Source organism: Chromobacterium sp. Panama (assembly GCF_003052555.1).
Classification (GTDB): Bacteria; Pseudomonadota; Gammaproteobacteria; order Burkholderiales; family Chromobacteriaceae; genus Chromobacterium.
In genome coordinates this window covers 1,589,376-1,646,224 of the sequence record NZ_QARX01000001.1, presented here as the reverse complement: position 1 = coordinate 1,646,224, position 56,849 = coordinate 1,589,376, and the positions used below count along the sequence as shown (strand labels likewise).

Annotated in this window: 54 protein-coding genes and 1 pseudogene (2 of these 55 cut by a window edge); 29 read left to right on the top strand and 26 right to left on the bottom strand. The window is 64.0% G+C overall.

All coding sequences use genetic code 11. The features are described from left to right. On the top strand, positions 1–440 hold the 3' end of the coding sequence (locus DB032_RS07500; RefSeq protein ID WP_107798925.1) for an MFS transporter. It extends 904 nt beyond the left edge of the window; the window shows 440 of its 1,344 coding nt (coding positions 905–1,344); its start codon lies off the left edge, out of view; it ends in the stop codon at positions 438–440. Positions 441–447: 7 nt separating this feature from the next. Here the strand turns inward: DB032_RS07500 and DB032_RS07495 are convergent, their stop codons facing one another. Next, positions 448–1,020 carry a hypothetical protein gene (locus DB032_RS07495; RefSeq protein ID WP_107798924.1) on the bottom strand — a complete coding sequence of 191 codons (573 nt, stop codon included), beginning with the start codon at positions 1,018–1,020 and terminating at the stop codon, positions 448–450. Between the two features lie 405 nt (positions 1,021–1,425). Here DB032_RS07495 and wecB point away from each other — a divergent pair, with 405 nt between their 5' ends. The 8 genes from wecB (at position 1,426) to DB032_RS07455 (ending at position 10,199) form a co-directional block, all read left to right on the top strand. Then, on the top strand, positions 1,426–2,595 hold the full coding sequence (gene wecB, locus DB032_RS07490; protein WP_107798923.1) for a non-hydrolyzing UDP-N-acetylglucosamine 2-epimerase: 1,170 nt from the start codon (positions 1,426–1,428) through the stop codon (positions 2,593–2,595). A 2-nt stretch (positions 2,596–2,597) separates the two neighbouring features. Next, the gene (locus DB032_RS07485) at positions 2,598–4,199 is read left to right on the top strand and encodes a glycosyltransferase family 2 protein (RefSeq protein WP_199225840.1); all 1,602 of its coding nucleotides are present in this window, start codon (positions 2,598–2,600) and stop codon (positions 4,197–4,199) included. Then, positions 4,196–5,206 carry a hypothetical protein gene (locus DB032_RS07480; protein WP_107798922.1) on the top strand — a complete coding sequence of 337 codons (1,011 nt, stop codon included), beginning with the start codon at positions 4,196–4,198 and terminating at the stop codon, positions 5,204–5,206. The genes DB032_RS07485 and DB032_RS07480 overlap by 4 nt, the downstream gene beginning before the upstream one ends. Beyond that, positions 5,203–6,171 (top strand): hypothetical protein, encoded by a 969-nt coding sequence (locus DB032_RS07475; RefSeq protein WP_107798921.1) that lies wholly within the window; start codon positions 5,203–5,205, stop codon positions 6,169–6,171. Before DB032_RS07480 ends, DB032_RS07475 begins: the two co-directional genes overlap by 4 nt. Then, positions 6,168–8,045 (top strand): polysaccharide deacetylase family protein, encoded by a 1,878-nt coding sequence (locus tag DB032_RS07470; RefSeq protein WP_146176603.1) that lies wholly within the window; start codon positions 6,168–6,170, stop codon positions 8,043–8,045. Before DB032_RS07475 ends, DB032_RS07470 begins: the two co-directional genes overlap by 4 nt. Further along, positions 8,035–8,898 (top strand): YaiO family outer membrane beta-barrel protein, encoded by an 864-nt coding sequence (locus tag DB032_RS07465; protein ID WP_107798919.1) that lies wholly within the window; start codon positions 8,035–8,037, stop codon positions 8,896–8,898. The genes DB032_RS07470 and DB032_RS07465 overlap by 11 nt, the downstream gene beginning before the upstream one ends. Next, positions 8,895–9,680 carry a hypothetical protein gene (locus DB032_RS07460; protein ID WP_107798918.1) on the top strand — a complete coding sequence of 262 codons (786 nt, stop codon included), beginning with the start codon at positions 8,895–8,897 and terminating at the stop codon, positions 9,678–9,680. The genes DB032_RS07465 and DB032_RS07460 overlap by 4 nt, the downstream gene beginning before the upstream one ends. Before the next feature lie 243 nt (positions 9,681–9,923). Further along, positions 9,924–10,199: a hypothetical protein gene (locus DB032_RS07455; RefSeq protein WP_107801728.1), complete on the top strand. Its 276-nt coding sequence runs from the start codon at positions 9,924–9,926 to the stop codon at positions 10,197–10,199. A gap of 20 nt (positions 10,200–10,219) precedes the next feature. Here DB032_RS07455 and DB032_RS07450 read toward each other — a convergent pair. After that, positions 10,220–11,170 (bottom strand): annotated as a pseudogene (locus tag DB032_RS07450) (integrase core domain-containing protein); the annotation flags it as partial. Positions 11,171–11,281: 111 nt separating this feature from the next. Here DB032_RS07450 and DB032_RS07445 point away from each other — a divergent pair. Further along, positions 11,282–11,638 (top strand): helix-turn-helix transcriptional regulator, encoded by a 357-nt coding sequence (locus DB032_RS07445; RefSeq protein WP_107798917.1) that lies wholly within the window; start codon positions 11,282–11,284, stop codon positions 11,636–11,638. 3 nt (positions 11,639–11,641) lie between these two features. Here the strand turns inward: DB032_RS07445 and DB032_RS23605 are convergent, their stop codons facing one another. After that, positions 11,642–12,208 (bottom strand): hypothetical protein, encoded by a 567-nt coding sequence (locus DB032_RS23605; protein ID WP_146176602.1) that lies wholly within the window; start codon positions 12,206–12,208, stop codon positions 11,642–11,644. 1,449 nt (positions 12,209–13,657) lie between these two features. Further along, positions 13,658–13,990, bottom strand: coding sequence for a hypothetical protein (locus DB032_RS23600; protein ID WP_146176601.1), 333 nt, complete (start codon positions 13,988–13,990; stop codon positions 13,658–13,660). A 242-nt stretch (positions 13,991–14,232) separates the two neighbouring features. Between DB032_RS23600 and DB032_RS23595 the strand changes: the two genes are divergently transcribed. The 7 genes from DB032_RS23595 to prmB all read left to right on the top strand — a co-directional run bounded on the left by DB032_RS23595 (position 14,233) and on the right by prmB (position 19,412). Then, entirely contained in the window at positions 14,233–14,544 is a 312-nt protein-coding gene (locus DB032_RS23595; protein WP_146176600.1) for a hypothetical protein, read from the top strand. A gap of 81 nt (positions 14,545–14,625) precedes the next feature. Beyond that, a complete protein-coding gene (locus tag DB032_RS07435; RefSeq protein ID WP_107798915.1) occupies positions 14,626–14,835 on the top strand; it encodes an AlpA family transcriptional regulator in 210 nt (69 codons plus the stop codon). A 65-nt stretch (positions 14,836–14,900) separates the two neighbouring features. Next, on the top strand, positions 14,901–15,470 hold the full coding sequence (locus tag DB032_RS07430) for an aminodeoxychorismate/anthranilate synthase component II (protein ID WP_107798914.1): 570 nt from the start codon (positions 14,901–14,903) through the stop codon (positions 15,468–15,470). Next, positions 15,470–15,862 carry a lysozyme inhibitor LprI family protein gene (locus tag DB032_RS07425; protein ID WP_107798913.1) on the top strand — a complete coding sequence of 131 codons (393 nt, stop codon included), beginning with the start codon at positions 15,470–15,472 and terminating at the stop codon, positions 15,860–15,862. Before DB032_RS07430 ends, DB032_RS07425 begins: the two co-directional genes overlap by 1 nt. Before the next feature lie 58 nt (positions 15,863–15,920). Further along, positions 15,921–16,949 (top strand): anthranilate phosphoribosyltransferase, encoded by a 1,029-nt coding sequence (gene trpD, locus DB032_RS07420; RefSeq protein ID WP_107798912.1) that lies wholly within the window; start codon positions 15,921–15,923, stop codon positions 16,947–16,949. A gap of 69 nt (positions 16,950–17,018) precedes the next feature. After that, positions 17,019–18,395, top strand: coding sequence for a phosphomannomutase/phosphoglucomutase (locus DB032_RS07415; protein WP_107798911.1), 1,377 nt, complete (start codon positions 17,019–17,021; stop codon positions 18,393–18,395). A gap of 102 nt (positions 18,396–18,497) precedes the next feature. Continuing rightward, on the top strand, positions 18,498–19,412 hold the full coding sequence (prmB, locus tag DB032_RS07410; protein WP_107798910.1) for a 50S ribosomal protein L3 N(5)-glutamine methyltransferase: 915 nt from the start codon (positions 18,498–18,500) through the stop codon (positions 19,410–19,412). A gap of 265 nt (positions 19,413–19,677) precedes the next feature. On the opposite strand, the gene DB032_RS07405 is transcribed toward prmB, so the two are convergent. The 4 genes from DB032_RS07405 to DB032_RS07390 form a co-directional block, all read right to left on the bottom strand. Continuing rightward, positions 19,678–20,418, bottom strand: a complete 741-nt coding sequence (locus DB032_RS07405; RefSeq protein WP_107798909.1) for a hypothetical protein — start codon at positions 20,416–20,418, stop codon at positions 19,678–19,680. 6 nt (positions 20,419–20,424) lie between these two features. Further along, the gene (locus DB032_RS07400) at positions 20,425–20,976 is read right to left on the bottom strand and encodes a hypothetical protein (protein WP_107798908.1); all 552 of its coding nucleotides are present in this window, start codon (positions 20,974–20,976) and stop codon (positions 20,425–20,427) included. Between the two features lie 206 nt (positions 20,977–21,182). Then, entirely contained in the window at positions 21,183–21,812 is a 630-nt protein-coding gene (locus tag DB032_RS07395; protein WP_107798907.1) for a LysE/ArgO family amino acid transporter, read from the bottom strand. Between the two features lie 69 nt (positions 21,813–21,881). Further along, the gene (locus DB032_RS07390; protein ID WP_158274256.1) at positions 21,882–24,254 is read right to left on the bottom strand and encodes an EAL domain-containing protein; all 2,373 of its coding nucleotides are present in this window, start codon (positions 24,252–24,254) and stop codon (positions 21,882–21,884) included. Positions 24,255–24,461: 207 nt separating this feature from the next. On the opposite strand from DB032_RS07390, the gene DB032_RS07385 reads away from it, so the two are divergent. Beyond that, on the top strand, positions 24,462–25,352 hold the full coding sequence (locus DB032_RS07385) for a LysR family transcriptional regulator ArgP (RefSeq protein ID WP_107798905.1): 891 nt from the start codon (positions 24,462–24,464) through the stop codon (positions 25,350–25,352). 130 nt (positions 25,353–25,482) lie between these two features. Continuing rightward, the gene (locus DB032_RS07380; protein ID WP_107798904.1) at positions 25,483–25,911 is read left to right on the top strand and encodes a cytidine deaminase; all 429 of its coding nucleotides are present in this window, start codon (positions 25,483–25,485) and stop codon (positions 25,909–25,911) included. Between the two features lie 7 nt (positions 25,912–25,918). Here the strand turns inward: DB032_RS07380 and DB032_RS07375 are convergent, their stop codons facing one another. After that, positions 25,919–26,812, bottom strand: a complete 894-nt coding sequence (locus DB032_RS07375; RefSeq protein WP_107798903.1) for a TraB/GumN family protein — start codon at positions 26,810–26,812, stop codon at positions 25,919–25,921. A 275-nt stretch (positions 26,813–27,087) separates the two neighbouring features. Between DB032_RS07375 and DB032_RS07370 the strand changes: the two genes are divergently transcribed. Beyond that, complete coding sequence (locus DB032_RS07370) at positions 27,088–28,632, top strand: tyrosinase family protein (RefSeq protein WP_107798902.1); 1,545 nt, start codon at positions 27,088–27,090, stop codon at positions 28,630–28,632. 6 nt (positions 28,633–28,638) lie between these two features. Beyond that, a complete protein-coding gene (locus DB032_RS07365; RefSeq protein WP_107798901.1) occupies positions 28,639–29,421 on the top strand; it encodes a DUF2182 domain-containing protein in 783 nt (260 codons plus the stop codon). 98 nt (positions 29,422–29,519) lie between these two features. Here DB032_RS07365 and DB032_RS07360 read toward each other — a convergent pair whose 3' ends face one another. Both DB032_RS07360 and DB032_RS07355 read right to left on the bottom strand, forming a co-directional pair. Next, positions 29,520–31,139: an NAD(P)/FAD-dependent oxidoreductase gene (locus DB032_RS07360; protein WP_107798900.1), complete on the bottom strand. Its 1,620-nt coding sequence runs from the start codon at positions 31,137–31,139 to the stop codon at positions 29,520–29,522. A 134-nt stretch (positions 31,140–31,273) separates the two neighbouring features. After that, entirely contained in the window at positions 31,274–32,908 is a 1,635-nt protein-coding gene (locus DB032_RS07355) for a methyl-accepting chemotaxis protein (protein WP_107798899.1), read from the bottom strand. A 275-nt stretch (positions 32,909–33,183) separates the two neighbouring features. Between DB032_RS07355 and DB032_RS07350 the strand changes: the two genes are divergently transcribed. From DB032_RS07350 to DB032_RS07330, 5 genes are read left to right on the top strand one after another with little or no spacing between them, the layout of a single operon-like run. Beyond that, positions 33,184–34,605: an efflux transporter outer membrane subunit gene (locus DB032_RS07350; protein ID WP_158274255.1), complete on the top strand. Its 1,422-nt coding sequence runs from the start codon at positions 33,184–33,186 to the stop codon at positions 34,603–34,605. Then, positions 34,602–35,117: a MarR family winged helix-turn-helix transcriptional regulator gene (locus tag DB032_RS07345; protein ID WP_107798897.1), complete on the top strand. Its 516-nt coding sequence runs from the start codon at positions 34,602–34,604 to the stop codon at positions 35,115–35,117. Before DB032_RS07350 ends, DB032_RS07345 begins: the two co-directional genes overlap by 4 nt. Further along, on the top strand, positions 35,104–37,263 hold the full coding sequence (locus tag DB032_RS07340) for an FUSC family protein (protein ID WP_107798896.1): 2,160 nt from the start codon (positions 35,104–35,106) through the stop codon (positions 37,261–37,263). The genes DB032_RS07345 and DB032_RS07340 overlap by 14 nt, the downstream gene beginning before the upstream one ends. Continuing rightward, positions 37,253–37,450: a DUF1656 domain-containing protein gene (locus DB032_RS07335; RefSeq protein WP_107798895.1), complete on the top strand. Its 198-nt coding sequence runs from the start codon at positions 37,253–37,255 to the stop codon at positions 37,448–37,450. Before DB032_RS07340 ends, DB032_RS07335 begins: the two co-directional genes overlap by 11 nt. A gap of 43 nt (positions 37,451–37,493) precedes the next feature. Then, positions 37,494–38,351, top strand: coding sequence for an efflux RND transporter periplasmic adaptor subunit (locus tag DB032_RS07330; RefSeq protein WP_107798894.1), 858 nt, complete (start codon positions 37,494–37,496; stop codon positions 38,349–38,351). A 64-nt stretch (positions 38,352–38,415) separates the two neighbouring features. On the opposite strand, the gene DB032_RS07325 is transcribed toward DB032_RS07330, so the two are convergent. The 9 genes from DB032_RS07325 to DB032_RS07285 all read right to left on the bottom strand — a co-directional run bounded on the left by DB032_RS07325 (position 38,416) and on the right by DB032_RS07285 (position 46,846). Then, positions 38,416–39,273 carry a neutral zinc metallopeptidase gene (locus DB032_RS07325; RefSeq protein WP_107798893.1) on the bottom strand — a complete coding sequence of 286 codons (858 nt, stop codon included), beginning with the start codon at positions 39,271–39,273 and terminating at the stop codon, positions 38,416–38,418. A 149-nt stretch (positions 39,274–39,422) separates the two neighbouring features. Further along, positions 39,423–39,935 carry a phosphatidylglycerophosphatase A gene (locus DB032_RS07320; protein ID WP_107798892.1) on the bottom strand — a complete coding sequence of 171 codons (513 nt, stop codon included), beginning with the start codon at positions 39,933–39,935 and terminating at the stop codon, positions 39,423–39,425. Continuing rightward, a complete protein-coding gene (thiL, locus tag DB032_RS07315; RefSeq protein WP_107798891.1) occupies positions 39,919–40,869 on the bottom strand; it encodes a thiamine-phosphate kinase in 951 nt (316 codons plus the stop codon). Before thiL ends, DB032_RS07320 begins: the two co-directional genes overlap by 17 nt. An 80-nt stretch (positions 40,870–40,949) precedes the next feature. After that, positions 40,950–41,396: a transcription antitermination factor NusB gene (nusB, locus tag DB032_RS07310; protein ID WP_081547192.1), complete on the bottom strand. Its 447-nt coding sequence runs from the start codon at positions 41,394–41,396 to the stop codon at positions 40,950–40,952. A gap of 64 nt (positions 41,397–41,460) precedes the next feature. Continuing rightward, complete coding sequence (gene ribH / locus DB032_RS07305; RefSeq protein WP_081547190.1) at positions 41,461–41,931, bottom strand: 6,7-dimethyl-8-ribityllumazine synthase; 471 nt, start codon at positions 41,929–41,931, stop codon at positions 41,461–41,463. Positions 41,932–42,010: 79 nt separating this feature from the next. Continuing rightward, positions 42,011–43,117 carry a bifunctional 3,4-dihydroxy-2-butanone-4-phosphate synthase/GTP cyclohydrolase II gene (gene ribBA, locus DB032_RS07300; RefSeq protein WP_107798890.1) on the bottom strand — a complete coding sequence of 369 codons (1,107 nt, stop codon included), beginning with the start codon at positions 43,115–43,117 and terminating at the stop codon, positions 42,011–42,013. A gap of 189 nt (positions 43,118–43,306) precedes the next feature. Next, complete coding sequence (locus DB032_RS07295) at positions 43,307–43,969, bottom strand: diphthine--ammonia ligase (protein ID WP_107798889.1); 663 nt, start codon at positions 43,967–43,969, stop codon at positions 43,307–43,309. Continuing rightward, positions 43,966–44,583: a riboflavin synthase subunit alpha gene (locus DB032_RS07290; RefSeq protein WP_107798888.1), complete on the bottom strand. Its 618-nt coding sequence runs from the start codon at positions 44,581–44,583 to the stop codon at positions 43,966–43,968. Before DB032_RS07290 ends, DB032_RS07295 begins: the two co-directional genes overlap by 4 nt. A 100-nt stretch (positions 44,584–44,683) precedes the next feature. After that, positions 44,684–46,846, bottom strand: coding sequence for a TonB-dependent receptor domain-containing protein (locus DB032_RS07285; RefSeq protein WP_158274254.1), 2,163 nt, complete (start codon positions 46,844–46,846; stop codon positions 44,684–44,686). Between the two features lie 196 nt (positions 46,847–47,042). Between DB032_RS07285 and DB032_RS07280 the strand changes: the two genes are divergently transcribed. From DB032_RS07280 to DB032_RS07270, 3 genes are all read left to right on the top strand, one after another. Continuing rightward, on the top strand, positions 47,043–48,653 hold the full coding sequence (locus tag DB032_RS07280) for a peptide chain release factor 3 (protein ID WP_107798886.1): 1,611 nt from the start codon (positions 47,043–47,045) through the stop codon (positions 48,651–48,653). 20 nt (positions 48,654–48,673) lie between these two features. After that, positions 48,674–49,540 (top strand): mechanosensitive ion channel domain-containing protein, encoded by an 867-nt coding sequence (locus tag DB032_RS07275; protein ID WP_107798885.1) that lies wholly within the window; start codon positions 48,674–48,676, stop codon positions 49,538–49,540. 96 nt (positions 49,541–49,636) lie between these two features. Beyond that, positions 49,637–50,281, top strand: coding sequence for a TetR/AcrR family transcriptional regulator (locus DB032_RS07270; RefSeq protein ID WP_107798884.1), 645 nt, complete (start codon positions 49,637–49,639; stop codon positions 50,279–50,281). A gap of 73 nt (positions 50,282–50,354) precedes the next feature. Here the strand turns inward: DB032_RS07270 and aroF are convergent, their stop codons facing one another. From aroF to DB032_RS07240, 6 genes are all read right to left on the bottom strand, one after another. Beyond that, complete coding sequence (gene aroF, locus DB032_RS07265) at positions 50,355–51,371, bottom strand: 3-deoxy-7-phosphoheptulonate synthase (RefSeq protein WP_107798883.1); 1,017 nt, start codon at positions 51,369–51,371, stop codon at positions 50,355–50,357. A gap of 22 nt (positions 51,372–51,393) precedes the next feature. Continuing rightward, positions 51,394–51,957, bottom strand: a complete 564-nt coding sequence (locus DB032_RS07260) for a hypothetical protein (protein WP_199225839.1) — start codon at positions 51,955–51,957, stop codon at positions 51,394–51,396. 18 nt (positions 51,958–51,975) lie between these two features. Continuing rightward, positions 51,976–52,557, bottom strand: a complete 582-nt coding sequence (locus DB032_RS07255; protein ID WP_199225838.1) for a TIGR00730 family Rossman fold protein — start codon at positions 52,555–52,557, stop codon at positions 51,976–51,978. A gap of 81 nt (positions 52,558–52,638) precedes the next feature. Further along, on the bottom strand, positions 52,639–53,712 hold the full coding sequence (gene pheA, locus DB032_RS07250; protein WP_107798881.1) for a prephenate dehydratase: 1,074 nt from the start codon (positions 53,710–53,712) through the stop codon (positions 52,639–52,641). Between the two features lie 395 nt (positions 53,713–54,107). Next, positions 54,108–55,316: an MFS transporter gene (locus DB032_RS07245; RefSeq protein WP_107798880.1), complete on the bottom strand. Its 1,209-nt coding sequence runs from the start codon at positions 55,314–55,316 to the stop codon at positions 54,108–54,110. Positions 55,317–55,582: 266 nt separating this feature from the next. Then, positions 55,583–56,849: the 3' portion of an aminoacyl-histidine dipeptidase gene (locus tag DB032_RS07240; RefSeq protein ID WP_107798879.1), read on the bottom strand. The gene runs 188 nt beyond the window's last position; the window shows 1,267 of its 1,455 coding nt (coding positions 189–1,455); its start codon lies off the right edge, out of view; the stop codon is at positions 55,583–55,585.

Below are 56,849 nucleotides of genomic sequence, written 5' to 3'. Positions count from 1 at the left end.
TGGGCGGCGGCGTCGGCTCCATTCTGCTGGGCTGGTGGATGGGCCGCGCCGAGCCGCACCGCCTGCTGGCGGCCAACTTCGCCGTCGCCGGCCTGCTGGCCTGGGCGATAGGCGCCGCCGTCGCCCAGGGCGAGCAAGGCGGACAGCTGGGCTTGCTGGTGTTCTGCATGGGCTTCGCTTCCGGCGGCGGGCAATCGGCGCTGGCCTCGCTGTCCGCCGCCTTTTATCCAACCCGCTGCCGCGCCAGCGGAGTGGGCGGCATGTACGGCGTCGGCCGCGGCGGCGCCATCTTCGGGGTGCTGGCCGGCGCCGAGCTGATGCGTCAGCAGGTGCGCCCGGACTGGATTTTCAGCATGCTGCTGTTGCCGGCCGCGCTCATCGCCGTCGCCCTCTTGTTCAAACGGCGAAGCTACGCCCCAGGCCCGGCCCGCGAGACTTGAACTGGCCCTACTCGGCCGGCGCCGCGCCGCCGGCCTTCAAGTCCTCCTCGTTGAAACTCATTTCCATCATCTCCCCGGCGGCGTCCCGGCACCCCACCGCGAAATCGGGCCGTTCCGGGCTCTTGCTCCCCGGATGAATCCGGACGGAGACCACCTCCATGCAGTTCCGCGCCAGCGTCGCCCGGCGCCCCACCGCCGCCAGCTCCGGCGCCCAGCGGCAAAAAGCGCCGGCGGCGAAGGCCTCGCCGCCGCACAGCTCCTCCTTCGCCTGCTCCGCGCCCGGCAACACCACGCCGGCGATTTCCCTCAGTTCCGCCTCGTTCCTGGCCTCGGCCTGCTGCTGGCTGGGCCAGACCATGTACGTCAAGCCCGCCGCGCCGGCCAGCAGGACGACGATCACCGCGCCCACATGCGCCCATTTGAGCCGGGACGCCGCTTCCGGCTCGCGCCGCGGCAACGGCTGCGGATACATTTCCTGATAAGGCGCCTGACACAGCGGGCAGGCGTAAGCCGGCGCCCGCCTATCGCGCGGCGCGTCGCCGCGCCAGTACCCGCAATGAAGACATTGTTTCTTTTCCATGGGCACAACTCCCCAGATTGAAGCCGACCGCGCTCACCGGCGCTTCAGGTCCGCTTCCCAAACGATTTAACGCTCCCCATGCGTACGTCCTCGCATGCTAACAAAAAAATGCCATTGCAGTTTCACACCGTAATCCCGGCCCGGGCACTAGCGCTTCGGTCAGGTGCATTCCGGCGGAATCCTGCGATCGACGCCTGCGGATCCGCCCAATCCGCTACGGCCTCGGCCCGCTGGCGAACAGGCGACTGACTCGCCAATATTAAACCAATTGATTTAAACAAATATTTAACTTTGTTTCTAGCCAAACCTGTGCTAGCTTAATTTAAACAAACAAAAACAGTAGTTTTAACAAAACAAACAAAGTCAGCCGTATCAAGGCCCTGGAATCGCTGCAATGGAGACAATATGTTTACTGTACTGACAATCTTTGGCACCCGTCCGGAGGCCATCAAGATGGTGCCCGTGATCCACGCGCTGCAAGACTGCCCGGGCGTGGCGTCAAAAGTGTGCGTGACCGGCCAGCACCGCGAGATGCTGGATCAGGTCTTGGATTTTTTCGAGATCAAGCCGGACTTCGACCTGAAGCTGATGCAACAGGCTCAGGGCTTGGCCTCTTTGACCGCCAGACTGGTGGAAACCGTCGACAAGGTGCTGGAGGAAGTCCAGCCCGACGTCGTGCTGGTGCACGGCGACACCGCCACCACGCTGGGCGCCAGCCTGGCGGCGTTTTACCGCAGGATTCCGATTGGACACGTGGAAGCGGGCTTGCGGACCGGAGACTTGTACTCCCCCTGGCCGGAGGAGATGAACCGCCGCGTCACCGATATTCTGGCGTCCTGGCATTTCGCCCCGACAGAGGAGTCTTGTCTCAATCTGCGCAATGAAAAGGTCGACCCCGAGCGGATCTTCATCACCGGCAACAGCGTCGTCGACACCCTGCTGCTGACGGTGAAGAAGCTGGAGCAGCAGCCAGAACTCAAGGCCGGCGTCGCCGCCGCCTTCTCCTATCTGCGGCCGGAGGCGAGAGTGGTGCTGGTCACCGGCCACCGCCGGGAGAAGTTCGGCGAGAAGTTCGAAAGCTTCTGCCGCGCGCTGGTCCAATTGGCGGAACGCTACCCGGACGTGGACATCGTCTACCCGGTGCATTTGAATCCCAATGTTCGCCAACCGGTGTACGCGCTGCTGTCCCGGGTGCGCAACATTCACCTGATCGAGCCGCTGCAATACCTGCCCTTCGTCTACCTAATGGCCCGTTGCCACCTGATCATCACCGACTCCGGCGGCATACAGGAAGAGGCGCCGGCGCTGGGCAAACCGGTTCTGGTCACCCGGGACACCACGGAAAGGCCTGAAGCGCTCGCGGCCGGCACCGCCAAGCTGGTGGGCACCGAAACGGATCTTATCGTCCGCCACGCCAGCGCCTTGCTGGACGACCAGGCGGCTTACCAGCGCATGTCTCAAGCCCACAACCCCTATGGCGACGGCAGCGCCGGCAGACGCATCGCCGCCATTCTCTCCGCCTTGCCGCGCCCGCGGCAGGCCGCCAGCGCTCTCGCCTCCGTGCCGGGGAGATAGGAATGGCACCGCGAGCCCTGCTCTGGCTGATCCTGCTGATTTTCTGTTCGCCGGCCTGGTCCGCCAAGGAGCCGGCCGCCGCCGCCGGCCATCACGCTTCCCGGCGCGGCGCGGCCGCGTCGTCGGAAAGCCGGGCCGCCATGGAGGCGCTGCCCATGGACCCGGACGCGCTCCCCGCCGCCGTCCGTCCCTCCGTCAGCATCAAGGGGGCGTCGGACAACGTCGACCTGCGCCATACCCAGCAGCTGATCCTGGATCAGATCGAAGAAGCGCGCCGCCGCACGGTCAGCCAGGAGGACGATCCCCTGCTGCTGCGCGCCAGCGCCCAACCCTTCATCTGGCCCTTGCGCGCGCTGAACCTGGTGCTGTACGGCGTGGTGCTCCTGATCATGGTGTACGCGGCACGGCATATGGCCTTCACCTTGAACCGGCTGTTCGGCCATCAGCGTCATCCTTATCTGGACATTGAGACGGCGCATTGGCCCAAAGTCACGGTCTTCATCGCGGCGCACAACGAGGAGGCCGTGATCGCCGATGCGATGGAGGCCTTGCTCGAGTCCGACTACCCGCCGGGGCAAATGATCATCATGCCGGTCAACGACCGCTCGACGGACGGCACCCGCGCCATCATAGACCGCATCGCGGCGCGCAGGCCGGACGTGATCAGGCCCTTCCACCGCAGCCAGGGCAAGCCCGGCAAGGCCGCGGCGCTGAAGGACGCGACGGCCTTGATCGACACCGAGCTGTTCATCGTCTTCGACGCCGATTACCTGCCAAGCCGCGGCTTGCTCAAGCAATTGATCGCGCCGTTTTTCGATCCCGAGGTCGGCGCGGTGATGGGCCGCGTGGTGCCCTTGAATCCGGGCGCCAATCTGCTGACCCGCATGCTGGACATGGAGCGCGCCGGCGGCTATCAGGTGGACCAGCAGGCCAGGATGAATATGAAGCTGGTGCCGCAGTACGGCGGCACGGTCGGCGGCATCCGCGTTGCCGCGCTCAACAGCGTGGGCGGCTGGCACGACGACGTGCTGGCCGAAGACACCGATCTGACCTACCGGCTGCTGATCGGCGGCTGGCTCACGGTCTACACCAATCGCTCCGAGTGTTACGAGGAGGTGCCGGAAAGCTGGCCGGTGCGCATCCGGCAATTGATGCGCTGGACGCGCGGCCACAATCAGGCGCTGGCGCGGCACGTCGGCCGCCTGCTGAGCACCCGCGGGGTGCAAAAGCGGGAGAAACTGGACGGGCTCCTGCTGCTGGGCACTTACGCCATGTCCCCGCTCTTGCTGCTGGGCTGGGCCATTACCCTGCTGCTGTTCTTTTTCGACAGCATGTTGCCGTCTCCCGGCGTGTTGCTGATCCTGGCCCTGGTCTGCTACAGCGCGATGGGCAATTTCGCCGCCTTCTTCGAGATCGGCGTCGCCTGTTATCTGGACGGCAACGGCAAAAGGCTGCGCATTTTGCCTTTCGCCATTCTGGGTTTTCTCGTCAGCCTGGTCACCATTTCCCGCGCCACGCTGCAGCAGTCGCTGATCGAACCCTTCAAGAAGAACAGAACGCTGCATTGGGACAAAACCAAGCGTTATCGGAGGCAGCCGGGATGATGGCCTTGATCTATATCTTGGGCGTCGCGCCGCTGGTCGCCCTGCCGCTCTTGCCCGGCCTGCTGGAATTGCTGCGCAAGACCGACACCTCCGCGCTGGGCATCAACCGGCTGCATATCGGCACAGCCAACGTCTTCGCCCGCAACTATCGGCAGCGGCTGGACGCGCTGGACTCGGGCGAATGGCGGCAAGACTGGAACGCCCGCCTGGAAGCCCTCGGACAAACATCCCGCCCCGTCGTGGACGAAGAAGTCTTGGCCGCGGGCGCGTTGCGCATCCCCGCCCACTTCAGCTTTCTGAAGGAAATCCATTGCGATGACGACATCGCCACCGGCCCGGGCGCGATCCTGCGCAGCGTCCTGGCCGACGGCGAGCTGAGCCTGGGGCGAGGCAGCTCCATCCTGCGCTGGGCCGGCGCCCGGAACGTCCGCATCGAACCGGACAGCCAGCTGTTCGGACGGGCCGTGGCGGAGGAGACGCTGGACATTGCCGGCCCCATCCTGTTCCAGCGCATCCAAGCCGCAAGCATACGCCTGGGAGACGCGCCGCCGCAGCAGGCCGCGGCCGGGCCGCTCAGAGAGGTGGACATCGGCGGCTTGCCCGCGGCCCATCCCTTTAACGCGGAAATGCGCCGCGCGGTGGTGGACGGCGATTTCCAGTTGCCGGCAAACAGCTTGTTGCGCGGCCATCTGGTGGTGCGCGGCGGCTTGCGCATCGGCGCCGGCTGCCGGATAGAAGGCAGCGTCAAGGCCAGCGGGCCGGTGCGCCTGGCCCGCGGGGTGGTCGTGACCGGCGCCGTCGTGTCCGACCACTCCATCCTCTGCCGGGAACACTGCCAGCTGCTGGGCCCGGTCGTGGCGGACCGGCTCGTCGCCATCGGCGCCCATTCCGCGCTGGGCGCGCCGGACGCGCCCAACACCGTTTCTTCGCGCCGGGTCTTGCTGACGCCGCCTCTGCGCGCGCACGGCACCATCTGGGCCCGCATCCGCGGCAAGGTGCGCGGATGATGAAGCGTCTCTATCTGCTGCTGGCCTTGTGCTGCGGGGCGGGACAGGCCGCAGCCGGCCTGCTCAGCTGGCCCGGCTATCAAGACGAGGACGGCGCCATCCTGCTGCAAGCGCATGGTCGCCATGTCGACCCTTATTTCGCGATGAAAGCCTTGCTGACGGCCGACGAACTGGGCCTGTCCATCGCCTCCGCCGCGGACGCCTGGACGGCGTGGCTGGCCCCCAGACAGGAAAGCAACGGCAGTTTTCCCCGTTTCGAACGCCAGGCCGACGGCGTTTGGCGTCGGGCGGCCGACGCCGATGCCGACGACTCCACGCTGGCCATGTGGATTTCCTTGCTGAACCGACGCTACCGGCGACAAGAAATGCCGCCGACCCTGCAGGCCTCGCTGGCGCGCGCCCGGCGCGCGCTGTGGCGGCTGAGGCAAGCGCGCAGCGGCGTTTACGACTACACAGCCGGCGCCAAGCTGGCTTACCTGATGGACAACGTCGAGGTCTACGCGGCGCTGCGCGACGACTGCGTCAACGCCGGCGCCAGCTGCCGGAGGATGCGCCAGCTGGCCGCGGCGCTGCCCAAGACCTTTTGGGAGGCGAAAACCCGGCGTTGGCGCGTCGCCAGCCGCGACATCCCTCCCATCGCCTTCTACCCGGAAGCCGCCGCGCAACTCTTCCCCGACATGGCGGATTTGCCGGCGATGCCCGGTCAAGCCTCCTTCGACGCCTGGCTGCGCGGCGAAGGCCGACCCTGGCTTGTCCAGGACAAGGCTCATCTGGACTTTCCCTGGGGCGTGCTGGCCCTGGCCGCGCTGAGAGGCGGCCGCGAGGACGCGGCGCGCGCCTGGCTGCGACAGGCGGCGCCGGCGCGCGGAACGCCGCGCTGGAACGTGCTGGAGGAAGCGGTTTTTCAAGGATTGACGCACCGCCTGGCGACAGCGGCGGAGCAAGAGCAAAGGCAGGAAGAATGAACAAGATTCGATCATGTCCTCTTTGGGTGTTCATCATCCTATTGCTTGGACTATTGCTGGCGGCAAGCGCGATCTGGCACAAGCTGAGCGCAAGCCGGACGCCGCCGCCCAGGGCCTTCATCGCCCTGTTGCTGCCCGACAAGCCGGCCAGCAACAAATACGCGCTGGCCTGGCAGGACGCGGCCAACGAAGGCGGCGTGGCGATGATGCAGATCACCGCCAGCCAATTGGTGGACATGGAGCCGGAACAACGCGCCCGCATCCGCGGCATCATCTTGCCGGACACCATTCATCGCCATGTCGACGCGGCGCTGGCCGGGGTGCTGGAGGAATACGTGCAGGCGGGCGGCGCCTTATGGATCAATTACGACGCCGCCAGCGAAAACGCCGGCGGCCGCTTTCTGGACAAGCCGACGCTCGCTCGCATGGTGGGCGTGGATTATCTGCTGTACCGGGAACTGGGCAAGCAGATGGTGCGCAGGGATCTGATGCTGATGTCGCCGTCCGCGGTGGCCGAACTCGGCATCACCCCCGGCCGCTTCCAGCCCTATGCCGGCGGCAAGCCCTCCTTGCTGCAGGCCTCGACCTACGGCTACGACCAGGCGGCCTTCAGTTATCTGGCGACCCGCGGTTCTTTCCAGGGACGGGTGCTGGCCGAAGGCCCGGACGGCACCTTGATTGCCAGCCTGCGGGATTACGGCCGCGGCAAAGTCTTGTTCGTCAATCTGCCGGTCACTTTTCTCAAAATACGCACCGACGGCCTGTGGCTGCAGTCCTATCTGAACTTTTTCAATACGCGGGTGCTGCATCTGCCTCAGCTCGCCTCGGTGCCGGACGGCGTCGGCGGCCTGGTGATGAACTGGCACGTGGACGACGCCAACGCCATCCCCTATCTGGACCTGCTGAAAAAACTGGGCTTTCTCGAGCAAGGCCCCTATTCCGTCCATTTCACCACCGGTCCGGACACCAATCAGCCCGGCGACCGCCGGGGCATGGACCTTGCCCATAACGCGCAAGCCCAGGACTGGGTTCGCCGCTTGCGGGCGCTGGGTTACGACATCGGCGCGCACGGCGGCTGGATGCACAACTACTTCGCCTTCAACATCAACGAGCACAACGGCAAGCAGTGGGCGTCCTATCTCGCCAACAACAAGCAAGACCTGGAAAACCTCACCCAGCAAGCGCTCACCGAGTATTCGGCGCCCAACGGCCACCATCCGGACTGGGTGACCGCCTGGCTGCGCCAACACGGGGTGCTGGCTTATTACTATGTGGGCGATCTCTCCATGGGCCCCACCCGGACCTATATCGACCCCGCCGACATGCATGACCGGCCCTGGGCCTTTCCGGTATCGGCCAACGGCGGCATCGCCTCCTTCGAAGAAGCGGTGCGCAATAAGCTGCCCAGCGAGCAAATGACGCTTTGGCTGCAGGACATGACCCGCTTCGCCGTGCAACAGCGGGTGGCGCGCCTGGTCTATTTCCACCCGCCGGGCGTCTACTTCTATCAGCAGACGGTCAAGCAATGGCTGGCTCAAACCCGGGCGCTGCGCGACCAGGGCGTCTTTCACTGGTACACGATGACCCAGCTGTCCCGCTTCCTGTCCCAGCGCGAACTGACTCAATGGCAAGTCGCGCCGGCGGAAGGCCGGGACGCGTCCTGGGTCAGCGTGAGCGCGCACAACCCAGGCAGCCTGGCGCGGCAAAGCTGGCTGCTGCCCAAAAGCTCGGCAAGACCGGTGCTGCGCTCCGGCAAAGCGGAGATAGAAGCGCTGCCGGACGCCTGGCGCGTCAGCGCCCAATCCGGGCAGGACCTGCGCTTTGACTATCTGCAAACAACGAGCGACACGACGGAGACCCGCCATGCTCAGTAAACCACTCGCCCACCTCTGCCTATTGGCCTGCTGCCTTGCCGGCCAAGCCCGCGCCGACGAGGCCGCCGCCCCGGAGGCGGCCGAAGCCTCGCCGGCCGCCGCCGATGTCGAGACGGAAGCCTCGACGCCGGAGCCGTACTCCTGGGCGCGCAGCATCGAAGTCGGCGGACAGCATTCCAGCCTCACCGCAAACAATCCCGCCTGGAACGGCGTCTATCTGTCCGGGGTATGGCAAACCGACGCCGGCAACGTCTTCGACTGGATCGCGGAGCAGGACAGCCGTTTCGGCGAACACGGCATCGCCTTGAACGCGGGCTGGAACCACGACATCAACCCGGACTGGTACAGCCGGCTGGAATTGGGGCGCAGCAGCAGCGGCACCTTCTGGCCCGGCACCCATTACGGCGCCGCCCTCAACCGCAAATGGCTGCCCGGCCGCAATCTGGTCAGCACCTTCGGCCTGGCCTACAACGACAACCGCCAAGGCTATAGCGACCGCATTCTGACCCTGGGCATGGCTTATTACTTCGACTCGCCCTGGGTGGTGGAAGGCGGCGTGCACCGCACGCTGAGCAATCCCGGCAGCGTGAGTTCGATGCAGGCTTACGGCGCGGTGACCTATGGACGCGACCGCTGGCGCCTGATCACCCTGGCCGTCAACGCCGGCGGCGAGGGCTATATGCCCATCGGCGTCGACCAGCCCAAGCAAAGCTTCGACAGCCAGCTCTATCAACTGAGCTGGAGGGAATGGATAGGCCGGCATTGGGGCATCCATGTCGGGGTCGAGCGCTACCACAGCCCTTATTACGACCGCTCCGGCATCACCACCGCCGTGTTCTGGAACCTGCCATGAGCCTTCAAGAACGTCTGCAACACTTCAAGGCGGTCCGCCACACCGGTCACGGCGGCGAGCGCATCTCCCTGCACCGGGCCATGCGCACCGAGCCGTTCCGGCGTCTGCGCTGGCTGGAAATCCTCGGCTTGCCGCTGCTGTTCAATCTCTTGCTGCTCGCCTTCCTGCCGCAGACGCTCGCCTTTTGGCAGGCGGTTACGGAGTGGAGCATCGCGGCGACCGGCGTGCCCGCCCAGCTCTCCCGCCTGGAGATACTGGACGGGCGGATACCGGGTTTATGGCTGCCGTGGCTGGATCTACCGGCCTCGGTGCCCTCGTTCTGGCAATGGTGGAGCAATGGGCTTGCCGGCTTGCTGCTGCTGTTGCTGTCGTTCTTGATCAGCCCGGAAAACATGCCGCTGCGCTATCTGTTGCGCTTGTTCGTCATCATCCAGGCTTGCGCCTGCGTGTACTTCGCCTTCTTGCCGGCGGCCTTCAGCCACTCGCTTCCCGAATATCACAGCTCCTGCCTGACCTTTGTGCTGACCTTGCTGTTCTTGATGCCCTGGGTGCACGCGCTGACCTTTCACGTGCTGGAAAAGCCGCTCTGGCACAAGCTTGCCCTGAGCGGCGCGTCCCTCGCCTACCTGTTGCTAGAAGCGCCGCTGCATTATTTCGCCGCCGCCTTGGTGCTGCATTACGGCTCGCTGCTGTTCATGCCCCTGCTCTTCATACTGGGCAGCCTGATGATGGAAGTCATGATGATGATTGCGCTGTACGCCTGGGCGATGAGTTGGGAATAAGAACCTGTTTACGATCCGCTGCGCGTAGTAAAACGTGACACGGCGAGTACCGCTTCGAAATGCTCATCTACCCCTTGTACATTCCGCTTTCTCAGCCGTTTTCGCCTTGTCTCGCTCTAGCTCGCGAGATCGTAAACACGTTCTAAGAGCGGCCTCGGCGCGAAACATCTCCGCCGCCTCTCATTCAAACCGCGCTGCGCGTGTATCCTGTGAGGCGGACCGCAATCAAGACCGGGAGGCCGCATGGGTTTCAGCGCAAATGAAAAAGACAAGATGGTGGCTTTGAAAGGCGTGGGCGCCACCGTGGTTTCAAGGCTGGAGCAAATCGGCTTTTCTTCCTTGCCGCAACTGGCGGACCAGGACCCGGCCTTGCTGACCCGCCAGATCGCCGACATGATGGGCTCCAGCTGCTGGCACAACAGCCCGCAGGCCAGGGCCGCGATCCAGGCCGTCGTCGATCTGGCGCGGGCGGAGCGCGGCCAGGCCGCGGCGGCGGACCTTGACCCGATCGCCGGATAGGCAGGCCGCCAAACTAAGCAGTCAAGTCCCGGACGATTGCTTACACGCTTTTTGAATAAATCGGTACGTTGCTTTTGCCAAGCTATCATGGCCTGAATCAGTGTCCGATGCTGTAGTGCCAATTATGGCAAATGCTGGTTGTAGAGCAGCACATAGCGCTCCAATGTCTCAGCCAGATCGTTGCCGGATTCGAAGCGATGCGTGGCCTGCACATCACTGATCCGACCATTGAAGCGTTCGACCATCCCGTTTGTCTGCGGACTGCGAGGCTTGGTCAATCGGTGTTCAATGCTGAACGCGTCGCACCGCAGATCGAACTCATGCTCGCCGCTCGCGTGCTTCTGCTTGTTGAACAGCCGATCGGTAAACTCGCTGCCATTATCGGTAAGGATCATCCGAACATCGCATGGGCATGCCTTTTGTAAGGCAGTCAGAAACGCCCGTGCGGCACCTGCGGTCTTGTTCGACTTGATCTGCAACAAAGACTCAGCGCGTCGCGCGGTTGATGGCAACAAAGAGATAGCGCCGAGATGTCTCATCAAGCATCTGCGGCAAATATTTGACGTCGATATGGAAGTACCCGGGATCGTAGGCCTTGAACGGCTTACTGGAGCGTTTAGCCGGCCTCGCTTCCAGGTCGCGCAAGCTACCGATGCCATGCCCGCGTAAGCAGCGCTCTAGCCTGGAGCGCGACACGTTGGGGTTCAGGAACTCGCGAATGACGACCAACAGGTCATCAAGGCCGAGCTTGAGTAACTTGCGTAGTTCGACCGCAATACGTTCCTGGGCGAGTGTTAGCGTGGTTTGTAGGCGATGGGTGGCGTGCCAGAGTCGCGATTCTTCCACTTCATGATGGTGGGAATACTGACATTGAAGCGAACCGCCAGCTCGGCGAAGGTGCCGGTGGCGTTTCGGATTTCCTCGCGGATAGTCGGCGTGGTGCGGGCTTGTTTGTGCAGTTTGACGATCATTGTTTTTGCTGTTTTAGGGTTTGCAAAAGCATACCCATACCCTCACAGGCGAGGGCAAGTTTCCAGATGCGCTTGCTCAAATGATCGTCAGGGATACGACTCCTAGATCGCATGCATGGCAAACTACGGCATGCTTACGGCTCTAGACTCTCTGATTGGGTACTAGCGGCGAGGAGACACGCAAACATAATGCAGAAACGCCTTGGCGAAGCCTTAAACGAAACCAAGGGGAACATCTCTGCATGGGAGAAGGAACGGCTTGAGCCAACTTTCGACAAAATTAAAGCAATCAGCCAAATTACAGGACATCCGGAGCCTAGCGACCAAGTCGGAGAGCGGGATGAAGTTACACTTTCTGCGGCGTCCGTCCATGACACCCTTGACGAGTTGACGCACCGAGGCGACTCTGAAGTTGCAAAGCTATTTTTCGAGCACGCGCGCCGAAAGCAAAAAGGCGGCTCGACATAAACATTAAAACTCAATGGGGTCCGCAGCTGCAATAATTTGCGCTCTTAACATCAAATAAAACCCGAACACAATAGCCGTTGACGTCAAAGACAAATACCATTTATCAAACTCCCCTCCTTCATCACTCCCCATTAGGTCCTGAACAATACTTGCAACCACAAGGACAATAAGTCCAAATATAAACACAAATTTAGCCGTCCGCGTCATTCCCCTCCATTTCTCTGAAAAACAATCATAAAACCTTGAAACAAGTATTAGCACATTCGTTGCAATCAATGACCACCACGATGAGGTCTTTCCAAGGACATTAATAACTACGCTATTAGCCACGCTTAGGGCCATAATCACAAAAGAGGCCTTATCCTTTGAGTTCAACAACTGATATTCTTCCATAATATAATTTACCACACCCCTAAATAAACTTATTATCAAAGAGTTACTTGCCACTTGAGTTCCTTCACTAGCCACAGGCATTTCAATACATCCATTTCCTAGCACAGCATCGTTACTCAAAGGGTAAGGAGCAGCATAATGCACAATCATCTCTTGCGCATGATGAGCATTCTCCAAAAAATCTCTAGAGCACAACTCTCGCAACAATTGCGAACACACGTACTCATTACAATAAGTTCTCATAGCAATCTCATCCTTTAATTAGTTATTCAAACTCTCTTCCGCTGTTGCCCTTAGTTCCATTCTGGGCGTAGCACCCCTACCACTTGAGGTTTCTCTTTGGCGCCATCATAACTCTGACTGCGATCTTCAGCGTTGTCGTCTCGCCTTGATTTTTAGAGCTGGCGCTAGCGATCCTTCTTGATCTGCACTTTGCAAAACTCGCGTCGGGCCTGCCGCCGCAGCCGGTTAACCCCTTCCCACCCTCAAGGCTCTACCGTCGCCGATCCTGGCGCAGGAAGTCCGGCTATCATCTCCCATTAAAGGTGTGGTGCCACACGGATCCATTGCTGTTTATTTCCGAGAAACTCACTTTCCCGCCCGCACTCACACATTTGAAGATAGCGAACCCCGCGCAGCAACAACGAGATCAACGACAATAAAAACATTTTCAATAATATAGCCACAAAACAATTTTTAAATATTCATTTCATGACCTTTGCCGTATCAAAATGTTTTTCACTCAGCCCCACACAAAATTATCTTTTCTACTTAAACATTTTTGCAAAAGATTAGCACTCCGCTAAATTTATCTCGCCGCGCCACACCTCGCACAGTTCATTCACAACCTACAAAGATAGCAGCCGATACCCACTAACTGGCGGCCCTAGGCCCGGCCTCAATAGCAAACCCCGTGCAGGAAAAGCGAGTGCAAGTCAGGTGAAGCGATCACCTGTGACTAACCGACAAGGCCTTGCTGGCTGCGGAAGCTAGAAAACACCCAGCCTCAGGTGGCGAGGAGCAGGGGCGGATCAGTAAAAGAACTGGCGACTACGGTCAACAGATTGGTATTTTTTACAAAGACAAACATGGAAAATCATTCGTACTTCGTATTGCCACATGGGGATAAAACGACAAAGGCCATTTGATTGGTCTGATTGGCAGCACACACTCCAAATTGGATGAAACCACTCGCCTGGTTGAAGCCCCTCCAATCGAGGGCGCTTACCTTCATCGTGAGCAATTAAATGAAGAAGAACTCCTAGACGGTCAACGTCGCTAACGTTCTTAGCAAAGGAGCCACACCCGTCTACTGGCAGGTTTTTTATTGATTTTCTTCCTTATTTTTACCAGCCCGAAATTTAAATAGAACACCCACCCCCGCTGAGGTGGCTTCTCTTTTTGTAACTGAAAACCAATTTGACATTCACCCAAATTGCATCAACGCGCCCATCCCCATCTCAATGAGATCAAGCCAAATTGTGCCCACCAAATGAACATGCAAGCCCCACCAGTTTTAAAATCCATTGGTTGGACGTACCCCATCAACCACAAAAAACTGACAGTCCAAATCAAATCGCCTTCCCATTTGCTCTCTCAGAATGGGAAGGCGATAAGTTTGGGTGTTTACACCCTCACAAACTCACCACCAAAACCGTAATACGTTCCATCACGAAATGCCTTTGCCCCATTCCCACGAAGTGAGGAAAATGACATATCAGGAGAATACAAGGACCATGACTGGAAGCCCAGGGTATTATTATTAACAACAAACGAGATTGCAGTTCCTGTTTTACCTCCAGCAGTAAAGTGATAGTGCCCTGCGCCACTCATAATCTCATACTCCTGACCGTCTTGCGTATAACGGCCACTAAAAGTGCCATTGCTATCATTCGCACCTGTAATCACTAATTGGGCATTGATGTTATTGTTCTTATATGTGCCATTAATTTTAGACATAGACACCCCCTACAGAAAAGTTAAGGCAAAATGCCACATTAAGAATAGTAGCAATAAAAAGTTTCGCCTTAAAACTACTACTTTTTGACAGGTAACGCCTATGCTCAACATTTCACAGGTTGTACTATTTGACAAATCTCATGTAACACTTAACCCCTTCAATACTAGCAGATAGATTCATAGCACCTACATCATGACAGCGAATACGAAACCTATAAGTGCCGGCAGAACGGCAACAACCATTGACCAAACTCAACCACATCTGCGCCGGCGAGGTAGTCACCACACCCCAAGGCAGGCTGGCCGATATTGACGCTTGCCTGGTCCCGGAGATCGCCTCCTCTGGACCATGGGCGGCATCAGGGCACTTGAAAGCTGCTGCGACCATGGCCGCGTTACCGGCTACATTGCTGTTCCAGAAGAGCACATCGAAACAAATGCGGGAGCTGGAATATGCCGATGACGAAGGACACTTCGGGTGCTTTCACCCCAAAGCCAAAGTCCATTCAAAAAGCAATGTGGTAAGAAGGGAGCCAAATGAAAACCGCAGTTGAGCAAGGCGGTGCCCATTACGACGTCGTTGTGATGACCACCCAGGCCGCCATCGAGCGGCCTCCGTTTTGTAGGAGACTCACATGTCTGGGATACTTTACACGATGAAAGAAATTCGTCGGCTGACAGGGTTTCACCCTGCAACGATCTACCGTAAGATCAAGAAGAACGAATTTCCCGAGCCCATCAAGATCGGAACCGCGTCTCGCTGGCCTGAAGAGGACTATGCGAAATGGCGGGCAGAGTACACCTCCAAGCAGCGTGCTGACCCCACCGACAAGCTTTGTGAGTAACACTGTGAGTAACAAAGCGCCGAACCAAAAATTAGCACCAACAAATTCAATGGGTTAGACTTAAAATGCTATTGATGATCGACAACTACGATTCCTTCACCTACAACCTGGTCCAGTACTTCGGCGAACTGGGCCAGGAGGTCAAGGTGTTCCGCAACGACGAAATCGGCTTGCAGCAAATCGAAGCGCTGCAGCCCAAATACCTGGTGATCTCCCCCGGCCCCTGCACGCCCAACGAGGCCGGCGTATCGGTGCCGGCCATCCGGCACTTCGCCGGCAAACTGCCCATCATGGGCGTATGCCTGGGCCATCAGGGCATAGGCCAGGCTTTCGGCGGCCGCATCGTCCACGCCAAACAACTGATGCACGGCAAGGTGTCGCCGGTCAAACACCGCGATGTCGGCATGTTCCGCGGCCTGCCCAATCCCGTGACCTGCACCCGCTATCACTCGCTGGTGATCGAGCGCGAGACGCTGCCGGACTGCCTGGACGTCACCGCCTGGACCGACGACGGCGAAATCATGGGCGTGCGCCACAAGACGCTGCCGATCGAAGGCGTGCAGTTCCACCCGGAATCCATCCTCACCGATCACGGCCACGCGATGCTGGACAATTTTCTGAAAGAGTTCGCCTGATGAAGAGGATGTTGATGCTGGCCACCCTGGCGCTGCCGGCCGTCTGCGGCGCCGGCGCGCTGGACGACTGCATGCGGGCCGAGGCACAAAGCCCGGCCGTGTCCGTCTGTCTGCAACAGCGCTTGAGCAAGGCCGAGGCCGAGCTGACCCGCGGCGAGAACCAGGCCGCCGCGGCGATGCGCGAACTGGACCAGATCACCGGCAACCGCTACCGCGCCCGGCTGGCGCTCAGCCAATCCGGCCGCGCCTTCAAGACCTATCTGGACAAGCAGTGCCGCTGGGTGGCCAGCAGCTACGCCAGCGGCAACGGCGTGGATCAGGCGCGGACCGCCTGCCGCGTCGACCTGATCGAGCAGCGCCTCTCCCAACTGGCGGCGCACGCCGGCAATTGAATCACCGGACGGCGAGCCTTCGCGCGACGCCGCCCACGCAAGCAAAAGGACTCCCCCGATGATTACCCCGCAGGCCGCGCTGAACCGTCTGATCGACGGCAACGAGCTGTTCTATGACGAAATGCTGGACTTGATGCGCCAGATCATGCGCGGCGAACTGACGCCGGCGCAAACCGCGGCCATCCTGATCGGCCTGCGCGTCAAGGTGGAGTCGGTGCTGGAAATCGCTGCCGCCGCCACGGTGATGCGCGAGTTCGCCACCCCGGTGCCCATCAGCCAACGCGACCATTTGGTGGACACCTGCGGCACCGGCGGCGACAAATCGCATACCTTCAATATCTCCACCACCTCCGCCTTCGTCGCCGCGGCGGCCGGCGCCCGCGTGGCCAAACACGGCGGCCGCTCGGTGTCGTCCAGCTCCGGCAGCGCCGACGTGCTGGAGTCGCTGGGCGTCAAGCTGAGCTTGAACGCCGAGCAAGTGGGCCGTTGCGTCGACGAAATCGGCATCGGCTTCATGTTCGCCCCCAACCACCACACCGCGATGCGCCACGTGGCGCCCATCCGCAAGGAGCTGGGCGCCCGCACCATCTTCAACATCCTCGGGCCACTGACCAATCCGGCCGACGCCGAAAACCAGTTGATGGGCGTGTTCCACCCGGACCTGGTGGGCATCCAGGCGCGGGTGCTGAAACAGCTGGGCAGCCGCCACGCACTGATCGTGCACGGCCTGGACGGCCTGGACGAGCTGACCCTGTCCGGCCCCAGCATGGTGGCTGAACTAAAGAACGGGCAAATCGAAGAGTACGAGCTGGACCCGCGCGAACTGGGCCTGGACTTCGCCGAACTCAAGCAATTGCGCGCGGACACCGCCGCCGCCTCGCGCGACATTCTGCTGTCGGTGCTTGACGGCCAAGCCGGCCCGGCGCGCGACATCGTCTGCCTCAACGCCGCCGCCGCCATCTACACGGCCGGCGTTTCCCCTACCCTGGCCGACGGTGTTACCATGGCGCGCGAAGCGCTCGACTCCGGACAGGCGCGCGCCAAGCTGGACCAATTGATCAGCCTGAGCGCCGCGCTGGCCGCCTGAGCCCCTAATTTCCGACGCGGAGCGCCGCCGCTCCGCGCGCCTCTTTCATTTCGATTGCATAAGAACGCCATGAGCAAACTGTCCAAAGACATCTTCAAGGCCTATGACATCCGCGGCATCGTCGGCAAGACCCTGACCAATGAAGTCGCCCGCCAGATCGGCCAGGCCGTCGGGTCCGAAGCCAAGGCCCGCAAAGTGAAAACCGTTGTGGTCGGCCGCGACGGCCGCCTGTCCGGCCCGGATCTGTGCCAGGCGCTGGCCGAAGGCATCCAGGCCGCCGGCGTCGACGTGATCGACGTCGGCCGCGTCGCCACCCCCATGCTGTACTTCGCCGCTCACGAACTGGGTTCGGTGTCCGGCGTCATGGTCACCGGCAGCCACAATCCGCCGGACTACAACGGCTTCAAGATGATGCTGGCCGGCAACACCCTGGCCGGCGACGACATCCAGAAGCTGTACCAGCGCATCGTCGACGGCGATCTCGCCAGCGGCGAGGGCGGCTACGGCACCCACGACATCGCGGAAGCCTATCTGGACCGCATCACCTCCGACATCAAGCTGGAGCGCCCGCTCAACATCGTGGTGGACTGCGGCAACGGCGTGCCCGGCGCTTTCGCCCCGGTGCTGTTCCGCCGCCTGGGCTGCCGCGTGCGCGAGCTGTTCTGCGACGTGGACGGCAACTTCCCCAATCATCATCCGGATCCGGCCAAGCCGGAAAACCTGCAGGACGTGATCGACGCGCTGCAGAAGACCGACGCCGAAATCGGCCTGGCCTTCGACGGCGACGGCGATCGCCTGGGCGTGGTGACCAAGGACGGCACCATCATCTGGCCGGACCGCCAGCTGATGCTGTTCGCCGCCGACGTGCTGGAGCGCAACCCCAAGGCCAAGATCATCTACGACGTGAAATCCACCCGTCTGCTCAAGCCCTGGATCAAACAGAACGGCGGCGTGCCGGTGATGGCGCGCACCGGTCACAGCTTCATCAAGGCCAAGATCAAGGAAACCGGCGCGCTGCTGGCCGGCGAGATGAGCGGCCACGTCTTCTTCAAGGAGCGCTGGTACGGCTTCGACGACGGCATGTACGCCGGCGCCCGTCTGCTGGAAGTGCTGTCCCGCGTGGACGACCCGAGCGAACTGCTCAACGCCTTGCCCAATGCGGTGTCCACGCCGGAATTGAATCTGAAAATGGCCAAGGAAGGCGAAAACCACGCCTTGATCGCCAAGCTGCAGGCCTCCGCCCGCTTCGACGGCGCCGAAGAGGTCAACACCCTGGACGGCCTGCGCGTGGAATACAAGGACGGCTTCGGCCTGGCGCGCGCCTCCAACACCACGCCGGTGATCGTGCTGCGCTTCGAGGCCGACAACGACGCGGCGCTGGAACGCATCAAGGGCGACTTCCGCCGCGTGCTGGGCACCGCCACCGACGCCAAGCTGCCGTTCTGACGCCGACGGCCCAGCCACATTGACCGCGCTCCGCGCGAGCGCGAACCCACACCGCCGGGGACATGGCCGCCGCCATGTCCCTGTTGTATTGAAAGGAAAACCATGTACGCCCAGGCTGCATCCAGCTTCAACACCTTGCGCGACCTGCTGCGTTTCGCCGTGTCCCGCTTCAACGACGCCGGCCTGTTCTACGGCCACGGCACCCAGAACGCCTACGACGAAGCCGCCTATCTGACGCTGTCCGCGCTCAAGCTGCCGGTGGACCAGCTCGAGCCCTTCCTGGACGCCAAACTGCTGCCCACCGAGGTCAAGGACGTGATCGACATGATCGAGCGCCGCGCCGAACAGCGCGTGCCGGTGGCCTATCTGACCCACGAAGCCTGGCAGGGCGATTTCAACTTCTACGTGGACGAACGCGTGCTGGTGCCGCGCTCCTTCATCTACGAACTGCTGGGCGAGCCGCTGCAGCCGTGGATCGAACACCCGGAGCTGGTCCAACGCGCGCTGGACCTGTGCACCGGCTCCGGCTGCCTGGCGATTCAATTGGCTCACCACTATCCGGATGCGGAAATCGACGCAGTGGACATTTCGCTGGACGCGCTGGAAGTGGCGGCCATCAATGTGCAGAACTACGGCCTGGACGAGCGCGTGCAGCTGATCCACACCGATATGTTCGAGGGCATCGAGGACAAGTACGATCTGATCATCTCCAACCCGCCCTATGTCGACGCCGAATCGGTGGACGCCTTGCCGCCGGAATACCTGCACGAACCGGAACTGGCGCTGGGCTCCGGCGAAGACGGCCTGGACGCCACCCGCGAAATCCTGCGCCGCGCGCCGGACTTCCTGAACGACAAGGGCGTGCTGCTGGTGGAAATCGGCCACAACCGCGACATGCTGGAAGAATGCTTTCCCACCCTGCCCTTCATGTGGATGGAAACCGAAAGCGGCGACGGCTTCGTCTTCCTGATCACCCGCGAGGATCTGGTGGCCGGCCTGGCCGCCGACGCGCAGTAAAAACGTGTCAAAGTCCGCTGCGCTTCAGCGGGATTGTTGGACAAGGGAGTGGAAAACGCCAAGCTTCGGCTAAGAACCTGTTCATAGTCTGCTGTGCTTCGGCGATACGGCGTTGAAAACATCCTCAAAATGCTCATGTACCACTTGTACATTCCGCTTTTTCGCTTGTTTTCGCCTTGTCTCGCCATTGCTCGCGAGACTTTGAACAGGCTCTAAGGAGAAAACCGGCGACACCCTTGCGGATGTCGCCGGTTTTTTGCGACCGCTAGCCCTTGGACTGAACCGCGCCCGGATGCAGTTCGCGCCAGATCTGCTCGGCCCGCTCCGCCGCCGCGGCTTTCTGCCCGGCGTTCAACTGCCGGTAGTCCTTGGTGGTCAGAAACCAGTCCGCGCTCAGCGCGTCCCCGGCTCGCCGCGCCACCAGATTCCAGGCCGCGGCCTCCAAGGGCTGCCGCTCCAGCAGATAGCTCTCGGAGATCATCGCCGCCGCATGCCGGTTGCCCAGCCGATACGCTTGCTGCAAGGCGGCGCGCGCCTCCTCGCGGTAACGCATCTCCGGCTCGAAGCCCGGCCGCTGCGGCTTGCCGTCCAGCTCGAACAAATAGCGTTCGGCCAGATGGGTCAGGGCCTGGACATTGCCGGCGGCGGCCAGCTTGCGCAAGTCGGCCAAAGACATCCGGTAGAAGCGCTCGTCGATGGCATAGCCCAGCTGGCGCAAGGCCTGCTTGCGCTGGCGTTCGGCCTTGCTCTCCGGCAAGGGCTCCGCCGGGGCCGCGGCCGGCGGCGGGCCGTCGCCCACCGCGAAGCTCAGGCCCTGGTAAGCCCGCGCCGGACCGGCGCCCTTGGCCGGTGCGGCAGCCTCCGATTGAGCGGCGACAAAGGCCGCAGGAGCCTCCGGCGCCGGCTCGCTCAAACCCAGCCGCGCGCGGACCGGCTCAGGCAGGCTGAGCCAGGCCAAACCCAGCAAGGCCAGCCCGCCGGCCAGCCCCCACGCTCGCTTGCCCATTATCGATCAGATCGAGTTCAGGCAAGCGTTGAGGCCGTTGGCGTGGCCGTAGCGCGAATAGTAATCGCGCTGCGACGGCGTGCCGTGCTCGCCGTAATCGGCGGCGTTGCGCGCCGAAGCCACCGCGTTCTCGATGAAGCTCGGATAACGCAGATTGGTTTCAGCGTACTTGGCGAAAGTGCCGCCCACGCAGTCGGCCTGCAGCTCCTGCATCGGCGCCTGACGGTAAATGTTATGGGTGAACTGGATGGAATGGCCCCATTCGTGCGCCAGGATGAACTTGGCCACATAGTTGCCATAGCTGTTTTCCTGCTGCTGCAGGAAGCCGGTGCCCACGCTGATGGTGTAAGGACCGCACGCCATCGCGCTGAGTTGAGGCTCGCGGCAGGCATACTGGTTGACGTAGACCGTCGGCCGCGCGTAGCCGCCGAGGAAGCCGCGGATCTCATTGGCGCTGGACTGGAGATAACTGTTGTTCACCGGGGCTGCCACCACCGGGGAAGACAGACCGCCCAACACGGAAACCGCCATCAGACTGGCTTGAATCAAAGCTTTCATGACTAACTCTCCTTATGTTGTTCACAACGGAGATTTAGTTATGGTAAATGATTTGGTATTTACAAAGTTATTTTGCAATTCCAAATGAATATTTACGCAGTGAAAAATTACCTTGTCACGACAAACCGTATATGAAAAAGTGACGGGTTGCCCAAAAGCAAGCCGTCACTTTCAAAAAACCGTGCGTCAAACGCCTTCTCAGCCGCTCAGGCCATCCCTTCAAAACCGTAATTGCGCAACAACATGAAGGCGGTGAACAACATCACCAGACCGATCACGCAATCCAGCACCCGCCAGCTTTGCGGCCGCTGGAACAAGGGGGCCAGCTTGCCGGCGAAGCAGCCGATGCCGCCGAACCACAGCACCGAGGCGCTGAGGCTGCCCAAGAGGAAGGACGGCGCGGCGCTCTCGCCGTAGATGGCGGACACGCCGCCGATCAACACCACGGTGTCCAGCCAGGTATAGGGATTGAGCAGGGTCACCGCCAGCACAGTACGGATGGCGCGCTTGCGGTCCCGCTCCACGCCGCCGGCCAGCGACATCGCGCCCGGCGTCAGCGCGGAACGGAAGGCCTTGTAGCCCAGCCACAGGATGAAGCCCGCGCCCAGCCAGGTCACGGTGACGATGAAGCCGGGAATGGCGTTGAGCAGCTTGCCCACCCCCATCACCCCGCAGGCGATCAGAAACACGTCGGCGACGATGCAGATGACGATGATGGGCAGGATGTGGCTGCGGCCTATGCCCTGCCGCAGCACGAAGGCATTCTGCGGCCCAATGCCGACGATCTGCCCGATGGATAGCCCAAGGGCAGACAGATAAACGCTGAAGTTGAACACGTACCGCTCCCGGAAAGTTTGGACACAGACTAAGGGAGCGACGCATCAAAGTAAAACTAATAAAAATTATTATATATAAGCTGAATTAATACTTACCCGCCGCTCCCAATCCGCGATCCACGCCGGCAAGTGCTTGGGGTCCACCGGAGGCGAAATTTCGTAGCCCTGCCCGTCCAGGCAGCCTATCTCCAGCAGACGGTCCCAGATCGCCCGGCTCTCCACGCCCTCCACCACCAGCTTGCGGCCGGTGTAATGGGCGAAGGACACCATGCTGCGGATGATGGCCTCGTTGCCCGGCGTATCCAGCAGCAGCCGGACGAAGCGCTGATCGATCTTGATGGTGTCGAAGGGCAGCTGCTGCAAATGCACCAGCGAGGACGCGCCGGTGCCGAAGTCGTCCAAGGCGATGGACAGGCCCAGGTCGCGGCAATGCTCCAGCTTGGCGGTGATCTGCTCCGCCTCCTGCTGGGTCACGCTCTCCAGCACCTCCAGCTCCAGATAACCGGCCGGCAAGGGATAGGCCTGCAACAAGGCCTGGATGCCGGGCACGAAGCCCTCGTGTTTCAAGGTGATGGCGGACAGATTGACGCTGACCGGAATATGGCGGCCGTCCGCCAGCCATTCGCCGGACTGGCGCAAGGCCTCGCGCAGCACCCACCAGTCCAGCTCCCGCATCAGATCGGTGTTTTCTATCGCCGGGAAGAAGGCGCCCGGCATTTCCAGCCGGCCGTCCCGGCGCCAGCGCACCAGCGCTTCCACGCCCTCGATGCGGTTGTCGCGCAGATTGATCTTGGGCTGGTAGAACAGCGCCAGTTCATCGCGGGCGATGGCCACGGCGAAGGCGTTGCGCACCGCGTGCATGTGCTGGATTTCTTCGTCCATGGTTACATGGTAGTAACGGCAGTGGCCGCCGCCGGCTTCCTTGGCCCGGCTCAGCGCCAGCTCGCCGCGCCGCAGCAGCGCCGCGGCGTCGCTGCGCCCGTTCACCGGCTCCACCACGATGCCCATGCTGCAACGGGTGTGGATCACCACCCCCATGCAGTCCACCGGCTGCTGCAGACTGCCCATCAGGCTGTCCACCAATTGGTCCAGCTGCTCGTGACGGTCGCTGCAGGCGACAAAGCGCGAAGCGCCCACCCGGCCGACGTAGCCATAGGGATAGATGCAGCGCCGCAGCCGGTTGGCCACCTCGCACAGCACCGCGTCCCCGCCCTCGTGGCCCAGGCGGGCGTTGATTTCGTGAAAGCCCTCGATGGACAGCACCAGCACCGCCAGCCGCGCGTTGGCGCGGCGGATCTGCAGCTGCTTGTTGATGTGTTCCTTCATCAGGTGCCGGTTGGGCAGGCCGGTCAGCGGATCGTGGAAGGACAGGAAGGCCAGTTCGGATTCGGCGCGATGGCTGCGCTCCAGCGCGTCCTGGCGCTCCAGCGCGCGGCTGATCTCCCGCGCCATGGTGTCCACCAGCGCCACCTTGGTGTCGTCGAAAAACCCCGGCTGGCCGGAGTAAAGCGACAAGGTGCCGATCACCTGCTCGCGCAGCGTCAGCGGCGCCACCAGCGCGCTGCGCACATTCCTGGCGTTGAGCACCCGCATCCACGGCTGCATCGACGGGTCTTCGCCGCAATCGTTGACCACCTGGACCGCCAGGCCGCGGATGGCCCGGCCGCTGGGGCCGCGGCCATGCAGGCTTTCGGACAGCGCGGAGACTTGCAGCCGGGGAATGAAGGCTTCGGCGTGGACGCCGGCCATCGCCGCCGGGCGCACGCACTGGGAGTCGGCGTCCAAGAGGCCCACCCAGGCATGGGAGAAATCGCCCTCGCGGACGCAGACGTCGCAAATCGCCTGGAACAGTTCGCGGCGCTCAGAGCAGCGCACCAGGGCCATGCTGACCCCGCTGAGAGTGGCGTACAGGCCGGACATGGTCTGCAAATGGCGGTGCTTGCTGTCCACCGCCTCCTGCAAGGACTGCTGATGGCCGTGCAATTGCAGCATCTGGTCCAGCAGAATGCGCTTGCGCAAGAGCCGCGACAGCGCGGCAAGCTCGTCCAGGGCCAGCCCGGCCTCGGTCAAGCGCGCCAGGAAATGCGCCTGGCAGCGCTCGTAAGCGCCCACCACCCACATCAGGCCCACGCCCAGCTGGCGCATCAAACGCCCTTGCTCCACCACGCGCCGGGCGGCGCGTCCGTTGACCGGGCGGGTCAGCATCCGCTCGCAATACTGCAATAAGGCGTCCACCAGCGAATCGATGCCGCCCGGCAGGCGCTCGCTCAGCAGCGCCAGCGTGTCCGGGCATTTCATCGCATACCAGTAGAACTCCTTGCCCAAGGCCTCCTTGCGCGACAACAACAACGGAGCATGGGCGCTGAGCGTCGCCATATGATCCGCCCGAACTCCGATAAAACGGCACATGCCATCCAATAGTGCCTTATTATCTGCTTGCATCTTCAACATGCCTGTCATTGGCCATGAGCCGCCGGCGCCAGCCGATCAGAACCGTCGCCGCCAGCCGCTCTAATTATTTTTATGCCGCCACCGCGTGCAGGCAAACCTTTGCACCGTCCGTGTTCGGACGAAGCAGCACAACATGCCATAGGTGGCGGCGATAAGGCAAGAAACACCGTGGAATTATCACGGCAAGGACGTAAAAACATGCTTGATCCGAAACAACTGGAAACCTTATCGGCCGTCGCCGAAACCGGAGGCTTCGACAAGGCGGCCAAAAAGCTGTTCCTGACTCAGTCCGCCATTTCTCAACGCATCCGCCAGCTGGAAGAACAACTGGGCCAGCCGGTGCTGACCCGCACCATCCCGGCCGAGCCCACCGAGGCCGGCCGCCAGCTGCTGCAATACTTCCGCCAGATCAGCCTGATGGAAAACCAGCTGATGAACACCCTGCTGCCCAGCGGGCCGCGGCCGGAGTTCACCACCCTCGCCATCGCCGTCAACGCCGACAGCCTGGCCACCTGGTTCTTGCAGGCGGTGCAGCCGGTGCTGGACAGCCAGCCGGTGCTGCTGGACATCATGGTGGACGATCAGGATTACACCCATGAGTTGATGCGCGCCGGCCACGTGGTCGGCTGCGTCAGCACCCGGCCGCAACCTATCCAGGGCGGCGACAGTCTGTTCCTGGGCCATATGCGCTATCTATGCGTCGCCACCCGCGATTTCGCCCGCCGCTACTTTCCGGACGGCGTCACCGAAACGGCGCTGGCCGCCGCGCCCACCATTCTGTACAGCCGCAAGGACGACGTGCACCGCGAATTCCTGCTGCACACCGTGTCCTATCACGGCGGCTTCCCCTATCTGACGGTGCCCACGCCGCAGGGCTTCGTCGAAATCACCCGCCAGGGCCTGGCCTACAGCCTGCTGCCCGAACTGATGCTGGAAGACGACATCGCCTCCGGCCGGCTGATCGATCTGTTTCCGCAGCAGCATCTGGACATTCCGCTGTATTGGCACCACTGGCGGGTGGAGTCGGCCTTGTCGCAGGCGCTGGCCGACGCGATGGCGCGGCATTGCCGGGACCACCTGCGCCAATGACCAGTCGGCGCCGCTTGCGCCGGAGCGGACGCCTCTGCTGTACTGAAGCCGGACGCGCGCGCCGCGGCGGGATATTGACAGCCCGGCCGCGCGCGGCGCAACATGCCACGCCAACCGCAACGGAGGCAATATGACCGGCAACACACCCAACAACGAGCAATGGGCCGAGTTGGAAATGGCCGCCCGCCTGGCGGCTCGCCAGGCTTATGTCCCTTACAGCAAGTTCGCCGTCGGCGCCGCCATTCTGGACGGCGCCGGCAAGATCCACATTGGCTGCAATGTGGAAAACGCCTCCTACGGCCTGACCAATTGCGCCGAGCGCACCGCGATCTACGCCGCGCGCGCCAACCACGGCATCCAGGATGTCCTGGCGGTCTGCATTTACACCCCCACCGCCACGCCTACGCCGCCCTGCGGCGCCTGCCGCCAGGTGCTGAACGAATTCGGCCCGTCCATGCGCGTGCGCGCCATCTGCGACGGCGAGGATCAGATAGACACCACGCTGAAAGTGCTGCTGCCGGGCGCTTTCGGACCCAAAAACCTCAAGGACGCGAGCTAAAGCCCGCTCACGGCGCGCGCGGCGCCGGCCTCAGCTGGTAGCCGCGCTGCCGCAGCTGGCGCACCAAGCCCTGGGGGCCGGCCAGATGCAGCGCGCCCACCGCCACGAACAGCCGCTTTGAGGCCGCCCAGTCGTCTATGCGGCGCGCCATCGCCAGATTGCGGCGGTCCAGCATTTCATGCTGGGTCCAGGCGCTGAGCCGCGGATAGCCGGGCAGCGCCACCAAGGCCTGCAAGGCGTCCAGATCGCCGCGCTCCCAAGCTGAAATCAAATCCCGGTAATAACGATCCGCCTCCTCCGCGCCCTGCCATTCGGCGCTCTGACGCACCCATTCGCGCAGCGCCGGCGCCGGCATCTCAAACAATAAACGGCTCTGCTGGCCGGCCGTTTCCAGGGCCAGCACCGGCCGCCTGGCCGCGCGCGCCATCTCCAGCAACATCGCTTCGCGGCTGTGCTGCGCCTGCTGCCCCATGCGCTGGTATTCCCGCAGCGCCAGCTGCATCAGCCACAGGCTGGGCGCCAGGCCGCGCGCCTGCTCGCGCGCCACGCCCATCTGATCCAACTGACTCAGCAAGGAGTCCCGGCTGGCGGCATCCAACTGCCGCCACTGCCTGGGCGCGGCGGCGCCGGCCAGCGCCGTCACCTCGGCCACCGCCGCCTCCGCCGTCGGGTCCAATTCCAGCACCAGCGCGTCGCTGGCGCTCAGCGCCTGTTTCAAACCCCAATCCGGCGCGTCGGAACCGGGCCGGCCCACATGCATGGTGCCGTACAGATAATGGGTGCGGCCCTGCTTGCTGAAGGTGAACAAGGGGCCGTAGGCCGGCGCCGCCGCGGCCAAGGCCGCCGGCAGAAGCCAGCACAGCGCCAGCCAGACGCCCCAAAGGCAATGCCATCGTTTCATGTCTGCGATCCAAATCAAAACCGGTCAAGGATACCAGCTTGGCGCCTTCCCGCCGGCGCGCCTTCCCGCCGGCGCGCTTTCAAGCCCTTGCCGCGCCAAAGCCCGGCCACTTGCAAGCGGCGCTTCAAATAAGTAATTGCCCCGAGGCAAAAACTGTTCTTTAGGACAGTTCGAAAGCTTTGCGGTTTGCTAATCCGAATACACCGCCTCACCGCCAGCCTTAGCCACTCCCGCCTCGGCCGCGCCGGAACGGCGTTCGCATCGAGGAGAACGACATGGCTCGCGTCCGCAAAGACATCTTGAAAATGAGCAATCCCTGGGACCCCACCGTGCTGTGGTACGCGCGGGCGGTGCGGGAAATGCAGAAACGCCCGATCAAGGACCCCACCAGCTGGCGTTACCTGGCCGCCATCCACGGCTTCGATTCCCAGCTCTGGCAACAACACGGTTATCTGCAAGCCGGCGAAGCGCTGCCCAGCGCCGCCGATCAGAACACCTACTGGCGGCAATGCCAGCACCAGAGCTGGTATTTCATGCCCTGGCACCGCGGCTATCTGGCGGCCTTCGAAGCCATTGTGCTGGCGGAGATCGTCAAGCTGGGCGGCCCCGCCGACTGGGCCTTGCCCTATTGGAACTACAGCGACGGCGCCAACGCCAAGGCGCGCGACCTGCCCACCTGTTTCCAGTCCAAGACCTTGCCGGACGGCGGCGCCAATCCCTTGTGGCTGGCCCAACGCTACGGCTGGAACAACCAGCCCAATCACATCACGCTGCGCCCGGAAACCGTGCAGCTCACCGCCTTGAAGGACGCGCAGTTCATCGGCACCGCCAACGGCATTCCGCCGGGCTACGGCGGGCCGCAAACGCCGTTCTGGCACGGCGGCGGCAATAGCGGCGGGCTGGAAAACCTGCCGCACAATCCGGTGCACACCAATATCGGCGGCCGCAACGGCCTGATGTCGGACCCCGACCTCGCCGGCCTGGACCCGGTGTTCTGGATCCACCACTCCAATATCGACCGGCTGTGGCAGGTATGGCTCAATCGCAATCCCGGCCACAAGAACCCCAGCAACGACAATTGGCTGGAAGGCCCGGTCAACCGCAAGTTCGCGATGCCGCGCCCCAACGGCAGCGGCTACACCTTTGTCGCCAAGGACATGCTCAACACCCAGGCGCCGAACCTGAACTACGTCTACCAGGACGTATCGGACCCTCTCGGCGGCGCCAGCCGTGTCGCGCAGCGCATGCAGACGCTGGCGGCCATCCATCCCGACACCGCGGCGGCAAACACCATGGCGAACAATCCGAAAACCGAACTGCTGGGCGCCAACGCGGCGGCGATCAAACTGGGCAACAACACCGTCCACGCGCAGATGCAGCTGGACGACGACGCCAAGAACAAGGTGCTGAGCAGCTTCCAGGCCAGCCAGGCCGCCGCCCGCCAGTTCAAGGCCCAGCCAGACGCCGCGCCGCAAGAGCCGGACCGCGTCTTTCTCAGCCTGGAGAACATCCGCTGCAAAGTGGACGGCGGCACGTTCAACGTCTACGTCGGCCTGCCCCAGGGCGCCGACCCGGCGCAACACCCGCAGAACCTGGCCGGCACCATCGCGCTGTTCGGCGCGCGCAAAGCCTCGCTGGCCGAGCACGGCGGCAACGGCGTCAGCCAGACGCTGGAGATCACCGACATCGTGGACCGCATGTGTCAAAGCCAGACGCTGGACACGGCGCCGATGGGGGTGCAATTGGTGCCGGTGTCCGACATCGAGGACGACGACGAGGTGACGATAGGCCGCATCAGCGTCTACCGCCACGGCCAGTAAGCGTCCATGCCGGTCAAGACCCTGATCGCCGCGCTGCGGGACACGCCCTGGCCGCTGTGCTGCGCCAGCCTCTTGGGCTGGCTCGGCCTGATCGCCCTGGAGCGGCGGCTGACCGCGCCGGGTTATTGCGGCGCCTGGGTTCTGGAGCGTCCCGGCGGCGGCTGGGACGCGCTGACCGGCGCGCTGTGGCTGAACCCGCCGGCGCAATGGCTGCCGTCCTGGCTGTTGATGCTGCTGGCGATGATGGCGCCGCTGCTGGCCGACCCGCTGCGGCAACTGTGGCTGCGCAGCCTGGCGCGCAAGCGCCCGCTGGCGCTGGCCATGTTCTGCTGCGGCTATCTAGTGCCCTGGCTCGTCGCCGGCCTGCTGCTGCACCTGCTCGGCCTGGCGCTGCTGACCTTCAGCGCCGCGCCGTGGCAGGCCTTCGTCGTCGCCTGCGGCGTCGCGGGGCTCTGGCAGGCGGCGCCGCAGCGGCTGCGCTGCCTGCAAGCCTGCCACCGCCAGCCCAGGCTGTCGCCGTTCGGCTGGCCGGCCGCGCTGTCGGCGCTGCGCGCCGGCCTCGCCGCCGGCGTCTGGTGCGCGGGCGCCTGCTGGGCCTGGATGTTGCCGCCTTTGCTCGCGGGGCCAGGGCATCTGCCCTTGATGGCGGCGATCGGCCTGTGGCTGCTGCTGGAACGCCGCCGGCCGGAGGGCGCGCCGCCCTTGTTGTCCATCCCCAAAGCTTGGCGCCCAGGCGGGCGCGAGCGCCCGGCCGGCGGCGTGAAAGGCCATGCGGCGGGAAGTTCCTAGCGCCAAAGACAACGGCCCGCGATTGCGGGCCGTTTCAGCGCGTTCTCAGCCAAGCGGCGGATTCAAGACACTGCGGCAATGATCCCTAAACGCCTTCCTTAACGGCGCTCCGCCGCGATGGCCTGCGCCACCGCCTCCGCCACCTTGATGCCGTCCACCCCGGCGGACAGAATCCCCCCGGCGTAGCCGGCGCCCTCGCCGGCCGGGTACAGGCCGCGCACGTTCAAGCTCTGGCAATCCTCGCCGCGGGTGATGCGCAGCGGCGAGCTGGTGCGGGTTTCCACCCCGGTCAGCACCGCGTCGTGCATATCGTAGCCGCGGATTTTCTTGCCGAACTCCGGCAGCGCCTCGCGCATCGCCGCGATGCAATAATCCGGCAAGGCCGCGGCCAGATCGGTCCAGTGCACGCCGGGTTGATAGGACGGCGGCACCGAACCCACCTGGGTGGACGGCTTGCCGGCCAGGAAATCGCCCACCAGCTGCGCCGGCGCTTCGTAAGTGCCGCCGCCCAGCACATAGGCGCGGCTTTCCAGCTCGCGCTGGAAGGCGATGCCGGCCAGCGGATCGCCCGGATAATCGTCCGGACCGATGCTGACCACCAGGCCGGAATTGGCGTTGCGCTCGGCGCGCGAGTATTGGCTCATGCCGTTGGTCACCACGCGGCCCTCTTCCGAGGTGGCGGCCACCACCTGGCCGCCCGGGCACATGCAGAAGCTGTACACCGCCCGGCCGTTGCCGGCGTGGTGCACCAGCTTGTAATCCGCCGCGCCCAATAGCGGGTGGCCGGCGTATTTGCCCCAGCGCGCCTTGTCGATCAGCGTCTGCGGGTGTTCGATGCGGAAGCCCACCGAGAACGGCTTGGCTTCCATATACACGCCGTGGCCGTGCAGCATCTCGAAACTGTCGCGCGCGCTGTGGCCCAGGGCCAGCACGATGTGATCGGCGCGGATCTGCTCGCCGCTGGCCAAGGTCAGGCCGCGCGCCACTTTGCGCCCGTCCGGACCGTCTTCCAGATGAATGTCGGCGACGCGCTGCTGGAAGCGGATTTCGCCGCCCAGCTCCTCGATCTCGGCGCGCATTTTTTCCACCATGCTCACCAGGCGGAAGGTGCCGATATGCGGCTTGGCCACGTAGAGGATTTCCTCCGGCGCGCCGGCTTTGACGAACTCGGTCAGCACCTTGCGGCCCAGATGACGCGGGTCCTTGATCTGGCTGTACAGTTTGCCGTCGGAGAAGGTGCCGGCGCCGCCTTCGCCGAACTGCACATTGGACTCGGGGTTCAAGACCTTGTTGCGCCATAGGCCCCAGGTGTCCTTGGTGCGCTCGCGCACCTTCTTGCCGCGCTCCAGCACGATGGGCTTGAAGCCCATCTGCGCCAGCAGCAGCGCGGCGAAGATGCCACAGGGGCCGAAACCCACCACCACCGGGCGGCGCTCCAGGTTTTCCGGCGCCTGCCCCACATAGTGATATTGGGTGTCCGGCGTCGGCATCACGTGCTTGTCGGCCTTGAAGCGGGCCAGCAGACGGGCCTCGTTGGCCACGTCGATGTCGACGATGTAGGCCAGGTTCATCATGCCCTTGCGCGCGTCGTAGCTGCGCTTGAAGACGACGACCTGGCGGATGTCCTGCTCCGGCACGCCCAGATAAGCCGCGATCGCGGCGTTCAGTTCTTCCGGGGCGTGTTCCAGCGGCAGTTTCAATTCGGTAATGCGCAACATCTTGAATTCCAGTACGGGTTGGTGTCTATTCAACGAGGCGGTATTGTAGCGGCAAACCGCTCTTAACCCTATCGCCAAGTCGCAAACTTCCCGTAAGAATCTGTTCGCCGGCCTGCCGCGCGCCGTCTACCGCGCTACACCTGGAATCCGGCCACCGTCTGCCGCAGGCCGCCGGTCACCTCGTCCATGCTCTGAATGCCGCTGGACGCCTGGGTGGCGGCGGCGGCGTTGCCGGCGGCCACCTGGGCGATCTGCTCCACGTGGCGGGCGATGTCCTGGCTGGCCACGCCTTGCTCCTGCAGCGCATGGGAGATATCGCGCACCACTTGCACCACCTGGCCGGCGCTGCCGCGGATTTGCTGAATCATCTCCCCGCCCTGCTCGGCCAGCGCCAGCCCGGCGCGCACCCGCTCCACGGTCTGGCTCATATTGGCGCGCGACTGATCGGAGCTGAGCTGGATCTCGTCTATCATGCCGGCGATCTCCTCGGTGGCCTGCGCGGTGCGTTCGGACAGTTTGCGCACCTCGTCCGCCACCACCGCGAAACCGCGGCCGGTTTCGCCGGCGCGCGCCGCCTCGATCGCCGCGTTCAGGGCCAGGAGATTGGTCTGATCGGCAATGTCCTTGATCACCTGCATGATGCTGGAGATGGTGGCGGTCTTGTCCGCCAGCGCCGAGATCGCCCCGGCGGTGAGGTCCACCGTCTCGCTGATGCCCTTCATCTCCGCCACGGCCTTGGCGATCACTTCGCCGCCCTCGTCCGACAAGCTGCCGGACTGCTGCGACACCTGGCGCGCGTCCTGCGCGTATTGGGAGATGTGGTTGATGCTCACCGTCAGCTCTTCGATCGACGCCGCCATCGAAGTGGCGCTCTCGCTTTGCTGCTGGGAGTTGTCCGCCACCGCCTGCGCGCCGGTCACCACCTCCTCGCTCAGCCGCCCCAGTTCGCCGGCGCTGGCCACGATGTCGGCCACCATCTGCCGCAAAGCCTGCTGCATATGGGCGATATTGGCCATCAGGCTGTCCGCGTCGCCCGCCCGCACCGGCACCGGCACATCCAGCCGCCCGCCGGCGATTTCCCGCACCACGGCCGCGGTCTGCGCCGGCTCCGCGCCCAATTGCCGCATCACGCTGCGGAACAGCCACCAGCCCAGGCCGCCGCACACCGCGGCGATCAGCAGCACCTGGACCGCCACGCCCAGCAATTGCACGCGCAAAGCCGCCCAGACGTCGTCCATATACAGGCCGGTGCCCACCACCCAGCCCCAGCGCGGGCTGGACTGCAAATACGCCAGCTTGGGCTGCGGCTCCGCCGAGCCGGGCTTGTCCCAGACGAATTCCGCGAAGCCCTTGCCCTGCCCCTGCCTCAGGGTCTGGTCGAACTTGTCGCCCAGGCTGCTGCCGCTGGAATCCTTGACCGCGTGCATGTCCTTGCCCACCAGCTTGGGGTTGACCCCGTGCGCCAGCCAGACCAGCCCCTTGTCCAGGGTGAAAAAATACTCCTTGCCGGCGAAACGCAGCCGGGTCAGCGCCAGCAGCGCCTGGCGCTGCGCCTCCGCCTCCGGCATGGCGCCGGCCGCCGCCCGCTCCTCGTAATTGGCCACCAGGCTCAAGGCGTTCTCCACCTGGCCGCGGATCAGATCCTGCCGGTCCGCCATCATTTGCTGATGCATGCTGCGCAGCACCAGGCCGCCCAGCAGACAAGTCAACGCGATCACGCTAAAAATCAATAACAACAAACGCTGCTTCAAGGAAAGGCCCGCTTGCATGATGTCTCCAAAAATCGCTGACGAGGCGGCAAACCGGGTCGCAGGCATGCCGCGGCGGTCCGGTTTATTCGCTGGTTTTATTAAGCAAACCCAAATAATACACCCGTCATTAATCAGCTGACCATGATTAATGACATATGCTTGATTTGCGTCAGTCGCAAGCGGCCCGGCCAGGCGCATGACTTGGCCGCTTCGCGATACCGCATCGATTTTATATTTTACAAATGTAATATCTACAAATAAAATATACACAGATGTAAAACATGGATAGACAGATGAAGCCGTTTTCCGCCACCCTCGCCCTTGCCGGCGCGCTCCTGCTCAGCGCCTGCGCCCAAATGGACGCCGTCAAACCGCAGTCCCAGCTCAAAACGCCGCCCGCCGTGAACGCGCCCTGGGCCGGCATGCCCGCGGCGGCCTGGTGGCGGCAATGGCGGGATCCCCAACTGGAGCGGCTGATCCGCCAGGCCTTGCAGGACAACCCCGGCCTGCGCGGGGCCGAGGCGCGGCTGCGCCAGGCTCAGGCGCTGAGCGAGGTCAGCGCCGCCGCCTCCCAGCCGCAAATCAACGCGCAATGGCAAAGCACCCGGCAGCTGCACGCGGAGAAAAATCTGGTGGCGCCGGCGGGTCACGGCAACTACGACTGGCAGACCCGCGCCGCCGTCAACCTCAGCTACGATCTGGACGCCTGGGGGCGCGAACGCCAGGCGCTGTCCGCCTCGCTGAGCGACGCCCAGATGGCCGCGGCCGACGCCCGGCTGAGCGCGCTGAACCTGGAGAGCGCCATCATCCGCGGCTATCTGCAGCTGGCCGAGCAATATCAGCAGCGAGATCTGGCGGCGGCGGAGCTGGAACAGCAGCAGGCGCTGCTGGACCTCAGCCTGCGCCGCAAGGCCGCCGGGCTGGCCGCCCAGCCGGAGGTGGAACAGCAGCGCGGCAGGCTGCCGGCCGGCCGCGTCCAGCTGGCTCAAATCGACGAACGCATCGCCACCCTGGGCAATCAGCTGGCCGCGCTCAGCGGGCAAGCGCCCGACGCCGGAAACCGGCCGACGCGCCCCGCGCTGCGCCTGGACCAGGCGCTGGACCCGCTCGCCGCGGTGCCGGCCCAATTGCTGGGCCGGCGGCCGGACCTGAGCGCGCAACGCTGGCGGGTGGAGGCCGAGGCCGCGCGCATCAAGGTCGCCCGCGCCGCCTTCTATCCCAATATCAATCTCAGCGCCTTCGCCGGCTATCAGGCGATAGGCTTCGCCGACTTGCTGTCCCCGGCCGCCGCTCTGCGCGGCTTCGCCCCGGCGATCAGCCTGCCGATATTCGAAGGCGGCCGCCTGCGCGGCCAGCTGCGCGCCCAAACCGCCGCCTACGATCAGGCGGTGGAAAGCTACAACGCCGCCTTGATCAACGCCCTGAGCGAAACCGCCAGCGCCATCGTCCGCGCCCGCTCCGCGGACCAGCAAAGCCGGCAGGCCGAACAGGCGCTGGACGCCGCCAGCCGCGAACGGGCGCTGGCCGAACAGGCTTACCGCGCCGGCCTCAGCGATCAGAGCGCGGTGCGCCAGCTGCGGCTGAACGAGCTGTCCGCCCGGCAAAAGCGCGCTCAGGCCCAAGCCCAGCGCCTGGACAGCTACGCCGCGCTGATGGCCGCGCTGGGCGGCGGCGTCGAATCCCCCAATCCCATCGTCGGCGGAGAAAGCCCATGAGCCACTTCGAAGAAACCCGCAAACGCCTGCTCCGCGTCAAGACCAGAATTCCGGAATTTCCGCTGGCGCTGCTGACCTTGACGCGACTGAACTACCACGTGCAAAAACGCCTGCAGGACCTGACCAACGCCGCCCTGCGCAAACACGGGCTGACCGAGAGCAGCTATCTGGTGCTGGCGGTGCTCTACGGCTCCGAGCAAGAGACGACGACGCCCGGCTCTCTGGCGGAGACCTGCTCGCAAAAACCAGCCAATATGACCCGCATCTGCAACGACCTGGAAAAACAGGGCCTGATCCGTCGCGGCGGCCTCAGCGACGATCGCCGCGCGGTCGCCGTCACCCTCAGCGACGCCGGCCGCGAACGCATCCGCAAGCTGCTGCCCGATGTCTGGGGCAACCTGGGCAATACCTTCGCCGGCTTCAGCGCCGAGGAAATGCAGCAGCAGGAACAGTTCTACCTGCGCCAGCTCAGCAATTTGAACCAGGCGGCGCCCAACGATGAGCACGACTAGCCTCGCCGCCCGGCGCCGCTGGCTGGGCCGGGCGCTGCGCGGCGCCGGACAGGACTGGCTGCGGCAGGAGGGCGAGCGCTGGATCTTCATCCTCAAGACGCTGCTGGCCTGCTTCGCCGCGCTGTGGCTGGCCTTCCGCCTGGGCTTCGATTCGCCGGGCACCGCGCTGATCACCGTGCTCATCGTCGGTTCGCCGCAAAGCGGCCTGGTGCTGGAAAAAGGCTTTTACCGGCTCTTGGGCACGCTGGCCGGCTGCGCGGCGGCCTTGATCCTGGTCGGCATGCTGGCCTCGCAGCCGGTCTTGCTGCTGGCGGCGCTGTCGCTCTGGATAGGCCTGTGCGCCGGCTACGCCACCTTGTACCGCAACTCGCGCTCCTACGGTTTCGTGCTGGCCGGCTACACCGCCTGCATCATCGCGCTGCCGGCCATCGGCCGCCCGCTGACGGTGTTCGACCTGGCGGTGACCCGGGTCTCGGAAATCTCGCTGGGCCTGATCTGCAGCGCGGTGGTCTACGACATCGTGTTTCCGCGCTACCAGGCGGAGCTGGTGGTCAGCAATGTGCGCGGCCGCTATCTGCGCTTCATCCTGCTGTGCCAGGACGCGCTGGCGCAGAAGCTGCACGCCAGCGATCTGGAGCAGGCCCAGCTCAAGTTCGCCGCCGACATCGCCGCGCTGGAGGCCGGCCGCGCCACCGCCTTTTTCGAAGCCGGACACGTGCGTTCGCGCAGCAATCAGCTGCACGCCTTCAACGCCACCTTCATGGCCGCGCTGACCACCTTCCACACCCTGCACCGGCAAATGGAACGGCTGCGCCGCGACGCGGACTCGCCGCTGCCCGGCCTGCTGCTGCCGCTGTTCTCCGAGGTGGCCGCCGTGCTCAGCGGCGTCGACGGCCCGGCGCGCAACGCCGCGGAAGCCCGGGACACCGAGGCGCAGCTGGGCCGGCTCCGCGCCGGCTGGCCGCGCCGCATAGACGCCGCCCGCGCGCTGCTTCCGGGCGGCGAGCGGGCCGAGCACTGGCGGATAGACTTCGACACCGCCACCGAGCTGCTGAGCCGCTTCATCGAGGAAATGCACGCCTTCGTCGGCGTCTACCACGGCTTCGCCAGCAAGACGCCGCAGCAGATCGACGCGCTGGCCGCCTATGTGCCGGGCACGCCGCTGCCGGTGGCCGTCGCCGGCGGCGTGCGCGCGGCGCTGACCCTGGGCACCCTGTCCGTCGCCTGGTATTGGCTGGCCTGGCCCAGCGCGCTGGAGGCGGTGCTGCTGGCCACCGTGCTCTGCGGTCTCGCCGCCTCCTCGCCGCGGCCGGTGCTGATGGTCAAACAATTCCTGACCGGCTTCGCGCTGGGCACGCCGCTGGCCTATGTCAGCCTGTTCTGGCTGCTGAGCGAGGGCAACGGCTTCCCGATACTGATGCTGGGCCTGCTGCCCTTCCTGGCGCTGGGCAGCTATCTGAAATGCCTGCCCAAATACGCCGGCGTCGGCGCCGGCATGACCATCGTGCTGGCCAGCGCCGTCAATCCGCAAAACCCGATGAATTACGACATCGTGGCCTTTCTCAACAACGGCATCGCCCGCATCCTCGGGCTGGCGCTGGCGGCGGCCTTCTTCCAGCTGGTGCTGCCCGAGCACACCATGGGTTCGCCGCGCCACATCGCCGCCGCCTTGTGGCGGGAAGCGCGCCGCGCCTGCGACGCCAAGCTGCCCCACTTGAAGCAGCGCTACGAGAACCGCATCCGCGACCTGCTCAATCTGCTGAACACGCTGAGCCCGGCCCAGGCCGAACTGAAACAGGCAATCACCGCCCAAGCCATCACCTTGCTGGAGCTGGGCCTGGCGGTGATCAATCTGCGCGCGCTGACCGCGGAATCGCCGTCGCCGCAGTTGCGCGCCGATCTGGAACACACGGTGGCGCAGCTGGAACGCTATTTCGCCGCGCCGTCGCCGGAACGGCTGCAACAGGCCATCGCCACCATGCGCGCGGCCGGGCCGGCGCTGCGCGCCCATCTGGCGCTGGCGGAACCCGAACGCGCCGCGCGCATCCAGCGGGCGCTGACCGATCTGCACCTGATCCACACCTCATTGCTGGACGTGGCCGAAGCCGCCGCAACCGCTGCGCAAGGAACTGAGCATGACTCGTGAAATCGCCGTATTCGGCATCCTGATCCCCACCCTGCTGCCGTTGTTCCTGTTCAGCCTGCTGTGCCAGGCCGGGCTGGACTGGCTGCTGGGCCGGGCCGGTCTTTACCGCCGGGTCTGGCACCCGGCCTTGTTCCGCCTCAGCCTGCTGATCTGCGTGTTCAGCGGCCTGGCTCTGCTGCTGTACTGAATACGCCTCCGGCCCACCCCGAACACCCTTCCGGATAATCAATATGCGAATCAACACTCTCATCCGCTACCTGATCACCTTGCTGCTGCTGGCGCTCGCCGTCTGGCTGGGCAAGGCGCTGTGGGACCACTACATGCACTCGCCCTGGACCCGCGACGGCCGCGTTCGCGCCGACGTGATCACGCTCTCCGCCGACGTGGCCGGCCTGGTGACCCAGGTGGCGGTCAAGGACAACCAGCCGGTGCGCAAGGGCGACGTGCTCTTCGTCGTCGACCGCAGCCGCTACGCGGCGGCGCTGACCCAGGCCGAGGCCGCGCTGGAGGGGCAGCGCACCGAGAAAAACCGCCGCGGCAAGGAGGCGGCGCGTCGCGACGGCCTGGACAGCGCCGTGGTGTCCGCCGAAAACCGCGAAACCGCGGCCTTCGCCGCCGCCGCGGCCGGCTCCCAATACCAGGCGGCGCTGGCGGCGCGCGATCTGGCCCGGCTCAATCTGGAACGCACCGTGGTGCGCGCCCCGGTGGACGGCTATGTGACCAATCTCAATGTCCATGCCGGCGACTTCGCCGCCGTCGGCGCGCCCAAGCTGGCGCTGATAGACCGCAACTCCTATCGCGTGGAAGGCTATTTCGAGGAAACCAAGCTGCCGATGCTCAAACCCGGCGCCAAGGTGGAGATCACCCTGCTCAGCGGCGGCCCGGCCTTGAGCGGCCGCGTCGCCAGCATCGCCCGCGGCATCACCGACCGCGACGCCGGCACCGGCCGCGAACTGCTGGCCGACGTCAATCCCACTTTCAACTGGGTGCGGCTGGCGCAACGGGTGCCGGTGCGCATCGAGCTGGACGCGCTGCCGGCCGGGCAGCTGCTGGTGGCTGGCACCACCTGCACCGTGGTGGTGCGCTAGCTCCGCGACAAGCATGAAAAATGGGGCCGTTGGCCCCATTTTTCATTTCCCCACTGAGCCGCTGTTACAGCCGCCGCGCGCGGAAGGTATCGCACTGCGCCATGTCGCCGCTGTCGAAGCCGCGGCGGAACCAGCGCACCCGCTGCTCGCCGCTGCCGTGAGTGAAGGAGTCCGGCACCACTTCGCGGCCGGCCGAACGCTGCAAGGCGTCGTCGCCTATCCTGGCCGCGGCGGTCAGCGCCGTTTCCAGATCGCCCGGCTCCAGAATCCTCCTCGCCTGATCGGCGTGATGCCCCCATACCCCGGCCAGGCAATCCGCCTGCAACTCCTGCCGCACCGACAAGGCCTTGGCACGCCGCTCATCGCTGCGCGCCATTTCCTCGTCCACCTTGGCGGAAATGCCGAGCTGATGCTGAACATGGTGGCCGACTTCATGCGCGATCACATACGCCTGGGCGAATTCGCCCGGCGCGCCCAACTCTCGGCCCAGGGTCTGAAAGAAAGACAGATCGATGTAGATTTTCTCGTCGCCGGGGCAATAGAAGGGACCGATGGCCGCGTCGCCGCGGCCGCAAGCCGTCGGCGTCGCGCCGGTGAACATCACCAGCTTGGGCGGCCGGTAACGCTCGCCTTGCGCCTGGAGCAAGGGCCGCCACACGTCTTCGGTGTCCGCCAGCATCACGCGGATGAACTTGGCGTCGCGGTCGTCCGGCGCGCTGGCCCTGGCCGGCGCCTGCTGTTCGGCCGCCGGCTCCATCTCGCTGATCAGATTGATCACCGTTATCGGATTGACGTCGAACACCAGCCAGGCCACCAGGCCGATCAAGACCGCGCCGATGCCGAACGCCCCGCCGCCGCCCCCGCCGCGTTCGCCGCGGCGGTCTTCCACATTATCGCTTTCCCGGTTCCCATCCCAACGCATGCCCAATCCCCCCAAGTCCATTCTCGCCCGCTCAGGCCACTTCGCCGCGGCACCTTAGAACAAGGACATCAAAAAGTTCCGCATGGTACGCGTTTGACTTGAAACCGGCCAGACCCGCCCGGCGAACGCAGCGGACCTTGAACCCGTTCTTACAGCAGGCGCCAAATGCCCCACTGCACCGCCAGCGCGAACAAGGCCGCCAGCAAATCGTCCACCATCACGCCGAAACCGCCGCCCACATGACGGTCCAGCCAGCGGATAGGCCAGGGCTTGAGAATGTCGAAAAAGCGGAACAAGACAAAGGCCAGCAACCAGGCCAAGGGCGTGGCCGGCGCGAAGGCCAGCACCAGCAGCATGGCGACGATCTCGTCCCAGACGATGCCGCCGTAATCGTGCACGCCCAGCGCCCGGCCGCTGTAGCCGCAGATCCAGATCCCGGCGATGAACAGCGGCAGGCACAGCGCCGCCAGCGCCAGTCCCTGCACTCCCAGCGCGTTCAGCACAAAGAACAAGGGATAGGCGGCCACCGTGCCCCAGGTGCCGGGCGCCTTGCGCGCCAGGCCGCTGCCGAAGCCGAAGGCCAGGAAATGGGCGGGATGACTCAGGACGAAGCGCCAGTCCGGCTGCAGTTTCAGGGTTTCGGTCTCATTTGAAATGGTCATAGCCGGTGCTTTCCAGTTGAATGATGTTGCCTTCGCCGTCCAGCAGGCTGACGCCCTGGCCGGCAACGATGCGGCCGATGCGGCTGAGACGGCAGCCCGCCGTCGCGGCGCAGGCCTCGATCTGCGCCCGGCGCTCGGCCGGCGCGGTGAATACCAGTTCGTAATCGTCGCCGCCCGCGGCCAGGCAATCCAGCCATTGCCCGCGCGCGGCCTCCGCCAGCGGGTGGGACGGCAAGGCCTCGGCCCAGACTTCCGCGCCCACCCGGGAGGCGGCGGCGATATGGCCGAGGTCCGACAGCAGGCCGTCGGACACGTCGGCGGCGGCGTGCGCCAAGGGCAGCAAAGCCCGCCCCAGGGCAATGCGCGGCTCCGGGTATTCCAGCTTGCGCCAGGCCGCCTCGCGCAAACCGTCCGGCAAGGGAGCGAGCTTGCCCAGCCGGCTGCGCACCGCCATCGCGCCCAGACCCAGCTCGCCGCTGACCCAGACATCGTCGCCCGCGCGGGCGGCGGCGCGGCGCAGCGCCTGACCGCCCGGCGTCTCCCCGCCCACGGTCACCGACAGCGTCAAGGGGCCGCGCGTGGTGTCGCCGCCTATCACGTCAACGCCGTAACGCTCCGCCAATGCGAAGAATCCTTGGGAAAACCCGGCGGCCCAGGCCTCGTCCATCGCCGGCAAGGCCAGCGACAGCACCACCCAGCGCGGCGCGGCGCCCATTGCCGCCATATCGGACAAGTTCACCGCCAGCGTCTTATGGCCCAAGGCCTCCGGCGCGACGTCGGCGAAAAAATGCCGCCCTTCCACCAGCATGTCCACCGAGACATGCAGATCGCAGCCCGGCGTCGGCCGCAGGATGGCGGCGTCGTCGCCGACGCCCAGGACCGCGCCGCCGGCCGGCCGCGTGAAATAACGGCGGATCAATTCAAATTCATTCATCACGATCTTTCTGCCCGGCCGATATGAAAACACCCGCGGCAGCGGGTGTGTTCTGGTCTGACGGCGCCGGCGACAAGGCCTTAGTTCTGACGACGCGCCTTCTGCGACGCCACTTCGTCGGCGCGCACTTCGGCGGCCAGCTTGTCCAGCACGCCGTTGACGAACTTATGACCGTCGGTGCCGCCGAAGGTCTTGGTGATTTCAATGGCTTCGTTGATGATCACCGGATACGGGGTTTCCGGATGCTGGGTCAGTTCCAGCGCGGCCATCAACAGCACGGCGCGTTCCACCGGGCTGACTTCGTCTTCGGCGCGTTCGTAATAGTGGCCGATCTGCTTGGACAGCGCGCCCACGTCTTTCAGCACGCCGTACAGGATTTCGCGGAACAGGGCTTCATCGGCCTTGGCGAAGTATTCATTCTCGCGCAGATGCTTTTCGATCAGGGAGGCCGGACGATCCGGGTTCAGCTCCCATTCGTAAATGCCTTGGATGGCAAATTCGCGGGCGCGGCGGCGAGCGGTTTTCATAGAGGTTCCTTGTAAAGAGCGGTGAGCCGGGCACGCCCGGCTCCGGTATCTTGGCGGGAGCCGATCAGCCGCGCTGGATGCGCTTGCGCAGATTCGCCATCTCCACCGCCACGGCAGCGGCCTCGCGGCCTTTGACTTCCATGCGCACTTCGGCCTGCTCGTCGGTTTCGGTGGTCAGAATCGCGTTGGCGATCGGGATGTCGAAGTCCAGGCCGACGCGGGTCACGCCCGCGCCGGATTCGTTCGACACCAGTTCGAAATGGTAGGTTTCGCCGCGGATCACCGCTCCCAGCGCCACCAGCGCGTCGAAGCGGCCGCTCTTGGCCATGGTCTGCAACACCAGCGGCGCTTCCAGCGCGCCCGGCACCGTGGCCAGGGTCACGTCCTCGGCGGCCACGCCCAGCCGGGCCAGCTCGCCCAAGCAGGCGTCGCGCAAGCCTTCGCAAACCGGGGTGTTGAAACGCGACATCACAACGCCGATTTTCAGGCCCTTGCCCGTCAGATCGGGTTCTATACGCTGGATAGCTTGAAGCATCTTGTTCCTCGCGGCGGAATCACTACGGAAAACCGGAGATTCTACCTCAATCCCCGGGCCTTAGCCATTGCGCAGCCGCTCATTCTTCATCCACGTGGAAGGCGCTCGGCTGGCAAAAGCCGGTCACTTCCAGATCGAAGCCGGTCATGGACGGCAGGCTGACCGGAGCGGTCATCAGCTTCATCTTGCCTACGCCCAGCGCCTTGAGCATTTGCGCGCCGATGCCGAAGGTCTTGCTGTCCCAACGCTGCTTCTGCTGCTCCTGGCCCAGCGCGCGCTGCGCCAGCGCCTCGCCGGTTTCGTCGCGATACAAGAGCACCACCACGCCGTGACCGGCCTCCTCGATCATTTCCAAGGCATTGGGCACAGTCCAGGAGTGCTGGCTGCACAAGGGCGCCAGCACGTCGATCACCGACAAGGGCTCGTGCACGCGCACCAGAGTTTCGCACTGCGACTGGATCTCGCCCTTGACCAGGGCCAGATGGGTGGCGCGGGTGGTGATGTCGCGAAACACGTGCAGCTCGAATGCGCCGAACGGCGTATCCACCGGCCGCTGGCCCACTTTTTCCACCAGCGATTCGGTGCGGCTGCGGTACTGGATCAGGTCGGCGATGGTGCCCACCTTCAAACCGTGCTCGCCGGCGAACTCCACCAGTTCCGGCAAGCGCGCCATGGTGCCGTCGTCGTTCATGATTTCGCAGATCACGCCGGCCGGCTCCAGGCCGGCCAGCATCGCCAGATCGCAACCGGCCTCGGTGTGGCCGGCGCGGATCAGCACGCCGCCTTTTTGCGCTTTCAGCGGGAAGATGTGGCCCGGCTGCACCAGGTCCGCCGGCTTGGCCAGCCGCGCCACCGCGGCCTGCACGGTGCGAGCGCGGTCCGCGGCGGAAATGCCGGTGGTCACGCCTTCGGCAGCTTCGATGGACACGGTGAAGTTGGTGCTGTACGGGGTGCCGTTATTGCTGACCATCAGCGGCAGGTTCAATTGCTGGCAACGCTCCTCGGTCAAGGTCAGACAGATCAGCCCGCGGCCGTGCTTGGCCATGAAATTGACCGCCTCCGGGGTGACGAACTCCGCCGCCATCACCAGATCGCCTTCGTTCTCGCGGTCTTCGGCGTCCACCAGCACCACCATCTTGCCGGCCTTGATGTCGGCGATAACGTCCTGAATCGGGGAAATAGTCATACCGTCTTCCTTCGTAAGCACTTGTTTTTGGCGCGGGCCGCCGCCCGCCTAAATTCATTATCAGTACCTGTTCAAAGTCTCGCGGGCCAAGGCGAAAACAACTGAAGAGCGTATACGGCGCATCGGCATTCTGCAGCGCTACTCGCCGTGCCGCGCCCTCGCGAAGCGCAACAGACTTTGAACCGCTTCTCAGCCGGGCAACAGGTCCAGGCTGACATAATTTCCATGGCGATGGATGTCGCCGTCGCGCAAACGCAAGGGCCGCGCGAACAAGGGCCCGTCCGTCGCCAATGTGTGAAACTCGCCGGCCTCGGCGCAAGGGTCCAAACCTTCCGCCAACATCCGGTCCACCACCTCGCGGCTCAACTCGCGACCCAGCCACTCTTCGCTCGCCAGCCGGGTGTTCACCACCACGATGCGGGCGCGAAAGCCCGCGTCGATGAATTCGCGCACCAGCTCGGCGCGCGGCTGCTGCCACAGCGGCAGCCAAGCTTGCAGGCCGGCGGCGGCGCAAACCTTCTCCTCCCACTCGCGATGGGCGTCCAGATCGATGTCGCCGAACACCGCGGCCTCGCAGCCGTCGGCGCGCGCCTCCTCCAGCCGGGCGATGAACTCGGCCTCATAACCGTCCCAGCTCGCGCGGCCCACCCGCAAGGGCAGGCCCAGCGCCGCGGCTTGCAGCGCCAGCACTTCCGGACGCACCCCATGCGAGCGCGAGCGCCGGCCATCCTCGTCCATCATGGTCAGCAAGGCCTGCGGGCTGGCGCCGGCGCTCACCGCGCGCCACAAGGCCAGGCAAGAATCCTTGCCGCCGCTCCAGGAGGCCAGCACGCGCCGGCCGGCTCTGTTCACTCAGCGGCTCCGCGCTGGGCCAGCACCCGTTCCACCGTTTCCACGATGGCCTGGGTTTGCGGGTCCACTTCGATATTGATCAGATCGCCCACTTTTCGCGACTTGATGATGGTGCGCTCCAGGGTTTCCGGAATCAGATGCACGCAGAAACGGTTGTCCGTCACCTCGCCTATGGTCAGGCTGATGCCGTCAATACCGATATAGCCCTTGGCGAACACGTATTTGATGTGTTCCGCCGGCAATTCGAACCAGACGGTGCGATTATTGGGCAGATCGATCACTCGGGACACCTTGGCCAGGCACAAGATATGGCCGGACATTGCGTGGCCGCCGATTTCATCGCCGAAACGCGCGGCGCGCTCGATATTGACCAGATCGCCCGCTTGCAGCAGGCCAAGATTGGTGACGCGCAGGGTTTCGCGCATCAGATCGAAGGAAACTTGATCGCCGTTGATGGCGGTGACGGTAAGGCAGCAGCCGTTGTGGGCCACCGAGGCGCCCAGTTCCAGACCGGGCAACAGCGCGTCGGGCAAGCGCAGCGTATGAGTGCGGAAGTCCTGCTTCTCCGTGATGGCGATCACTTCCGCCACCCCTTGGACGATACCGGTAAACACGAAGACGCTCCTTTGCTAGGGATTCGGAGCGCCATTGTAACGCAAGGAGGGGCGCGCGGCCCCTCCTGGTCTTAAATCGGACTCAAGCTTTTTCCCGGCATTAGAAACGCCAGGACACGCTGGTGCGGATTGCGCGCCCCATGCCCTCGGCGCCCTCGGTCAGATAGGGTGTGTATTGAGTATTGAACAGATTGTCCACCGCCAGCCGCGCCTCAAAGCCCTTGAGCCGGCCCTGCGGCTGCCAACCAAGGAACAGACCGTACAGCGAGTAGCCATGCTGCGCCGGATAAATGAAGGCACTATCGTGCAACACCCGATCCTGCTTGCGCACAAACTTGCCCTGCCCGCTCAAGGACAGGCCGATCTTGTTCCAGCGATAGCCGAGATTGGCCACCGCCTTGCGCGGCGGAATATTGGTGATGGGCTCGTCCTTGCCCCAAGGATCCAGCAGACTGTGATTGCGATCCCCCTTAGTGGAAGACAAGGACAAGCTGCCGAACCATCCGCCGGCCTGATAGCGCCCCTCCAATTCGAAGCCCTGGATCACGTAGCCGGGCATATTGCGGTAAAGACCCGCTCCAGGCGGCAGCGGCCAGCCCGGCCCGTCACCCCGATTTTTCCCCAGCCGCTGCGCAATATCGCTCTTGACAGTTTGACGGTACCAGGTCAGCGCCGCGGATAGACTATCTCCGGACGCCAACACATTGCCGCGTTCATACTCCAGACCCAGTTTGAACGCATTCAGCGTCTCCGGTCGCAACTGGCGGCTACTGGCCGTGGTCTTGCTACCCTCGGCCTGAGTGTCATAAACCTCATCCACACCCGGTGCACGCCAGGTTCGAGAGTAAGAGGCGTCCAGGGTCCAGCCCGGGCGGAAGTTCCAACGCGCGGCCAAACGCGGCGACCAGCCAGAATAAGCCAGACCGCTGTAATCGTGCCCCAGAGCGGGGTCGTTATATGCGGAAGCCAGATTCTCCCGCCCCTGTATCCACACATGGTCGTAGCGCAGCGAAGGGGTCAGCGTCAGGCTGCCCAGGGGCTGCCATTGATGCACCCAGTAGGCGGATCGCACGGTTTCTTCGCCCGGCGGTTGGTAGCGCGGATTCAAATAGCCGTAGTTGTAAGCCGGATCCTTCACCTTGTCCGGGCGATAGAACAAGGCGTCCAGCGTTTTGTGCGCCCAGCTGACGCCCACGGTGACTTCCTGGCTTGCCCAACCGGAACCAAAGCGGGCGGTATTGCGCAACTCCAGACGCCGGTCGCGCTGAGTCACCCAGCTTTCGTTTCCATATTGCGAGGAGAAAGCATAAATACTGGCCGTCGGCGGCCGGGTATCGTGCTGATAACGCCGCGACTGGGCGTAACTCAGCTGCAGATCCAGCCACGGCGAATCGCTGACAAAAGTCCAGTCCGCGCTCACCGTCTCGTTTTCCTGCTCACGCCAGACGGATTTACGCAGCCAGGCACCTTCAAAACCGTATTTTTGTATTTCACCCTCGCTCGGCGCGGGAATATCGCCGCGCTTGGCCGCCCACGGCGTGCGCCGCTCCTCCTCCTGACGCGTCCAGCCCAGACGCAGCCGATGACCAGACACCGGGCGCCAAGCCAGTTTCAGCATGCCGCCCTCCAGATCGTTGCCAGAAAACATCATGCTTGAACCATCGCCCAGCTTGCCGTTCCCGGCGCGCGAACGGGTCATATAGGCCAGGATGTCGGCCTTGCTGCCCGGACCGCCGGCGTAGGCGGCCAGCGACTGGCCGAACTGATTGCCGTTGTCCTGATACATCAGCTTGGCGAAGCCGCCCACCGATTTGCCCGGCTGCAGCAACTCCGCCACGGTCTTGGTTTCCGCCTTGACCACGGCGCCAAAGGCGCCATTGCCGTAGAACGGCGAATGCCCCCCCTTCAGCACCTCCACCGAACCCAACAATTCCGGATCAATGAAAGAGCTGCCCTGCTGATATTTCTCGAAACCTTGCGGCGCGCCGTCCAGGGTCACTTGCACATGCTCGACCGACTCGAAGCCCCAGACATTGATGGTCTGCCCTCCGGGGCGCTGCGAGCCGCCGGCGTTGACGCCGGGCAGAGCGTCCAGCACTTCGGCCAGCGAACGGGCTTGCGGCCGCTCGATTTCTTCGCGGTCCAGCTTATTGCTGCCCACCCGCGCCTGCGGACCGTCGGCGGTAACGTGGACGGTGTCCAGGCGCGCCGGCGCCTCGGCGGCCCAGACGCCGGGCGCGGTCAGGCAGGCCAGGCTGAGCACGAGCGCCTTGGGGCGGAAACGCGGCGGATTTTGAGCGGGGGAAATGGAATCGGGGCAAGACGAGAAAAGGTAGCAGCCAGGCATCACGGTTTTGTTATATTAATGATAATCATTCTCAATATTAACATAAAACTTCCACCTTAAGGCAAGTCCGGTAAAATAGCCGGCTTTATCGAATTCCAATACAAGCATCCCCATGTCCGCCGAACTCGCCCGCATCGCCGAAGAAGTGTCCCACCGCCGCACCTTCGCCATCATTTCCCACCCTGACGCCGGTAAGACCACGCTGACCGAAAAGCTGCTGCTGTTCTCCGGCGCCATCCAGATGGCCGGCACCGTCAAGGGCAAGAAAGGCGGCAAGTTCGCCACCTCCGACTGGATGGAGATCGAGAAGCAGCGCGGCATCTCGGTGGCGTCCTCGGTGATGCAGTTCGAATACCGCGACCACACCGTCAACCTGCTGGACACCCCGGGCCACCAGGACTTCTCCGAAGACACCTACCGCGTGCTGACGGCGGTGGACAGCGCCCTGATGGTGATAGACGCGGCCAAGGGCGTGGAGGAGCAGACCATCAAGCTGCTGAACGTCTGCCGCCTGCGCAGCACGCCCATCGTCACCTTCATGAACAAATACGACCGCGAGGTGCGCGACAGCCTGGAGCTGCTGGACGAGGTGGAAAACGTGCTGAAGATCCGCTGCGCGCCCATCACCTGGCCCATCGGCATGGGCAAGGCTTTCCGCGGCGTCTACAGCCTGTTGAACGATGAAGTCATCCTGTTCGAACCGGGCGCGGAAAAACTGATCACCGACGTGGAAGTGATCAAGGGCATAGACAATCCCCGCCTGGACCAGCTGTTCCCGCTGGAAATGGAACAACTGCGCATGGAGATCGAGCTGGTCAAGGGCGCGTCCAACGAGTGGAATCTGGACCAGTTCCTGGCCGGCGAACTGACGCCGGTGTTCTTTGGCTCCGCCATCAACAACTTCGGCGTGCGCGAAATCCTGGACGCGCTGATCAACTGGGCGCCGGCGCCGCAGCTGCGGGACGCCACCGTGCGCGATGTCGCGCCCACCGAAGGCAAATTCTCCGGCTTCGTGTTCAAGATCCAGGCCAATATGGATCCCAAGCACCGCGACCGCATCGCCTTCCTGCGCGTGTGTTCCGGCCAGTTCGAGCGCGGCATGAAGATGAAGCATCTGCGCCTGAACCGCGACATCGCCGCCTCCAGCGTGGTGACCTTCATGTCTCACGACCGCGAGATCGTGGAAGAAGCGTTTGCCGGCGACATCATCGGCATCCCCAACCACGGCAATATCCAGATCGGCGACAGCTTCTCCGAAGGCGAGGACCTGACCTTTACCGGCATTCCCTTCTTCGCGCCGGAACTGTTTCGCGGCGTGCGCATCAAAAACCCTTTGAAGCTGAAACAGTTGCAGAAAGGCTTGCAGCAACTGGGCGAGGAAGGCGCGGTGCAAGTATTCAAGCCGCACAGCGGCGGCGACCTGATTCTGGGCGCGGTGGGCGTGCTGCAGTTTGAAGTGGTGGCCTCGCGCCTGGCCGCCGAATACGGCGTGGACGCGATGTTCGAATCCGCCAGCATCTGGTCCGCGCGCTGGTTCAGCTGCGAGGACCGCAAGAAGCTGGACGAATTCGTCAAGGCGCTACAGATCAACATCGCCACCGACGCCGGCGGCAACCTCGCCTACCTGGCCCCCAACCGCGTCAACCTGCAACTGACCCAGGAACGCTGGCCGGACATCGTATTCCACGAAACCCGCGAACACGCGGTCAAACTCAACGACTGAAGCTGAAACCGACGCCCGACATGGAGCCCAAGGCCACCCTATTCGACTTGATAAGCTATCTGCGCGACAACTATTCGCACGAGATAGCGCGCTCGCTGATCCTGATCGCCGCCCTGCTGATCATCCGCCTGGTGATGGACCGGCTGCTGGCGGCCAACAACAGCATAGCGATCGAGTCGAAACGGCGCTGGTCGGTGAACACCCGCAACATCCTGTTCATCTCCGGCCTGGCGGGCATCGGCCTGATCTGGGCCAGCGAGCTGCAAACCATCGCGGTGTCGATGCTGGCCTTCGCCGCCGCGCTGATCCTGGCCACCAAGGAACTGATCATGTGCCTGTCCGGCGGCCTGGTGCGCCAGACCTCCAACAGCTACAGCCTGGGCGACCACATCGAAGTGGGCGCGGTGCGCGGCCGGGTGGTGGACATCGGCCTGCTGTCCACCACGGTGATGGAGATCGGACCCAATCACAGCTCGCACCAGATGACCGGGCGCGCGCTGACCTTCCCCAACAGCCTGCTGCTGTCCACGCCGGTGATCCGCGAAAACTATATGGGCGACTATGTGATGCACATCGTCAACGTGCCCATGGCCTACACCGTGCCGCCCATCCGCGCCGAACGCCTCTTGATGGCGGCGGCGGAAGAATCCTGCCAACCCCACCTGGAAGTGGCGCGTCAGCACATGGAAGACATGGCCAAACGCAATCTGGTGGACATCCCGTCGGTGGAGCCGCGCATCGCCTTGCAGCCGGTGGATGAAAAACGCTATCAGTTGATCTTGCGCATCGCCATTCCGGCCCGAGACCGGCATCGTATCGAACAAACCATCCTGCACAGTTTTCTGGCGCAATGCTTTCCGGAGCAGAACGACGCCGCCCTGGCCTGAAGCGAAGGCGTATCGCGCGCAAATAATTAGAGCAAGAACTCCAAATTTGCGTTAGAATGGCGCATCGCGAATGTCATTGAACAGCCCAAGCGCATCATGAGCAAAAACAGAATCAAAACCTACGACCGCATCATCCAGGAGAGCCTCAAGCTGTTCAACGAACAGGGCGAGCGCAGCATCACCACCAATCACATCGCCGCGCATCTGGGCATCAGTCCGGGCAATCTGTACTACCACTTCCGCAACAAGGAAGAAATCGTCTACCAGATCTTCCTGATGTACCGCGAGTTCATCAACCAGCGTCTGGCGGTGCCGGAAAACCGCGAAATGACGGTGGACGATCTGGTCAACTACCTGGACACCGCCTTCCTGGCGATGTGGCAGTTCCGCTTCATGTTCTACGACCTGCCGGGCATGCTGGCGCGCAACCCTCAGATGCAGTCGGAGTACCACCAGTTCGTCAACACCGAGCTGAAAAACATCCTGGCCGAGCACTTTCGCGAATTCATCCGCCTGGGCCTGCTGGAAATGGACGAGGAAGACATCGAACCGGTCAGCATCAATATCTGGCTGGTGGTGAAGTTCTGGTTCGCCTTTGAACAGACCGCGCGCCCCAAGGCGCCGATCACCGAGGAATCCGGCCACCGCGGCGTGCTGCAGGTGCTGGCCCTGCTCAAGCCCTATGTGCAGGATCAGTATATGGGCGCCTTCCAGGCGCTGTGCGAGCGCCACAAAGTGTGACGCCCCGCCTCCGCGAAAAGAGCAAAGCCGCGTAATCGCGGCTTTTTTCATGCGTCGGCGCTTCTAAAGCGGATTACAGGCTACGCCCCAAGGCCGCCGCCAAGGGCCGCAATTCCGCCATCAGGGCGGCCAAACCGTCCGGCGTCAAGGCCTGATCGGCCTCGCACAAGGCGGCTTCCGGCTGCGGATGCATGTCCAGCAGCAAGCCGTCCGCGCCGGCGGCCAGGGCCGCCTTGGCCAGAGCGGGCACCAGCCAGGCTTTGCCGGCGGCGTGGCTGGGATCGACGATCACCGGCAAATGGGTCTCGCGCTTGAGCAGGGGGATCGCGCTGACGTCCAGCGTGGCACGGTAGGCCGGCTCGAAGCTGCGAATGCCGCGCTCGCAGAACACAATGTTGTGGTTGCCGCCGGCGGCGATGTATTCGGCCGCCATCAGCCAGTCACCCAAGGTCGCGGCGACGCCGCGCTTGAGGATGACCGGTTTGTTCAAACGTCCCACTTCCTTCAACAACTCCACGTTCTGCATGCTGCGCGAGCCGATCTGGATGATGTCCACGCCCTGCTCCAGAAACACATCCAGCATGCGCACATCGGCCAATTCGGACACCACCGGCAAACCTTCGGCGCGGCCGGCGGCGATCAACTGCTCGATGCCCTCCACGCCCAAGCCCTGGAAACCGTAAGGGCTGGGATGCTGCTTGAACACCCCGCCGTGCAGCAGCCGGCAGCCGGCGGCCCGCGCCGCGGTCGCGGCCTGAGCGATTTGCGACGCCGACTCCACGGCCGACGGACCGGCGATCACCTGCAAGGCCTCGCCGCCGAAAGCCAGGCCTCGCGCCTGCACCACGCTGTTCTGCGGATGGGTTTCCCGCGACACGATGCGGTATTCCCGCACCACTCGCATCGCCCGCTCCACGCCAGGCATGGATTCAAACATTTCCGGCGACAGGCTGCGCTCGTCGCCCACCGCGCCGATGATGGTGCGTTCCGCGCCGCGCGACACATGCTCGCTGAGTCCCGCTCCGCGGATCTTGGCCACCACGGCCGCCACTTCGCTTTCCGGCGCCTGCCGGTTCATGATGATGATCATCCGCTACCCCGTTCAAAACCCTTCATCGCCGCCAGCGCCGGGCCAAACGCCGCCCCAGCCGCGACCAGAACGACGGACGCTGCGCGCCACGCCGGAAAAAGCCGGCCAGCGCATGCGCCAGCCGCCACGGCGCCGAAGCATGCAAGCGTTCGAAAATGCGCCCGCGCCAGTAAACGAAGCCATTATACAGCCGCAGGAACCAGGCCACCCGCATCAGCGCCGGCCGGGTCAGCGCAAACAGCCGCGCCGCCAGCGCGGTGCCGCCCAGCTTGGCCAGCAGAATGATCAGCAAGCCCAGCAGCGCGTGGCCGCGTCCGATCAGGAACAGCGCCGCCAGCTTGACCGGCAGCAGCAAGGCGGCCGGCAACGCGAACATCGCCAAGGCCGCCCACGGCGGCAAGGCGGCGATGCGCCGCTCCAGCGCCGCCAGCGGCGGCCAGGTCGCCAAGCGTCCCAGCGCCGCGGACAACTCGTCCCAGGCGTATTCCTCGAACAGGATGATCAAGGCCGCCAGCAAGGCCGGCGGCCAGGTCAACACCCGTTTCAGCCGGCGCCAGCCTAGCGCCGCCGTTTCCCTTGCGCGCATCTCGGTTTCAGCGCCGGCTCAGGCCTTGGCCAGGTCCAGCCACTTGGCCACCTCTTGCGGCCGGTAGGCGCGCATCTCCGTCAGCAGCGTGGGCAGGTCCTCGCTGATGCGGAACAGGTCCATATTGCCGGGACGGGCGAAGCCTTCGGCCACCGCGTGCTCCATCATCCGGTGCAAGGGCTGGTAATAGCCGGCGGCGTCGAGCAGGCCCACCGGCTTGCCGTGCAAGGACAGCTGGCCCCAGGTCAGGATCTCGAACAATTCGTCGAAGGTGCCGAAGCCGCCCGGCAAGGCGATGAAGCCGTCGGACAACTCCGCCATCAGCGCCTTGCGCTGATGCATGGTTTCGGTGACATGAATCTCCGTCAGGCCGGTATGCGCCACTTCCTTGGCCTTGAGAAACTCCGGAATCACGCCGACGACCTTGCCGCCGGCCGCCAGCGCGGAGTCCGCCGCCACGCCCATCAGGCCGACCTTGCCGGCGCCGTAAACCAGGGTCACGCCCTGCTCGGCCAAGGTGCGGCCAAAATCGCGCGCGGCCGCTTCGTATTCGGGCTTGGCGCCCTTATTGGAGCCGCAAAACAGACAGATGGCTTTCATTTTTATTTTTCCCCTATTGAAACATCAGCGTCAAAAACACAACGGGCCGCTGCGCGGCCCGCTTGCATCCCCCTCCGGCGCTCAAAGCACCGCGAGCGGATAAGAACCCAATACCTTGACGAAGGAAGTGCACTCGGCGAGGCCGGCCAAGGCCTGGCGCACATTGGCGTCGTCTCTATGCCCCTCCATATCGATGAAGAACACATAGTCCCACAGCCCGGCGCGCGAAGGCCGCGACTCGAACTTGCTCATGGACACGCCATTGCCGGCGATGGGCGCCAGCAGATGGTGCACCGCGCCCGGGCGGTTGGGCGCGGACACCACGACCGAAGTCTTGTCCTGACCGGTCACGCCCACGTCCTGCAGCCCCAGCACCAGGAAACGAGTGGTGTTGTTGGGCTCGTCCTCGATATTGGACGCCAGCTTCAGCAAAGCGTAGCGCTCGGCCGCGGCCTGACCGGCGATCGCCGCCGCGCCCTCGTCTTCGGCCGCCAGCCGCGCCGCTTCGGCGTTGCTGGCCACCGACACCCGCTCCACCGCCTCCGGCAGATTCTTGTTCAGCCACTCGTGACACTGCGCCAGCGCCTGGGCGTGGGCGTACACGCGGCGGATGCCGTCCAGGCCTTCCACCTTGCGCAGCAAATGGTGATGGATGCGCAGCACCACTTCACCGCAAATCCTCAGCGGGCTGGTCACCATCAGGTCCAACGTGCGGCCCACCGCGCCTTCGGTGGAGTTTTCCACCGGCGCCACCACGTAATCCAGGCCGCGCGACTCCACCAGGCGGAAGGCCTCGTCGATCGAGCTACAGGCCACGGTGCGCGCCGCGTGGCCAAAATGCTTGAGCGTGGCCAGCTGGCTGAACGTGCCTTCCGGCCCCAGATAGGCGATGGACAAGGGCTTTTCCAGCGCCAGGCATTCGGACATCACCTCGCGGAACAAGCGCGCCACCGACTCGCCCGGCAAGGGGCCGGGATTCAGTTCTTTGACGCGGCGCAGCACCTGCGCCTCGCGCTCGGGCCGATAAATGATGCCGCCGCCCTTGATCTCGCCGATTTCGCGCGCATGGGTGGCGCGCTGGTTCAGCAGATTGAGGATTTCCACATCGATATTGTCGATGGCGTCGCGGTGCTGTTTAAGTAAATGTTCCGACACGGCTTCCAGTCTTTCTCTATTGCACACATCCTGTGAAGACGCGCCGCCCGGCTTGGCCGCGAGCGCGTCTCTAAACACTCAGTTTCCGCGAGATGAGCCAGGCTCGCAAGCCTTTGTCGCGAGAAAACCCAAGAGACCGGCCCGCGCTTAGAACGTGTTTACGATCTTGCGAGCTAGAGCGAGACAAGGCGAAAACGACGGAGAAAGCGGAGTGCGCCGGCATTCCAAAGACGCTCTCAACACCGTATCGCCGCAACGCCGCGGACCTTGAACCGCTTCCTAGCCAAAGCAGGTCCACACCCGGTTGGCCAGATCCACCACGAAATCCGCGCGCAGATACATCCCGGTCAGCCAGGCCAGCAGCAAGACCGCGCCGATGGAAAACAACCAGGTTCTCACGCGTCCTCCTTGGCGAAACTGGCCGACGGGGTTTCCCGCACCGGCAGATTGGCGGCGGCGGCCAGCAAGCCCAGCGCTATCGCCAGCATCCACACCAGATCGTAGTTGCCGAGCAGATCGTAAAGCGCCCCGCCCAGCCACACCCCCAGGAAGCTGCCCACCTGATGCGAGAAAAACACCGCGCCGGACAGCATGCCCAAGTGACGCACGCCAAACATGCCGGCGATCACCCCATTGGTCAGCGGCACCGTGGACAGCCACAGAAAGCCCATCGCCGCGGCGAACACCGCCACCGAAACGCCGCTGAGCGGCAGCAGAAGGAAGACCGCGATCACCACGCTGCGCGCCAGGTAAATGAAACTGAGCAGGCCGGGCTTGGACCAGCGGCTGCCCAGTTCGCCAAAGGCCATGGCGCCGAAGATGTTGAACAGGCCGATCAAGGCCAGCGCCAGGCTGGCGACGCCGCCGCCCAGGCCGTGGTCGCGCAGATAGGCCGGCAGATGCACGCCGATGAACACCACCTGGAAGCCGCAGACGAAATAACCGGCCATCAAGAGGCGGAAGCCGCGCTCCGCCCAGGCGGCGGCGAAGGTATCGGCCATGCTGCGCAACAAATGCGCGCTCGCAGCGCTTTGCGCCGGCCGGTCCTCGCGCGCCAGCCAGCCGGACAGCGGCAGCATCAAGGCCGCACAGCCGGCCAGAATCAGCAAGGCCGGCAACCAGCCCAGGCCGTCGATCAAGCCCTGCTCCACCGGAATCATCGCGAACTGGCCGAAAGAGCCCGCCGCCGCGACGATGCCCATCGCCCGCGAGCGATAGGCCGGCGGCACGCTGCGCGCCACCACGCCGAAAATCACGCTGTAGGTGACACAGGACAAGGCCAGGCCGAGCAGCACGCCGGCCGACAGCGAAAACAGCAAGGGCGTGCCGGACACCGTCATCAAAGCCAGGCCGGCGACGTAAAGCAAGGCCCCGCCCAGCAACACCTTGCCGGAGCCGTGCCTATCCGCCAGCGCGCCGGCGAAGGGCTGCGCCAGGCCCCAGACCAGGTTTTGCAGGCCCAGCGCGAAGGCGAAGGCTTCCCGGCTCCAGCCGAAGGCCTGGGTCATCGGCGGCATGAAAAAGCCGAAGCCATGGCGTATGCCCATGGCCAGCGACACGATCAGGCCGCCGGTCAGCAATAATCGCTTGATGGAATCGTTCATCGCTTGTCTCCATGCGAAAGATGAGCCTGTTCAAAATCTCGCGCACCAGGGCGAGGCAAGGCCTTGCGGCTGAAAAAGCGATGAGCGGGTTTTCAACGCCCCTTTACCATCCGTCTCGCGCTACGCGGCGGACTTTGAACAAGGACTAACAGCGGCGCGGCTGTCGTGATCAGTTGTGATCATAGGGCAAAACCAGGACGGCAAAAACAAAACCGGCCAGCGCTGGCGCCGGCCGGTGTTCGCTTCAAACCGTCAAGGACCGCGATTTAGCGCGCAGGCACCGCGGCCAGCACCACCTTCAGCAAATGCCAGGCCTTGCCCACCGACTCCACTTCCACGCGCTCGCCCGGCGCGTGCGCGCCGCGGATATTGGGGCCGAAGGACACCATGTCCATGCCCGGATACTTGGAGCCCAGGATGCCGCACTCCAGGCCGGCGTGGATCACCTGCACCTGGGCCTCGCCGCCGAACTCGCTGGCGTAGACTTGCTGGAACAGGGCCAGCAGCTTGGATTGCGGATTAGGCGCCCAGCCCGGGTAGCCGCCTTCCATGTCCACCTGGCAGCCGGCCAGCAGGAACAGGCTTTCCACTTCGCGCGCCAGCATCCAGGTGCCGGAATCCAGCAAGGAGCGCACCATCAGGTTGGCGAACAGCTTGCCGTCCTCCAGCACCACCACGCCCAGATTGTTGGAGGTTTCCACCACGCCCTCGACGCGCTGGCTCATGCGCTTGACGCCATGCGGCGCCGCGTGCAGCGCGGCGAAGATGGCGCCTTGGTCGGCGCGCGCCAGCACCTTGTCCAGCTCAATCCGCTCCTGCACCACGGTGACGCCTTCGTCGACGCCGGCCAGTTCGAAACGCAGCAGGCTTTGGAAGGCGTCCAGCTTGGCCGCCACCTTGGCCGCGTCGGCGGCCGGGAAGGCCACGGCGGCGAAAGCCTCGCGCGACAAGGCGTTGCGCGCAGTGCCGCCCTTGAACGAGGCCACGCGCAGATCGGTTTCCGCTTCCAGTTCGCGAATCAGGCGGATCAGAATCTTGTTGGCGTTGCCGCGTCCCAGGTGGATGTCGGCGCCGGAATGGCCGCCGCGCAGCCCCTTGATCACCAGGCTGGCGGCCTGGTAACCGGCGGGCAGCGTCTCGCTCGCGTAGCCGCGGCTGACGTTGACGTCCACGCCGCCGGCGCAGCCCATATAGAACTCGCCCCACTCCTCGGTATCGATATTGATCAGGTACTGGCCTTGCAGCAGGCCGGTGCCCAGACCCAGCGCGCCGCCCATGCCGGCTTCCTCGTCCAGCGTCAAGAGCACCTCGATCGGACCGTGCGGCACCTCCTCGCTATTGAGCACCGCCATGCCCAGCGCCACGCCTATGCCGTTGTCGGCGCCCAGCGTGGTGTTTTCCGCCACCAGCCAGCCGTCTTGCAGCGTCGGGCGAATCGGGTCTTTGAAGAAGTCGTGCTCGGTGCCTGTGTTGGCCTGGCACACCATGTCCAGATGGCCTTGCAGCACCACGCCGACGCGGTTTTCGTAGCCC

Coding starts and splice junctions, on each gene's coding strand:
- DB032_RS07495 (WP_107798924.1), bottom strand. CDS start 1,020: ATGGAAAAGAAACAATGTCTTCATTGCGGGTACTGGCGCGGCGACGCG.
- wecB (WP_107798923.1), top strand. CDS start 1,426: ATGTTTACTGTACTGACAATCTTTGGCACCCGTCCGGAGGCCATCAAG.
- DB032_RS07485 (WP_199225840.1), top strand. CDS start 2,598: ATGGCACCGCGAGCCCTGCTCTGGCTGATCCTGCTGATTTTCTGTTCG.
- DB032_RS07480 (WP_107798922.1), top strand. CDS start 4,196: ATGATGGCCTTGATCTATATCTTGGGCGTCGCGCCGCTGGTCGCCCTG.
- DB032_RS07475 (WP_107798921.1), top strand. CDS start 5,203: ATGATGAAGCGTCTCTATCTGCTGCTGGCCTTGTGCTGCGGGGCGGGA.
- DB032_RS07470 (WP_146176603.1), top strand. CDS start 6,168: ATGAACAAGATTCGATCATGTCCTCTTTGGGTGTTCATCATCCTATTG.
- DB032_RS07465 (WP_107798919.1), top strand. CDS start 8,035: ATGCTCAGTAAACCACTCGCCCACCTCTGCCTATTGGCCTGCTGCCTT.
- DB032_RS07460 (WP_107798918.1), top strand. CDS start 8,895: ATGAGCCTTCAAGAACGTCTGCAACACTTCAAGGCGGTCCGCCACACC.
- DB032_RS07455 (WP_107801728.1), top strand. CDS start 9,924: ATGGGTTTCAGCGCAAATGAAAAAGACAAGATGGTGGCTTTGAAAGGC.
- DB032_RS07445 (WP_107798917.1), top strand. CDS start 11,282: ATGCATGGCAAACTACGGCATGCTTACGGCTCTAGACTCTCTGATTGG.
- DB032_RS23600 (WP_146176601.1), bottom strand. CDS start 13,990: ATGTCTAAAATTAATGGCACATATAAGAACAATAACATCAATGCCCAA.
- DB032_RS07435 (WP_107798915.1), top strand. CDS start 14,626: ATGTCTGGGATACTTTACACGATGAAAGAAATTCGTCGGCTGACAGGG.
- DB032_RS07430 (WP_107798914.1), top strand. CDS start 14,901: ATGCTATTGATGATCGACAACTACGATTCCTTCACCTACAACCTGGTC.
- DB032_RS07425 (WP_107798913.1), top strand. CDS start 15,470: ATGAAGAGGATGTTGATGCTGGCCACCCTGGCGCTGCCGGCCGTCTGC.
- trpD (WP_107798912.1), top strand. CDS start 15,921: ATGATTACCCCGCAGGCCGCGCTGAACCGTCTGATCGACGGCAACGAG.
- DB032_RS07415 (WP_107798911.1), top strand. CDS start 17,019: ATGAGCAAACTGTCCAAAGACATCTTCAAGGCCTATGACATCCGCGGC.
- prmB (WP_107798910.1), top strand. CDS start 18,498: ATGTACGCCCAGGCTGCATCCAGCTTCAACACCTTGCGCGACCTGCTG.
- DB032_RS07405 (WP_107798909.1), bottom strand. CDS start 20,418: ATGGGCAAGCGAGCGTGGGGGCTGGCCGGCGGGCTGGCCTTGCTGGGT.
- DB032_RS07400 (WP_107798908.1), bottom strand. CDS start 20,976: ATGAAAGCTTTGATTCAAGCCAGTCTGATGGCGGTTTCCGTGTTGGGC.
- DB032_RS07390 (WP_158274256.1), bottom strand. CDS start 24,254: ATGCAAGCAGATAATAAGGCACTATTGGATGGCATGTGCCGTTTTATC.
- DB032_RS07385 (WP_107798905.1), top strand. CDS start 24,462: ATGCTTGATCCGAAACAACTGGAAACCTTATCGGCCGTCGCCGAAACC.
- DB032_RS07380 (WP_107798904.1), top strand. CDS start 25,483: ATGACCGGCAACACACCCAACAACGAGCAATGGGCCGAGTTGGAAATG.
- DB032_RS07375 (WP_107798903.1), bottom strand. CDS start 26,812: ATGAAACGATGGCATTGCCTTTGGGGCGTCTGGCTGGCGCTGTGCTGG.
- DB032_RS07370 (WP_107798902.1), top strand. CDS start 27,088: ATGGCTCGCGTCCGCAAAGACATCTTGAAAATGAGCAATCCCTGGGAC.
- DB032_RS07365 (WP_107798901.1), top strand. CDS start 28,639: ATGCCGGTCAAGACCCTGATCGCCGCGCTGCGGGACACGCCCTGGCCG.
- DB032_RS07360 (WP_107798900.1), bottom strand. CDS start 31,139: ATGTTGCGCATTACCGAATTGAAACTGCCGCTGGAACACGCCCCGGAA.
- DB032_RS07355 (WP_107798899.1), bottom strand. CDS start 32,908: ATGCAAGCGGGCCTTTCCTTGAAGCAGCGTTTGTTGTTATTGATTTTT.
- DB032_RS07350 (WP_158274255.1), top strand. CDS start 33,184: ATGAAGCCGTTTTCCGCCACCCTCGCCCTTGCCGGCGCGCTCCTGCTC.
- DB032_RS07345 (WP_107798897.1), top strand. CDS start 34,602: ATGAGCCACTTCGAAGAAACCCGCAAACGCCTGCTCCGCGTCAAGACC.
- DB032_RS07340 (WP_107798896.1), top strand. CDS start 35,104: ATGAGCACGACTAGCCTCGCCGCCCGGCGCCGCTGGCTGGGCCGGGCG.
- DB032_RS07335 (WP_107798895.1), top strand. CDS start 37,253: ATGACTCGTGAAATCGCCGTATTCGGCATCCTGATCCCCACCCTGCTG.
- DB032_RS07330 (WP_107798894.1), top strand. CDS start 37,494: ATGCGAATCAACACTCTCATCCGCTACCTGATCACCTTGCTGCTGCTG.
- DB032_RS07325 (WP_107798893.1), bottom strand. CDS start 39,273: ATGCGTTGGGATGGGAACCGGGAAAGCGATAATGTGGAAGACCGCCGC.
- DB032_RS07320 (WP_107798892.1), bottom strand. CDS start 39,935: ATGACCATTTCAAATGAGACCGAAACCCTGAAACTGCAGCCGGACTGG.
- thiL (WP_107798891.1), bottom strand. CDS start 40,869: ATGAATGAATTTGAATTGATCCGCCGTTATTTCACGCGGCCGGCCGGC.
- nusB (WP_081547192.1), bottom strand. CDS start 41,396: ATGAAAACCGCTCGCCGCCGCGCCCGCGAATTTGCCATCCAAGGCATT.
- ribH (WP_081547190.1), bottom strand. CDS start 41,931: ATGCTTCAAGCTATCCAGCGTATAGAACCCGATCTGACGGGCAAGGGC.
- ribBA (WP_107798890.1), bottom strand. CDS start 43,117: ATGACTATTTCCCCGATTCAGGACGTTATCGCCGACATCAAGGCCGGC.
- DB032_RS07280 (WP_107798886.1), top strand. CDS start 47,043: ATGTCCGCCGAACTCGCCCGCATCGCCGAAGAAGTGTCCCACCGCCGC.
- DB032_RS07275 (WP_107798885.1), top strand. CDS start 48,674: ATGGAGCCCAAGGCCACCCTATTCGACTTGATAAGCTATCTGCGCGAC.
- DB032_RS07270 (WP_107798884.1), top strand. CDS start 49,637: ATGAGCAAAAACAGAATCAAAACCTACGACCGCATCATCCAGGAGAGC.
- aroF (WP_107798883.1), bottom strand. CDS start 51,371: ATGATCATCATCATGAACCGGCAGGCGCCGGAAAGCGAAGTGGCGGCC.
- DB032_RS07260 (WP_199225839.1), bottom strand. CDS start 51,957: ATGCGCGCAAGGGAAACGGCGGCGCTAGGCTGGCGCCGGCTGAAACGG.
- DB032_RS07255 (WP_199225838.1), bottom strand. CDS start 52,557: ATGAAAGCCATCTGTCTGTTTTGCGGCTCCAATAAGGGCGCCAAGCCC.
- DB032_RS07245 (WP_107798880.1), bottom strand. CDS start 55,316: ATGAACGATTCCATCAAGCGATTATTGCTGACCGGCGGCCTGATCGTG.